55 protein-coding genes (1 of these 55 running past the window's edge) are annotated in these 57671 nt (G+C 66.1%); 13 read left to right on the forward strand and 42 right to left on the reverse strand.

The features are described 5' to 3' along the window. Positions 1 to 151: 151 nt before the first annotated feature. From cobA to A5766_RS03360, 4 genes are all read right to left on the reverse strand, one after another. A complete protein-coding gene (cobA, locus tag A5766_RS03345; protein WP_231894534.1) occupies positions 152 to 1507 on the reverse strand; it encodes a uroporphyrinogen-III C-methyltransferase in 1356 nt (451 codons plus the stop codon). A 100-nt stretch (positions 1508 to 1607) separates the two neighbouring features. Further along, positions 1608 to 2942 carry a TerD family protein gene (locus A5766_RS03350; RefSeq protein WP_005204895.1) on the reverse strand — a complete coding sequence of 445 codons (1335 nt, stop codon included), beginning with the start codon at positions 2940 to 2942 and terminating at the stop codon, positions 1608 to 1610. 111 nt (positions 2943 to 3053) lie between these two features. Then, entirely contained in the window at positions 3054 to 3395 is a 342-nt protein-coding gene (locus A5766_RS03355; protein ID WP_005204898.1) for a hypothetical protein, read from the reverse strand. Further along, on the reverse strand, positions 3392 to 4390 hold the full coding sequence (locus A5766_RS03360; RefSeq protein ID WP_064864085.1) for an acyl-ACP desaturase: 999 nt from the start codon (positions 4388 to 4390) through the stop codon (positions 3392 to 3394). Before A5766_RS03360 ends, A5766_RS03355 begins: the two co-directional genes overlap by 4 nt. Positions 4391 to 4582: 192 nt before the next feature. Between A5766_RS03360 and A5766_RS03365 the strand changes: the two genes are divergently transcribed. Beyond that, the gene (locus tag A5766_RS03365; RefSeq protein WP_005204902.1) at positions 4583 to 5299 is read left to right on the forward strand and encodes a response regulator; all 717 of its coding nucleotides are present in this window, start codon (positions 4583 to 4585) and stop codon (positions 5297 to 5299) included. 4 nt (positions 5300 to 5303) lie between these two features. On the opposite strand, the gene A5766_RS03370 is transcribed toward A5766_RS03365, so the two are convergent. From A5766_RS03370 to mqo, 6 genes are read right to left on the reverse strand one after another with little or no spacing between them, the layout of a single operon-like run. Then, entirely contained in the window at positions 5304 to 6971 is a 1668-nt protein-coding gene (locus tag A5766_RS03370; RefSeq protein ID WP_005204904.1) for a GAF domain-containing sensor histidine kinase, read from the reverse strand. Then, positions 6971 to 8383, reverse strand: coding sequence for a cobyrinate a,c-diamide synthase (locus tag A5766_RS03375; protein ID WP_005204906.1), 1413 nt, complete (start codon positions 8381 to 8383; stop codon positions 6971 to 6973). Before A5766_RS03375 ends, A5766_RS03370 begins: the two co-directional genes overlap by 1 nt. Before the next feature lie 19 nt (positions 8384 to 8402). Then, positions 8403 to 9020: a cob(I)yrinic acid a,c-diamide adenosyltransferase gene (cobO, locus tag A5766_RS03380; protein WP_005204908.1), complete on the reverse strand. Its 618-nt coding sequence runs from the start codon at positions 9018 to 9020 to the stop codon at positions 8403 to 8405. A 31-nt stretch (positions 9021 to 9051) separates the two neighbouring features. Next, entirely contained in the window at positions 9052 to 11079 is a 2028-nt protein-coding gene (locus A5766_RS03385; RefSeq protein WP_005204910.1) for a VWA domain-containing protein, read from the reverse strand. Continuing rightward, positions 11076 to 11549, reverse strand: coding sequence for a GNAT family N-acetyltransferase (locus A5766_RS03390; RefSeq protein WP_064866827.1), 474 nt, complete (start codon positions 11547 to 11549; stop codon positions 11076 to 11078). Before A5766_RS03390 ends, A5766_RS03385 begins: the two co-directional genes overlap by 4 nt. Before the next feature lie 40 nt (positions 11550 to 11589). Beyond that, positions 11590 to 13122, reverse strand: coding sequence for a malate dehydrogenase (quinone) (mqo, locus tag A5766_RS03395; RefSeq protein WP_039855196.1), 1533 nt, complete (start codon positions 13120 to 13122; stop codon positions 11590 to 11592). A 176-nt stretch (positions 13123 to 13298) separates the two neighbouring features. On the opposite strand from mqo, the gene A5766_RS03400 reads away from it, so the two are divergent. Both A5766_RS03400 and A5766_RS03405 read left to right on the forward strand, forming a co-directional pair. Continuing rightward, the gene (locus A5766_RS03400; protein ID WP_373278534.1) at positions 13299 to 14378 is read left to right on the forward strand and encodes an alpha/beta hydrolase; all 1080 of its coding nucleotides are present in this window, start codon (positions 13299 to 13301) and stop codon (positions 14376 to 14378) included. Further along, the gene (locus tag A5766_RS03405) at positions 14375 to 15790 is read left to right on the forward strand and encodes a mycothione reductase (protein WP_064903441.1); all 1416 of its coding nucleotides are present in this window, start codon (positions 14375 to 14377) and stop codon (positions 15788 to 15790) included. The genes A5766_RS03400 and A5766_RS03405 overlap by 4 nt, the downstream gene beginning before the upstream one ends. Before the next feature lie 75 nt (positions 15791 to 15865). On the opposite strand, the gene A5766_RS03410 is transcribed toward A5766_RS03405, so the two are convergent. From A5766_RS03410 to A5766_RS03420, 3 genes are all read right to left on the reverse strand, one after another. Then, positions 15866 to 16702 carry an alpha/beta fold hydrolase gene (locus A5766_RS03410; RefSeq protein WP_005204920.1) on the reverse strand — a complete coding sequence of 279 codons (837 nt, stop codon included), beginning with the start codon at positions 16700 to 16702 and terminating at the stop codon, positions 15866 to 15868. Between the two features lie 96 nt (positions 16703 to 16798). Continuing rightward, entirely contained in the window at positions 16799 to 18358 is a 1560-nt protein-coding gene (locus A5766_RS03415) for a cobyric acid synthase (RefSeq protein WP_064866831.1), read from the reverse strand. A 9-nt stretch (positions 18359 to 18367) separates the two neighbouring features. Further along, complete coding sequence (locus tag A5766_RS03420; protein WP_049697106.1) at positions 18368 to 18763, reverse strand: winged helix-turn-helix transcriptional regulator; 396 nt, start codon at positions 18761 to 18763, stop codon at positions 18368 to 18370. A gap of 143 nt (positions 18764 to 18906) precedes the next feature. Here A5766_RS03420 and A5766_RS03425 point away from each other — a divergent pair, with 143 nt between their 5' ends. Beyond that, positions 18907 to 19626: an SDR family oxidoreductase gene (locus tag A5766_RS03425; RefSeq protein WP_064903444.1), complete on the forward strand. Its 720-nt coding sequence runs from the start codon at positions 18907 to 18909 to the stop codon at positions 19624 to 19626. Between the two features lie 28 nt (positions 19627 to 19654). On the opposite strand, the gene A5766_RS03430 is transcribed toward A5766_RS03425, so the two are convergent. From A5766_RS03430 to A5766_RS03450, 4 genes are read right to left on the reverse strand one after another with little or no spacing between them, the layout of a single operon-like run. Continuing rightward, positions 19655 to 20668 carry a hypothetical protein gene (locus A5766_RS03430; RefSeq protein WP_082965434.1) on the reverse strand — a complete coding sequence of 338 codons (1014 nt, stop codon included), beginning with the start codon at positions 20666 to 20668 and terminating at the stop codon, positions 19655 to 19657. A 52-nt stretch (positions 20669 to 20720) separates the two neighbouring features. Then, on the reverse strand, positions 20721 to 21584 hold the full coding sequence (gene map, locus A5766_RS03440) for a type I methionyl aminopeptidase (protein ID WP_039855175.1): 864 nt from the start codon (positions 21582 to 21584) through the stop codon (positions 20721 to 20723). Then, positions 21581 to 22171, reverse strand: a complete 591-nt coding sequence (locus A5766_RS03445; protein WP_005204928.1) for a zeta toxin family protein — start codon at positions 22169 to 22171, stop codon at positions 21581 to 21583. Before A5766_RS03445 ends, map begins: the two co-directional genes overlap by 4 nt. Continuing rightward, positions 22168 to 22545: a TA system antitoxin ParD family protein gene (locus tag A5766_RS03450; RefSeq protein WP_005204930.1), complete on the reverse strand. Its 378-nt coding sequence runs from the start codon at positions 22543 to 22545 to the stop codon at positions 22168 to 22170. The genes A5766_RS03445 and A5766_RS03450 overlap by 4 nt, the downstream gene beginning before the upstream one ends. Before the next feature lie 210 nt (positions 22546 to 22755). Here A5766_RS03450 and A5766_RS03455 point away from each other — a divergent pair, with 210 nt between their 5' ends. From A5766_RS03455 to A5766_RS03465, 3 genes are read left to right on the forward strand one after another with little or no spacing between them, the layout of a single operon-like run. After that, complete coding sequence (locus A5766_RS03455; protein WP_005204931.1) at positions 22756 to 23769, forward strand: heme/hemin ABC transporter substrate-binding protein; 1014 nt, start codon at positions 22756 to 22758, stop codon at positions 23767 to 23769. Continuing rightward, the gene (locus A5766_RS03460; protein ID WP_005204933.1) at positions 23766 to 24845 is read left to right on the forward strand and encodes a FecCD family ABC transporter permease; all 1080 of its coding nucleotides are present in this window, start codon (positions 23766 to 23768) and stop codon (positions 24843 to 24845) included. Before A5766_RS03455 ends, A5766_RS03460 begins: the two co-directional genes overlap by 4 nt. Further along, positions 24842 to 25633 carry a heme ABC transporter ATP-binding protein gene (locus A5766_RS03465; RefSeq protein WP_005204935.1) on the forward strand — a complete coding sequence of 264 codons (792 nt, stop codon included), beginning with the start codon at positions 24842 to 24844 and terminating at the stop codon, positions 25631 to 25633. The genes A5766_RS03460 and A5766_RS03465 overlap by 4 nt, the downstream gene beginning before the upstream one ends. A 133-nt stretch (positions 25634 to 25766) precedes the next feature. Here A5766_RS03465 and A5766_RS03470 read toward each other — a convergent pair whose 3' ends face one another. The 6 genes from A5766_RS03470 to puuE form a co-directional block, all read right to left on the reverse strand. Next, a complete protein-coding gene (locus A5766_RS03470; protein WP_039855176.1) occupies positions 25767 to 27602 on the reverse strand; it encodes a penicillin-binding transpeptidase domain-containing protein in 1836 nt (611 codons plus the stop codon). 49 nt (positions 27603 to 27651) lie between these two features. Then, complete coding sequence (locus A5766_RS03475) at positions 27652 to 28488, reverse strand: GNAT family N-acetyltransferase (RefSeq protein WP_005204938.1); 837 nt, start codon at positions 28486 to 28488, stop codon at positions 27652 to 27654. Positions 28489 to 28570: 82 nt separating this feature from the next. Beyond that, the gene (ispG, locus tag A5766_RS03480) at positions 28571 to 29755 is read right to left on the reverse strand and encodes a flavodoxin-dependent (E)-4-hydroxy-3-methylbut-2-enyl-diphosphate synthase (protein WP_064864870.1); all 1185 of its coding nucleotides are present in this window, start codon (positions 29753 to 29755) and stop codon (positions 28571 to 28573) included. Positions 29756 to 29846: 91 nt separating this feature from the next. Beyond that, positions 29847 to 31073 carry a M50 family metallopeptidase gene (locus A5766_RS03485; protein ID WP_005204941.1) on the reverse strand — a complete coding sequence of 409 codons (1227 nt, stop codon included), beginning with the start codon at positions 31071 to 31073 and terminating at the stop codon, positions 29847 to 29849. A 55-nt stretch (positions 31074 to 31128) separates the two neighbouring features. Next, a complete protein-coding gene (gene dxr, locus A5766_RS03490) occupies positions 31129 to 32292 on the reverse strand; it encodes a 1-deoxy-D-xylulose-5-phosphate reductoisomerase (protein ID WP_064864866.1) in 1164 nt (387 codons plus the stop codon). 26 nt (positions 32293 to 32318) lie between these two features. Then, positions 32319 to 33284 carry an allantoinase PuuE gene (puuE, locus tag A5766_RS03495; protein WP_064864921.1) on the reverse strand — a complete coding sequence of 322 codons (966 nt, stop codon included), beginning with the start codon at positions 33282 to 33284 and terminating at the stop codon, positions 32319 to 32321. 142 nt (positions 33285 to 33426) lie between these two features. Here puuE and A5766_RS03500 point away from each other — a divergent pair, with 142 nt between their 5' ends. Continuing rightward, complete coding sequence (locus A5766_RS03500) at positions 33427 to 33699, forward strand: DUF2631 domain-containing protein (protein WP_005204949.1); 273 nt, start codon at positions 33427 to 33429, stop codon at positions 33697 to 33699. A gap of 4 nt (positions 33700 to 33703) precedes the next feature. Here the strand turns inward: A5766_RS03500 and rlmN are convergent, their stop codons facing one another. Further along, positions 33704 to 34816 carry a 23S rRNA (adenine(2503)-C(2))-methyltransferase RlmN gene (gene rlmN / locus A5766_RS03505; protein ID WP_064864917.1) on the reverse strand — a complete coding sequence of 371 codons (1113 nt, stop codon included), beginning with the start codon at positions 34814 to 34816 and terminating at the stop codon, positions 33704 to 33706. A gap of 30 nt (positions 34817 to 34846) precedes the next feature. Here rlmN and A5766_RS03510 point away from each other — a divergent pair, with 30 nt between their 5' ends. Further along, entirely contained in the window at positions 34847 to 35248 is a 402-nt protein-coding gene (locus A5766_RS03510) for a LapA family protein (RefSeq protein ID WP_064864861.1), read from the forward strand. A gap of 3 nt (positions 35249 to 35251) precedes the next feature. Here A5766_RS03510 and A5766_RS03515 read toward each other — a convergent pair whose 3' ends face one another. The 4 genes from A5766_RS03515 to A5766_RS03530 form a co-directional block, all read right to left on the reverse strand. Beyond that, a complete protein-coding gene (locus A5766_RS03515) occupies positions 35252 to 36112 on the reverse strand; it encodes a short-chain dehydrogenase/reductase (RefSeq protein ID WP_064864858.1) in 861 nt (286 codons plus the stop codon). Further along, positions 36109 to 37599 carry a flavin-containing monooxygenase gene (locus A5766_RS03520; protein ID WP_064864855.1) on the reverse strand — a complete coding sequence of 497 codons (1491 nt, stop codon included), beginning with the start codon at positions 37597 to 37599 and terminating at the stop codon, positions 36109 to 36111. The genes A5766_RS03515 and A5766_RS03520 overlap by 4 nt, the downstream gene beginning before the upstream one ends. Positions 37600 to 37717: 118 nt before the next feature. Beyond that, a complete protein-coding gene (locus tag A5766_RS03525) occupies positions 37718 to 38809 on the reverse strand; it encodes a PDR/VanB family oxidoreductase (protein WP_064903452.1) in 1092 nt (363 codons plus the stop codon). Further along, complete coding sequence (locus A5766_RS03530; protein ID WP_064862232.1) at positions 38806 to 39732, reverse strand: metal-dependent hydrolase; 927 nt, start codon at positions 39730 to 39732, stop codon at positions 38806 to 38808. The genes A5766_RS03525 and A5766_RS03530 overlap by 4 nt, the downstream gene beginning before the upstream one ends. A 124-nt stretch (positions 39733 to 39856) precedes the next feature. On the opposite strand from A5766_RS03530, the gene A5766_RS03535 reads away from it, so the two are divergent. Further along, entirely contained in the window at positions 39857 to 40459 is a 603-nt protein-coding gene (locus A5766_RS03535; protein WP_064862231.1) for a helix-turn-helix domain-containing protein, read from the forward strand. A gap of 43 nt (positions 40460 to 40502) precedes the next feature. Here the strand turns inward: A5766_RS03535 and A5766_RS03540 are convergent, their stop codons facing one another. From A5766_RS03540 to A5766_RS03560, 5 genes are all read right to left on the reverse strand, one after another. After that, entirely contained in the window at positions 40503 to 41405 is a 903-nt protein-coding gene (locus A5766_RS03540) for a phosphatidate cytidylyltransferase (protein ID WP_064864913.1), read from the reverse strand. 20 nt (positions 41406 to 41425) lie between these two features. Then, a complete protein-coding gene (gene frr, locus A5766_RS03545; RefSeq protein WP_005204967.1) occupies positions 41426 to 41983 on the reverse strand; it encodes a ribosome recycling factor in 558 nt (185 codons plus the stop codon). 78 nt (positions 41984 to 42061) lie between these two features. Beyond that, entirely contained in the window at positions 42062 to 42802 is a 741-nt protein-coding gene (gene pyrH / locus A5766_RS03550) for a UMP kinase (RefSeq protein ID WP_064903486.1), read from the reverse strand. A gap of 160 nt (positions 42803 to 42962) precedes the next feature. Next, positions 42963 to 43910 carry a glucosyl-3-phosphoglycerate synthase gene (locus A5766_RS03555; RefSeq protein ID WP_064903487.1) on the reverse strand — a complete coding sequence of 316 codons (948 nt, stop codon included), beginning with the start codon at positions 43908 to 43910 and terminating at the stop codon, positions 42963 to 42965. A 50-nt stretch (positions 43911 to 43960) separates the two neighbouring features. After that, positions 43961 to 45019, reverse strand: coding sequence for an alpha/beta hydrolase (locus A5766_RS03560; protein ID WP_231894535.1), 1059 nt, complete (start codon positions 45017 to 45019; stop codon positions 43961 to 43963). Between the two features lie 473 nt (positions 45020 to 45492). On the opposite strand from A5766_RS03560, the gene A5766_RS03565 reads away from it, so the two are divergent. Further along, positions 45493 to 46914, forward strand: coding sequence for a condensation domain-containing protein (locus tag A5766_RS03565; RefSeq protein WP_005204971.1), 1422 nt, complete (start codon positions 45493 to 45495; stop codon positions 46912 to 46914). Positions 46915 to 46928: 14 nt separating this feature from the next. Continuing rightward, positions 46929 to 48635 (forward strand): DHA2 family efflux MFS transporter permease subunit, encoded by a 1707-nt coding sequence (locus A5766_RS03570; protein WP_005204973.1) that lies wholly within the window; start codon positions 46929 to 46931, stop codon positions 48633 to 48635. Positions 48636 to 48771: 136 nt separating this feature from the next. Here A5766_RS03570 and tsf read toward each other — a convergent pair whose 3' ends face one another. Together tsf and rpsB are read right to left on the reverse strand one after the other, a co-directional pair. Continuing rightward, a complete protein-coding gene (gene tsf, locus A5766_RS03575; RefSeq protein ID WP_005204975.1) occupies positions 48772 to 49596 on the reverse strand; it encodes a translation elongation factor Ts in 825 nt (274 codons plus the stop codon). Positions 49597 to 49694: 98 nt separating this feature from the next. Then, the gene (rpsB, locus tag A5766_RS03580) at positions 49695 to 50531 is read right to left on the reverse strand and encodes a 30S ribosomal protein S2 (RefSeq protein WP_005204976.1); all 837 of its coding nucleotides are present in this window, start codon (positions 50529 to 50531) and stop codon (positions 49695 to 49697) included. A 304-nt stretch (positions 50532 to 50835) separates the two neighbouring features. Between rpsB and A5766_RS03585 the strand changes: the two genes are divergently transcribed. Then, positions 50836 to 51432, forward strand: a complete 597-nt coding sequence (locus A5766_RS03585; protein WP_005204979.1) for a M23 family metallopeptidase — start codon at positions 50836 to 50838, stop codon at positions 51430 to 51432. Between the two features lie 30 nt (positions 51433 to 51462). Here A5766_RS03585 and A5766_RS03590 read toward each other — a convergent pair whose 3' ends face one another. From A5766_RS03590 to A5766_RS03620, 7 genes are all read right to left on the reverse strand, one after another. Continuing rightward, positions 51463 to 52410: a tyrosine recombinase XerC gene (locus A5766_RS03590; protein ID WP_005204982.1), complete on the reverse strand. Its 948-nt coding sequence runs from the start codon at positions 52408 to 52410 to the stop codon at positions 51463 to 51465. A gap of 183 nt (positions 52411 to 52593) precedes the next feature. Continuing rightward, the gene (locus A5766_RS03595) at positions 52594 to 53457 is read right to left on the reverse strand and encodes a siderophore-interacting protein (RefSeq protein ID WP_064903454.1); all 864 of its coding nucleotides are present in this window, start codon (positions 53455 to 53457) and stop codon (positions 52594 to 52596) included. 47 nt (positions 53458 to 53504) lie between these two features. Next, complete coding sequence (gene dprA, locus A5766_RS03600) at positions 53505 to 54653, reverse strand: DNA-processing protein DprA (protein ID WP_005204986.1); 1149 nt, start codon at positions 54651 to 54653, stop codon at positions 53505 to 53507. Beyond that, a complete protein-coding gene (locus A5766_RS03605) occupies positions 54650 to 56161 on the reverse strand; it encodes a YifB family Mg chelatase-like AAA ATPase (RefSeq protein WP_064903456.1) in 1512 nt (503 codons plus the stop codon). Before A5766_RS03605 ends, dprA begins: the two co-directional genes overlap by 4 nt. A gap of 9 nt (positions 56162 to 56170) precedes the next feature. Beyond that, positions 56171 to 56584, reverse strand: coding sequence for a YraN family protein (locus A5766_RS03610; RefSeq protein ID WP_005204989.1), 414 nt, complete (start codon positions 56582 to 56584; stop codon positions 56171 to 56173). A 101-nt stretch (positions 56585 to 56685) separates the two neighbouring features. Beyond that, positions 56686 to 56997 carry a DUF2469 domain-containing protein gene (locus tag A5766_RS03615; protein ID WP_005176689.1) on the reverse strand — a complete coding sequence of 104 codons (312 nt, stop codon included), beginning with the start codon at positions 56995 to 56997 and terminating at the stop codon, positions 56686 to 56688. Next, positions 56994 to 57671: the 3' portion of a ribonuclease HII gene (locus tag A5766_RS03620; RefSeq protein WP_064903489.1), read on the reverse strand. The gene runs 24 nt beyond the window's last position; 678 of the gene's 702 nt are visible here — the last part of the coding sequence; its start codon lies off the right edge, out of view; it ends in the stop codon at positions 56994 to 56996. Before A5766_RS03620 ends, A5766_RS03615 begins: the two co-directional genes overlap by 4 nt.

Here is a 57671-nt window from a genome sequence, read left to right on the forward strand (position 1 = left end):
ATCGACTGACCACGCCTCAACACCCGCATCACACACCCCAATCACTCAGAGTGTTGCCACGTTCCCTTGAACCCGCCACGGGATGCTGCGCCCACTCGACGGGATGCGACGCCCACTCGACTGGATGCGGCGCCCTCTCGACGCCTGCCGCCTATCGAGCTCCGTCCCCCGCTGATCGAGCCTCGCCTCCGGCCGCTGATCGAGCTCCGTCGAGATCACCGAACGCCGCAACGGCATCCGCATCGTCGAATCCCGCGACGTCGCCGATCACGACGATCGCGGGGGGCTTGAGCCCTTCGCGCGAGGCGGTCTCGCCTGCATGGGAGAGGTCGGTGCGGATGAGGCGTTGGGTCGGCAGTGATCCGTTCTCGATCATCGCGACGGGGGTGTCGCCGGGCTTGCCGCCTGCCAGGAGCGCGTCGGCGAAGACGTCGACTCGTTCGACAGCCATCATCAGCACCAGCGTTCCGCGTAGCTGTGCGAGCACCGACCAGTCGATCAGCGAATCGGGATGCCCGGGCCGGACGTGCCCAGAGGCGATCACCACCTCGTGGGTCACACCTCGATGGGTCACGGGGATGCCTGCGGAACTCGGCACGGAGATCGGGCTGGTGATGCCGGGGACCACGGTCACCGGCACGCCCGCGGCCACGCACGCCTGCAACTCTTCGAAGCCGCGACCGTAGACATACGGGTCGCCGCCCTTGAATCGCACGACGAACTTGCCCTCTTTCGCCTTCGAGGTGAGGACGTCGTTGATGGCCTCCTGCTTCATCGCCCGCCCGTAGGGCACCTTCGCGGCGTCGATGATCTCCACTTGCGGACCGAGCGAGGCCAAGAGCTCCGGCGGCGCCAACCGATCCGCGACGACGACGTCGGCAGCCATCAGCAGTTTGAGTCCGCGCACGGTGATCAGGTCGGGGTCGCCAGGGCCACCACCGACGAGCGCGACGCCCGGCGGGTGCGGTTGCTCGTCGACGTCGAGTGAGCCGTCGGCCAGTGCCCGCGAGATCGCGGCGCGCAACGCCGCCGACAGCCGGTGATCGCCACCGGCCAGTACCCCGAACTGCACGTCGCGGTGGCGACCGGAGGCCGGGGTGACAGCACTTCCCCACCGCGCTTCGTCGGCCCGCACACAGAACGTGTGCCGACGCTCCGCCTCCGCGACCACGGCTGCATTCACGTCGGGATCGTCGGTACACGCCATCGCGTACCAGGCTCCGTCGAGATCGCCGTCGACGTAAGCACGTTTGTGCACGACGACCCCGGGAAACGACTCGACGGCGGGCGTCGGGTCAAGCGCCACAACCTCGACCTGTGCGCCGGCGGCCACCAGATTCGGGAGTCGACGCTGCGCAACCGACCCACCGCCGACGACAACCACCTTGCGGCCGTGCAGATCGAGCCCGGCGAGATAGTGGACGTTGTCGCCACCGTTGTCTCTATCGTTGACGCCACTGTCTTTATCGTTGACGCCACCATGGCCTGCGGACGCATCGACTGACATGGATGCCGATCCTACCGATGCGTTGACCGCTTGGCCGGTCAGGTGGACTCGGCTCTGCCGGTCAGGCGAATCCCGGCTCTGCCGGTCAGGTGAATACCGTCTACTTCTGACAGAGTCCGCTGTACAGGGTCAGACCCTGCCCGTGGTTTTTGGCTTTGCTCCGGCCGACGGGTCCGCCCGATGGCTCTTGCACCCACGCACCGGTGCTGCTGAGTCCGGGCATGGCTTCGCTCTTGTGTGCGCTGTAACGGGTTTCGCCGTCGACGGTGAGAACTCCGTCGAGCACGTCGATATGGGCAACGGTGGCCCAGTAGGAATCGGCACTGTTGCCGACGTAGACAAGGATTTCGTCGGCGTCGGGTCCGGGCAGACCGTCGTGACCGGCACGCCCGTACCGGATCGCGACGCGGGGCCTGCCGAACTCGTCGATGGCACCGGTTCCGTTGTCGACGCTCTGATAGACGTTGACCAGCAAATCGCCATTCTCCGTCGGGCGCACCCGAACCTGTTCGGTGGCAGGCTTGTTGCCTGCCCCGGGACCGAGGCTGTCGCCGAGGTGATGCATGAACGGCCACACGCCGAGGTCGCCCTGGTGTCCGGCTTCGCCACTGATGACGACGAACTCGTTGGTCTCCTCATTGCGACAGAAGAAGTAGACGTCCAGATCGCCTGTGCCGTAACGCTTCACATGTCCCTTGCGGTCATATGTCGCGCCGCGGCCATCCCATTCGAGACCCACGGTCAGCACCCAGTTCGGATCGCCCTTGCTCTTACGCAGGTCGATGCGCGCGGTCTTGTCCGCGCTGTCCTTGGTCAGCGACACCGACACTTTCGTCATGTTGATGGCCGGCGCGGCGGGCGGCTGCGGAGTGGGCGCGGGTGCGGACGGGGCATTCGCAGCGGCTGGGACGCTCGGTGCTGTTGTGGGACTCGCCGTGCCTCCGACGGGCTCATCGACGGAGATCCCGAACTCGGTGGCCAGTGCGGCCAGCCCGCGGTCGTAACCTTGGCCGATGGCGTCGAGTTTCCAGTCCGTCCCACGGCGGTAGAAGGCCGCGATCTGCACCACGGTCTCGCTGGTGAGCGCACCGGGCATGAAGGAGAGGTCTTGCGACGCCGATGTCACCGCCGCGCTGAACTGGCCGCTCTGGCCGAACGTTGTGCCCTGGGCTTCGGTGCTGCCCACGATGACGATGCGGTCGACGTCAGCCGCCACGGCACCGAGGTCGACGTCGATCTCATCGTCGGACACCAGACGCACGCCCGGAGCCTGCGGATTGTTGAAGAAGACGAAATCGTCATCAGTACGGACCCGGCCGTTGGCGCCCAGCAGCACCGCCGATACGTCGATCGTCGGCCCGCTGCTGCGGATGCGGATCCGATAGGTGCGATCTGCCAGCGCTGTCTTGGACCCTTTGATCAGTGGGGAGCTCACACCAGCGACCGTACTGCCCGCCGGACGAGCGCTCGGAGGGGGATGGCGCCGCTCTTCGTGATCGCCACGCCCTGATCGTCGGATCTGCTCACAGTGCAGAACCCGCCGACCTTACAAAGGCAGCTCACCGACGCGCCGGACGTAGGACCACACGTCCGCGGCGGGCACCCCGAGTCGGTGTGCCGCGGACTGCAGCAACGCACCGAGGAGGATCGACGAACAGTACTCCCCTGCAGCGGAATCCGTTGCGTGGGTGCGGATCTCATTCCAACGGGTCGGGTTGTGCAACGTGGCGGCCTCGGCCATCATGATCGCTTCGTCGAAGCCCTCGGGGACGTCGCGCTGCTCCGGAGTCTCACGCTCGCACGCGCCGCAACATCCGTCGCAGTCCCGTGCCCCGGCATCGTCCGCAGGCGAGATCGCCAGTGCCAGCCTGTTGTCGATCACGGTCACGCCCCTGCCCTCGCCTTCTTGGCCTCGCGCTCGAGTGCGCGTTCGCGGGCGCGCTCGAACTTCTCGACCTTGACGTTCATCTCTTCGAGATAGTCGGCCAGCTTCTCCCGGTACATCTCACCCAGCGGGCCGAAGTCGTCGCGCTCGAAGATCCGCCACTTGCGCAGCACCGGCATGACGACTTCCGAAAGGTGTTGCGGCAGATCGTAGATGCCACCCTTGGCGATCAACACCGCATTGCGTCGGAAGTTGGGCATCGTCGCGCCGGGCATCTGGAAATTCGACACGATGCTGTAGATCGCGCACATCGCCTGATCCGGAACCAGGTCGAGGGCGCCGGCAACGACGTTGCGGTAGAAGAGCATGTGCAGGTTTTCGTCGGCGGCCACCCGCTGCAGCATGCGGTCGGCGATGGGGTCGCCGCATGCCTTGCCCGTGTTGCGGTGGCTCACGCGCGTCGCGAGTTCCTGGAAGCTGACGTAGCTCACCGCGAACAGCATGTCGAAGCTGTGGTCACGCTGACCGTCGTCCTCGGGAAGCGGATTGAATCCCGATGTCATGTGCGCCATGCGGGTCTCTTCGAGTTCCACCGGGTCGACGCCGCGGGTCACGACGAGGTAGTCGCGCATCACCGTCGAGTGGCGCATCTCCTCGGCGGTCCAGCGCCCCACCCAGAAACCCCAGGCGTCGTCCAGGGAGAAGTTCTCCGCGATCACCCGGTGATACGACGGCAGGTTGTCCTCGGTCAGCAGATTGGTGATCATCGCAGCCTTCGCGACATCGGAGAGCTGCGACTGCTCCGGATCCCAGTCGACGCCGCCGAGAGCAGCGAAGTTGCGCCCCTCGTCCCAGGGCACGTAGTCGTGTGGATGCCAGTCCTTGGTCATCTTCATGTGCCGCTCGACCTCGGTCTCGCACACGGGAAGCAACTCCCGCAGCAGATCCGATCCGGTCATTCCGGTGTCGCTGGTTGCTGGCCCGATGAGGCTCGTCACTGTCTCTCCTCGTCTCGTCGTCGACGCCGCGCGTGGCGGTGCGTCGTCGGATTGCGCTCGGCCCGACCACCGACCTCCCCCGACAGATACCCACTCTCGCGTGTGACGCAGGGGGCGTGAGTGAGACCAAAGTCCCGAGTGGATGGGGACCGACGTCGCGTGCTCGAGTGCGACCTGCGGTAATTTCGGTGCATGCATTCCGAAGGTCAGCCGGCTCCCGCAGCGTCAGATCCCACGGCATCGGTTCCTCCCTCGCCGGACGCGTCGAGCGTTCGCGTCTTTCTCGTCGACGACCACGAGTTGGTGCGTCGAGGTCTGCGTGACCTGCTCAGCACCGCCGACGACATCGAGGTGGTCGGCGAGGCCGCATCGGTCGGCGAGGGTCGCGTCGGCATTCTCGCCGCCAAACCCGATGTCGCGGTCCTCGACGTCCGGCTCCCCGACGGCAACGGCGTCGAATTGTGCCGCGATGTGCGTGCCGCCGAACCCGAGATCCGCTGCCTCATGCTCACCAGTTACGCCGACGACGACGCACTGCTCGCCGCGGTCCTCGCGGGTGCATCCGGCTTCGTGCTCAAGCAGATCCTCGGCCATAACCTGATCGCGGCGGTGCGCACCGTCGGACGGGGCGGCTCCCTGCTCGACGACCGTTCGACCGCAGCACTGCTCGCCAAGCTGCGCGACGGGAAGAACAAGCCGTCCGACCCTCTCGCAGAACTCACCCATCAGGAGCGCGAGGTGTTCAACCTCATCGGCGACGGGCTGACGAACCGTCAGATCGCGCAGCGAATGTTCTTGGCGGAGAAGACGATCAAGAACTACGTCTCACGTATCCTCGCCAAGCTCGACATGCAACGACGCACCCAGGTCGCGGTGATGGCGACCAAGATCCGCGACGGCAAGGCCTGAGCCACTAGGCGAGCGGCACCGACCAGGTCAGCGTCGTCCCCGACGAACGGCCCGGTGCCACACGAGGATTGGTGACGACGGTGAAGGTTCCGTCGCATTCCTCTGCGCGGCGCGTGAGGTTCTCCAGGCCCCGATAGGTGACGTCGGTACCGATGCCCACCCCGTCGTCGGTGATCTCCACCGACAGCACGTCGTCGGCACTCACCGACACCGAGATGTGCTCGGCGTGTGCGTGGCGCAGCGCATTCGACAGTCCCTCGCGCAGCACGGCATCGATGTGTGGCCCCAGCGTGTCGGGGACAACCGTGTCGACGGGGCCGTCGAATTGCACGCTCGGCGCGATCGGCGCGTGGACCGAGAGTTCGGACACGATGTCGAGGACACGACGCCGCAACGTCGCGGTGTCGTGGTGTCCGGAGACGGTCTGCAGGTCGAAGATCGAGGTGCGGATCTGCGCGATTGTGCGGTCGAGGTCGGTCATCACCTGTTCGAGCCGCTCGGCACGCGCGGCGTCGTCGAATCGTCCCACCGAACCGGTGCCACCTGCCGCGAGCATGGTCTGTATCGACATACCGATCGCGAACAGTCGCTGGATGACGTGGTCATGCAGGTCGCGGGCGATTCTGTGGCGGTCGGAGAGCACCTCGAGGTCGCGCGCGACCTGCTGTTGCTCCGCGTACACCATCGCCAACGACGCTACTTCGGAGACTCCGGCGAGACCCGACGCCTCCTCGGGCTCCCACACCGGCTCGTCGGCATGCGTGATCACGATCCATCCGAACGCCCCCGAGGCGCGCGCCAGCGGCTGCACCGTCGCCCAGCGGGCGCCGCGTCGGCCGAGAGCGGGCGAGAGATCGGCTATCGGCACGATCGACATCCCCGTCCCCGCCGGCGCCGAGAAGTCCGCGGGATCGATCTTGAGCGGGCCGCCGGTGTGACCGCTGAGCACGATGTCGTCGCCGCTGTCGGTCTCGTCGCTCAGGATGAGGACGTCCGTGGCACCGACCAGGTCCGCCACATCTGTACACATCCGAGACAGCGTGTCCTCCAACGCAATTCCCGAGAGCGGCTCGGAGCCACGACGCACCAGCACCTGCATCCACCGCTGCCTCGTGCGTGAGCTCTCGAACAACTGCGCATTGTCCACGGCGATTCCGGCGGCTACCGCGAGCACCGCGATCAGCGCCTCGTCGAGCGCCGAGAACTCGTCGGCGCCACGCTTCTCGGTCAGGTAGATGCGGCCGAAGTTGGAGCCGCGGATGATGATCGGAGCACCGAGGAACGTCGTCATCGGCGGATGGTTCGGCGGAAAGCCCACCGACGCAGGGTGTTTCGCCAGATCCGGGATGCGCAGGATGTTGGGGTCGTTGATCAGGACCCCGAGCACGCCCTTGCCGACCGGCAGCGACCCCATCACCGACCGCTCTTCCGGAGTGATCCCCGTGTACACGAACTCCGACAACCCTCCGTCGGGACCGCGCACACCCAACGCGCCGTAGCGAGCGTCGACGACTCCGACGGCGACCTCGACGATCCGCTGGAGGGCTTCGTCGAGATCAAGTCCTTGCCCGACAACGAGCACGGCCTCGAGCAGATCACGCAGGATCGCCGGATCGTTGACGCCGTGTTCGCGCAGGATCTCGAGCACCTGCGCAACCTTGCTCCCCGCCATCACATCTCCTTCGACTCGCAGGCGTGCACAAACCGCGCGATGGACGCCGGCACCGCCGCCGGGTGGACGTGCAGATACGACGCGTGGACATTCGACGTCGCCACGCCGTGCACACCCGGCGCGCCGTGATGGTCACGCCACGCCCACGCAGGCGAACCCGCGTCGAGTTCGACGACGCTGCGGTGGAATTCGTGACCGGTGACCCGTTCACCCGCCCGGTAGAGCGCCGAATCCGACACCGCCACGGCGTCGCGATATCCGAGGGTGAGCGAGGGGCCGAATCGGCCGACCGCATCGATGACGCCGGTCATCGGATACCCGTCGAGTTCCCGCGTGAGGTACAGCAGACCCGCGCACTCACCGTGAATGGGTCCGCCTGCGCGGTTCAGCGCCGCGATGTCTTCTCGCAGTTCATGATTGGCCGCCAGTTTGTCTGCGTGTTCCTCGGGGAATCCACCTCCGACGACGAGTCCTGCTGTGCGCTCGGGCAATCGGTCGATGAGCGGATCGAACTCGACGACCTCGGCGCCTGCCGCGCGTAACAGCTCCGCGTGCTCGGCGTACCCGAAGGTGAACGCGGCACCCGCAGCGATCGCGACGACGGGATTGCCAGAGTGGTGACCTGCGCATTGCGCGCCCCCTCCCGCGTCTGCGATGGCGTCGACCGCCGACCACGGCTCCGACAGCGTGGCGCCTCCCGATTCCGCGAGCGCGACGATCGCCTCGAGATCCAGTGCTGCGCCGACCATCTCCGACATCGCGTCGACAGCTTCGACGGCCTCGACCGACCTCTCCGCGGCGGGGATCAGCCCCAGGTGGCGAGAGGGCACCTGAAGGCGCGAGTCCCGACGCAAGACCCCGAGGACGGGCATCCCGACTCGCGCACACGCCTGTCGCAGCACCGCCTCGTGTCGCGGGGAGCCCACCCGGTTGAGCACGACACCTGCGATCCGCACCGACGGCTCGTAGCCGACGAAGCCGTGGAGCAGTGCGGCTAGCGACTGACTGTGACCCGCGGCGTCTACGACGAGAACGACCGGTGCGTTCAGCAGTGTGGCGACATGCGCGGTCGAACCCATACCGATCGGGTCCATCTCGGCGGCATCGTCGGCGGTGATCCTGCCGTCGAAGAGTCCCATGACTCCCTCGATGACCGCGATGTCGGCGTCGGCAACTCCGGCCGCGAACAGGGGCCCGATCAGGTCGGCTCCGACCAGGTTGGGATCGAGGTTGCGACCGACACGTCCCGCGGCGACCGCGTGATAGCCGGGATCGATGTAGTCGGGGCCGACCTTGAACGGCGCGACGCGACGCCCCGCCCTGCGTAGCGCGCCGATCAACCCGGTACTCACGGTGGTCTTACCGCTACCCGACGATGGCGCGGCCACGACCACTGCGGGGATCGACGTCATGTCGCCCTCGCCACGCGGCTCACCACTCGATTCCCTTCTGGCCCTTGCGTCCAGCATCCATCGGGTGTGCGACCTTGCGCATCTCGGTCACCAGGTCGGCGGCGTCGACCAGCGCGGCGGGAGCACGACGTCCGGTGATCACCACGTGTTGGCGACCGGGTCGGTCGACGAGTGTGCGTACGACCTCGTCGGTGTCGATCCATCCCCAGTCGAGGGGGTAGGTGAACTCGTCGAGCACGTAGAAATCGTGCTGCTCCTCGGCGAGACGACGGGCGATCTCGTCCCAACCGGACCGTGCAGCCGCGGCGTGGTCGTCGGCGACGTCGGCATTGGCGCGCAGCCACGACCAGCCCTGCCCCATCTTGTGCCATTCGACGGGCCCGCCGATGCCCTGTTCGTTGTGGATCTCGCCGAGCGCGGCCATCGCCGACTCTTCTCCCACACGCCATTTGGCGCTCTTGACGAACTGAAAGACCGCCACCCGCAGGCCGGCGTTCCATGCGCGCATGGCCATCCCGAACGCCGCCGTCGACTTTCCTTTGCCGTCACCGGTGTGCACGGCGAGTACCGGCTGTTGTCGACGCTGCCGCGTGGTCAACCCATCGTCGGGGACCGTCTGCGGAACACCCTGGGGCACAGTAACTCTCCTACTCTCGCGCGGATTCGGATCAGGCGGCCGACGCGCGCGACGGGCGCCGGTCGGTCACGGGAACCGACAACGCCGCCACCGACAGGTCGTCCATCCGCATCATCTGCGCTCCGAGGCGCACGGCAAGATCCGCGGCGAGTCCGAGCCGGACCACGCCCTGCTCACAATCGACGACGACACTGTCGATACCGTCGCGCCGAATTCGCTGCGCCGCAACGGATGCGCGCCCCGCAGCGTCGGGTCCCGCGGTGGCCCTGCCGTCGGTCAGCACCACGAGCAGCGGTCGACGTCGGGGCTCGGCACGGCGGGCACGCTCGATGACACGCTGTGCCTCGATCAGCCCTTCCGCCAACGGGGTTCGGCCACCGGTTCTGATGTCGGCGAGCCGTCGCACAGCGATATCGACGGATTTCGTCGGCGGCACGGCAAGTTCTGCACGCGATCCGCGCGCCACGATCACCGCGACCCGATCGCGCCGGGTGTACGAATCGCGCAGCAGGTCAACGCATAGGCGGCTCACGGCGGCCAGTCGCCTGCGTGCCGTCATCGACCCGCTCAGGTCGACGACGAACACCACCAGATTGCCCTCCTGCCCGATGCGTTGTGCCCCACGAAGATCGACCGGTGCGACCGATAACCTCTCGGGCATCGTCGATACCTCGGAGGTGGCCACCGAGCGACCTGCGGCGCGCAGCACTGTCCCGAAGAGATGAATGGGCCCACCGTGCGCGAAGTCGGTGTCGGACACGGTGTGTCCACGACGACTCCGTGCGCGTGAGCGCTTACCCGGATCGCCATCGCCGACGCCGTCGGCCCGCAGGCGACGCATGCGCACACCGGAGCTCGACGCCGCGGTGCCGAACATCTGGCCGCGCGGCGGCTGCTGCGACTGCCCGGACACTTCCTGCTCGACCGGCTCGTCACTGGAATCCTGTTGTGGGCCAGCGGGATCTGAGTCAGCGGGGGACCCGTCGAACTCCTCGCGCCGCTCGGGCGCGGGAGCACCGTCGGGCCCATCCGGGTCGGGCTCCGGCTCGTCCGGTGGACCCGCGGCGTCGTCGCCTGCCGACAGCGCGTCGTCGAGTTGCTGCTCGGACATGCCCGACTCGTCGAAGGGATCTCGTCGACGACGATGCGGCAGAGCGAGTTCGACGCCGACGCGCACATCCTCCTCGGTCACCGACGTGGCCCCGCGCAGTGCCGCGTGTGCGGCCGCGGTGCGCGCGACGACGATGTCGCCGCGTAGGCCGTCGACGTCGAGGTGTGCGCAGATGCCTGCGATGCGTCGTAGTTCTCGTTCGCTGATCTCGACGCTCCCCACGGACCCGCGCGCGGCGGCGATCCGGTCGGAGAGTACCCGCTCGTCGTCGGCGTACCGTTCGACGAAGCGATCGGGGTCGGCGTCGAAGTCCATCCGGCGTCGAACGACCTCGACACGCTCGTCGACCTCACGCGCCGCGGTGACGTCGACGGCCAGCCCGAATCGGTCGAGCAGTTGCGGACGCAGTTCTCCCTCTTCGGGATTCATCGTTCCGACGAGTACGAAGTCGGCCGCCTGGGTATGTGAGACGCCGTCGCGTTCGATGGTCACCCGTCCGCTGGCCGCGGCGTCGAGCAGCACGTCGACGAGGTGGTCGGCCAGAAGGTTGACCTCGTCGATGTAGAGCACTCCCCCGTCGGCACGGGCAAGCAGGCCAGGCGTGAACACGGCCTCGCCGTCGCGCAGTACGGCCGTCAGATCCAACGAGCCGACGACGCGATCCTCGGTGGCACCGATGGGGAGTTCGACGACCCTGCCCGCCGACGACGCGCTGACACCCTCGTGTGCCGAGCCCTCATGTGCGATCAGTGGTCCGAGTCCGCGCACGATGGTCGATTTCGCTGTCCCCTTCTCGCCGCGGATCAGCACACCACCGATACCCGGCGACACCGCACACAGGATCAACGCCAACTTCAGCCGCTCCTGCCCGACGACCGCGCTGAACGGATACCGGGCGGGTATGGCGGCGGTGCTCGCCGGAGCGGCGACAGCGTGCCTGCCGCTCATGAGCGCACGTTTCTGGCATGCCGGATCATCGAGACGTGCGGGATGCCGTCCTCCAGGTACTCCTCGCTGTCGACGACGAAACCGAACTTCGCGTACATGTCGATGAGATAGCTCTGCGCCTCGATACGGCACGGATGCTCACCGACCTCGGCGAGCGCTGTCTCGATGAGACGCGCGGTCATGCCCTCGCCTCTGCGAGAACGGTCGGTGCACACGCGCCCGATCCGATACAGCTCGCCGTCACCGGGCGCCCCGGAATCCTCCAGGAGCCGCAACGTCGCGACCACACGCCCCTCGTCGTCGGACACCCAGAGCTGGCGGGTGGCGGGTTCGAGATCCCGACCGTCGAGCTCCGGGTACGGACAGGACTGCTCGACGACGAAGACGTCGACGCGCAATCGCAGGATGTTGTACAGCGTCTCGACGTCGAGGTCGGCCGTGTAACTGCGATGAAGCTGCCCAGAGGTCATGGTGTCGTGACTATCACACCGACAGCACGCACGTCACAACTCAGCCTGCCGGCGCGGGCTCGACGTCGGCGTCGGCCGGAGCATCGACGGTATTGCGACGCAGTTCGAGACTGTTGCTGGTCCAATCCCAGACCTGGTGGAACAGGTCGGCGTTGTCGGAGAGCTTCTTGCCGAACGACGGGATCATCTCGGTGAGCTTCGGCGTCCAGCGCTCGAAGTCGGCCGGGAAGCACTGCTCGAGCACCGAGAGCATCGCCGGAACCGCCGTCGACGCACCGGGCGACGCGCCGAGCAAACCAGCGAGCGTGCCGTCTCCGGCAGCGACGACTGCCGTGCCGAACTCGAGCTTTCCGCCGACACCATCTTTGTTCTTACGGATAACCTGCACGCGCTGACCTGCGGTGATCAGCTCCCAGTCGTCGCCGATGGCGCGGGGCACGAACTCCCGCAGGGTGTCGACGCGGTCGGCGGAGCTCGCGGCGAGCTCGCCGATGAGGTACTTGAGCAGACCGAATTCCTGCGGTGCGATCGAGAGCATCGGCAGCACGTTGCCGGGCTTGACGGTGCTCAGCAGGTCCGTCATCTTGCCGCTCTTGAGGAACTTCGGCGACCATCCGGCGTACGGCCCGAACAGCAGACCCTGGCGATGGTTGATGACACGGGTGTCGAGGTGCGGCACCGACATCGGCGGCGCGCCGACGGCAGCCTGGCCGTACACCTTGGCGTGGTGCTCTTCGATGAGCTCGGGATTGTTGCAGCGGAAGAACTCGCCCGAGACCGGGAAGCCGCCGAAGCCCTTGGCTTCCTTGATGCCGGACTTCTGGAGCAGGTGCAGCGCACCGCCGCCCGCGCCGACGAACACGAACTTGGCGTGCACGGTCCACTTCTCGCCGGTACGGACGTTGCGTACCTTGACGATCCAGCTTCCGTCGGACTGCTTGCTCAGGTTGGTCACGGAGTGACCGAAGTAGATGTCGCCACCCTTGCCCACAAAGTTGAGGAGCTTCTGGGTGAGCGAACCGAAGTCGACGTCGGTGCCCTCGGTGAACCAGTTCAACGCGACCGGATCGGAGAAGTCACGACCCTGCGACATCAGTGGGAGTCGCGCGCTGAACTCGCCCGGATCGGTGATGTACTCCATGCCCTCGAAGAGAACCTCCTTCGAGAGCGCGTCGTAGCGCTTGCGGAGGTAGTCGACGCCCGCGTCGCCGTGAGTGAAGCTCACGTGCGGAATCGGATTGATGAACTCCGAAGGGCGGGAGATGATGTCGTTGTCGACCGCGTAGGCCCAGAACTGTCGAGAGACCTGGAACTGCTCGTTGATGGCGATCGCCTTGGTGATGTCGACGCCACCGTCTGCGGTCTTCGGGGTGTAGTTGAGCTCGCACAACGCCGAGTGGCCGGTGCCCGCGTTGTTCCACGGGTCACTGCTCTCTCCGGCCGCGGCATCGAGCCGTTCGAAGAGGCTGATCGTCCAGTCAGGCTGCACCTGCCGCAGCAGCGCACCGAGGGTGGCACTCATGATGCCGGCGCCCACGAGCGCAACGTCCGTCTTGATCACCGATTCAGACAACTCGGACCCCACTTCAGACTCCACTCGACAACACTGTCTTGTGTTGCGGAGGACGAATCCTCGTCCACGTCGACCATTGTTCCCCATGAGTGTGTGTGCGCCCGAATCGCCTCCGCCAAGTGTGGGCCGGATGACACTTGCGTGCGCGCGTCGCACGCGCCTTTACAGTGGAAATCGTGACTGTGTCCCCAGAGTCGGCCGCTCGGCAGTCGACCTCCTCGGTGCAAGACGGTTCCGCTGACCGCGATTCCGGTTGGCAACCCGACGGTTTCCTCGACCACTACGAGGTGCGGACGTTTGACCTCGGTCCCGACCCGGACGGCGAGGGTTCCATCACCGCGACCCTGGTTCGCAAGCCGACCGCCCCGGCGGCCGCAACCAAGGGCGCCGTCCTCTACGTCCACGGATTCACCGACTACTTCTTTCACGAGCCCCTCGCCGATCACTTCCACGACCGCGGGTACGCGTTCTACGCGCTGGATCTACGCAAATGTGGACGGTCCCTGCTCGACGGGCAGACTCCGCATTTCGTCCGCGACCTCGCGGCCTACGACCTCGAGCTCGGACTCGCACTCGACGCCATCGCCGACGACTTCACCCCTGACACGCCGGTCCTGGTCGCCGCGCACTCGACAGGCGGGTTGATCACCCCGCTGTGGCTCGATCGGCTCCGCGCCACATCGCCCGAGCGCCACGCACGCGTGTCCGGGCAGCTGCTCAACAGTCCGTGGCTCGACCTGCAGGGCAAGCCCGTGCTGCGCACCTACCCGGTGACAATGCTCATCAAAACCCTTGCAGCCGTGCGGCCGTTCGAGACACTCACCCGCGAACTCTCGGCGGCGTACGGAGAGAGCCTGCATGTCGACTCCCACGGAGAGTGGGCATACGACCTCACGAAGAAGCCACTCGGCGGCTTCCCTGTCACGTTCGGATTCCTCAACGCGGTCCGCTCGGGTCAACGCCACCTTCATCACGGCATCGACGTCGGAGTGCCGACGCTCGTATTGCGCTCGGACGCAACGAAGTTCGCCAAGAAGTATTCACCCGCCGTCGATGCGGCCGACGTCGTTCTCGACGTCACGCAGATCGCGCAGTGGAGCGGCAGCCTCGGCGGTCACGTCACGATCGCCCCCATCGCCGGTGCACGCCACGACGTGTTTCTGTCCGTCGAGTCGGCGCGCACACAGGCCTACACCGAGGTCGATCGGTGGCTCGACACCATCGTCGACCCCTCTCCCGCGAGGAGCGCATCGTGACCGCATCACACGACACCCGATCAGCCACGCAGACAGTCGATCTCGCCATCATCGGGAGCGGAAGCGGTAACTCGATTCCCGACGACCGCTTCGCCGAGAAGCAGATTGCCATCTTCGAGGAGGGCATCTACGGCGGCACCTGCCTCAATGTCGGGTGCATCCCGACGAAGATGTTCGTCTACCCCGCAGAGATCGCCGACATCGCCTCCGACGGTGACCGTTTCGGCGTTCATTCCCGGGTCGAGGGCGTCGACTGGCCGGCGATTCGCGACAGGGTGTTCGGGCGGATCGATCCCATCTCGACCGGCGGGCTGCAGTACCGCGAACTCGAATGCGACAACATCACCGTGTACGACTCGCACGTCGAATTCGACGGCCGCGACGACGACGGGCTGTACCGACTCGTGACCGCCGACGCGTTGGTACTCGCCCGCGAGGTGGTGATCGCGGCGGGTTCACGTCCGGTGATACCGGCGGGCATCACCGAGTCGGGCGTCACCTACCACACGAACAACGACGTGATGCGACTCCCCGACCTTCCGCGACGCATGATCATCCTCGGAAGTGGTTACATCGCAGCCGAATTCGCGCACGTCTTCGGCTCGCTCGGCACACAGGTCACGATCCTGGCGCGCGGTCCGAGGCTGCTCCGCAAACTCGACGCCGAGCTGTCGACACGGTTCACCGACATCGCGAGCGCCAAGTGGGACGTTCGGCTCGAGCGCGACCTGGTCTCGGCCGAGAATCTTGCAGACGGCGGGGTCCGACTCACCCTCGGCGACGACGAGATCGTCGAAGCCGACGTCCTTCTCGTGGCGACCGGGCGAGTATCCAACGGAGACCGACTCGGCATCGAGACGATCGGCCTCGACCTGACCGACGACGGTCGGGTCGACGTGGATTCGCACGGTCGTACCGGTGCGCGTGGGGTGTGGGCACTCGGCGACGTGAGTTCGCCGTTCCAGCTCAAGCATGTGGCCAATCACGAGGAACGCGTGGTGGCCACCAATCTGCTCAAGGGTTGGGACGCACCAGATCTCGACACCTTCCAGCACGACGTGGTGCCCGCGGCTGTGTTCACCCACCCGCAGGTTGCGGCGGTGGGCATGACCGAGTTCGAAGCACGCGACGGCGGCCACAACATCGCGGTCAAGGTGCAGGAGTTCGGCGACGTCGCATACGGCTGGGCGATGGAGGACACGACCAGCGCATGCAAGGTCATCGCCGACCGCGCGACCCACCGCTTGCTCGGAGTCCACATCATCGGCCCACAGGCGCCGACGCTCATCCAGCCTGTGATCCAGGCGATGAGCTTCGGCCTCGGCGTCGAAGAGATGGCGCGCGGTCAGTACTGGATTCACCCGGCCATGCCGGAGGTTCTGGAGAACGCGCTGCTCGGCTTGGAGTTCTGAGGCGAGAAAATCTCGTCAGAACACCACCGAGCGCAGCGAGGTTTGTCAGAACACCACCGAGCGCAGCGAGGTTTGTCAGAACACCGCCGAGCGCAGCGCGATCTCGCTGGCCAACTCCTTCGCGGCCTTCTGCGGAATCCAGTGGTCGATGCCGGGCAGTTCACAGAACCGGTAGTCGCCGTAGACGTAGCGGCCACTCCCCTGCGCCTGCGCCCGGCCGAGGGCGGTGTCGCCGTCGCTCCACACCAAGGTGGTGGGGATCTCGATCGGCGGGCACGAGAGCGTCGCGGCGACGTCGCCGGTGAAATTGGCGCGATACCAGTTGAGTCCCGCCGTGAGCGCCCCCGGTTCGAGCAGCGGTGCCAGTTCTTCGGCCGTCACACCTGCGCGACGCAGCAGCACCCCGTCACGCGCCAGGAGCATCTCCTCGGCACCCTCGGCGATGAAATCCTTGATGTACGCCGACTTCTCGCGCTGATCGTCGACGGCGTCCGGGTCTTTGATCGCATCACGCATCGCCGACGGATGGCCCGTGCTCGCCACGACCAGGCCGGTGAACCGGTCGGGGTGCTTACCTGCGAGGTGCCAGGCGACGATTCCACCCCAGTCGTGACCGACGAGAATCGCGTACGGCACGTCGAGCGCATCGAGTACGCCGAGTGCGTCGTCGACGAGTGCCTCGAGCCGGTAGGCCTCGACCCCCTCGGGACGCGCCCCCGGGCTGTAGCCGCGCTGGTCGACCTGGATGGTGCGCAGACCGGACTCGTGCAGGCGGTCGGCGACGTCGTCGTAGCAGGAGCTGTTCACCGGGAACCCGTGCAACAGCAGCACCCAGGGGCCGCGGTCAGGACCGCCGACGCGAACGTCGAAGGTCAGGTCGCCGACTGTGATCTCGCGCCGCTCAGTTTCCACTCCACCAACCCTAGCGGCGGGATCGCCGCTGAATCAGCGGGTTGAGCCGGGTCACAGGTTGCAAATCTCACTACTCACCGATGCGTCGGCAACCACTCACCGGTTCTCGCCCAGGTAGTGGGCTATCGTCGGCGCCCGTCGCGGTGCGCCGCTGCCGATGATGTCGCAGATCGCGGCCATGTCGAGGTGTGCTGTCACCAGGTCTGCCATCAGATCGAGTTGCCTGCCCCGGATCGCGGCGATGTCGGTGTCACCTGCCGGTTCAAAGTGTTTACCCGCGACGGCAGCGACCTCACGCAGGTAGTGGCGCCTGAACTCGTTCGACGCCAGCAGTCCGTGCCAGTGCGTGCCCCTTATCGCGTCCCGGCGGGCACCCTCCGGACCCTGCTCGTCGTCGTCTATCCACGACGCTTCCGACGAGTCGACGACCCTACCGTGGTGGATCTCGTACCCGGTGACCTCGACGCCGTCGACGACGCCGGTCGTCGTGCGCAGCACCTTCTCCGGCTCGAATCGCACGTCGACGTCGAGCAGACCGAGACCGTCGACAACGGCCCCACCAGAGGATTCGACCGAGTCGACGATCCGTCTGCCCAACATCTGGAAGCCACCGCAGATACCGAGGATCGCGCCGTGCCGCGCCGCGCGTTCAGTCAACGCGACGTCGAGGCCGCGTTCACGAAGCCACGCGAGATCGGCCACGGTTGCACGGGTTCCCGGCACGACGACCAGGTCTGCGGCGCGTACCGACGCCGGGTCGGCGACCCAGGTGACATCGACACCCGGCTCGCAGGCGAGTGCCTCGACGTCGGTGGAGTTCGAGATACGTGGCAACCGGATGGCTGCCACCGACAGCCGCTCGGACGCGCCCTTGCCTGTTCTGAACGCACCGGCAGCTTCTGGCGGGCCGACACGGCGCCCCACCGGCGCGGCCAGCGAGTCCTCCGCGTCGATCCACAGGTCGTCGACATACGGGAGCACGCCGAGGGTCGGGCGACCGGTCAGCGCGCCGAGGGTGTGCAGGCCGGGGTCGAGGATCGTCTGGTCGCCGCGGAACTTGTTGATGACGTACCCGGCGACCAACGCCTGGTCGTCGGGATCAAGGATCGCGGTGGTGCCGAACAGGTGCGCGAGCGATCCACCGCGGTCGATATCGGAGACGAGGATCACCGGAAGGTCTGCCGATCGCGCCAAACCCATGTTGGCGATGTCGGAGGCGCGGAGGTTGATCTCGGCGACCGATCCTGCGCCTTCGCAGATGACGACGTCGAATTCTGCACGCAGAGAGGCGAGTTCGTCGGCGACCACCTCGCGCAGCTCCGCCCGTCTCGTGAGGTAGTCCCGTGCACCCACATCGCCCGCGGGCCTGCCGCGGACCACGACGTGCGAACGTCGGTCGCTGCCGGGCTTCAGCAGCACCGGGTTGAATCGTGTCGACGGTGCGAGTCCGCACGCTGTGGCCTGTAACGCCTGCGCACGACCGATCTCACCGCCATCGAGCGTGACGACCGAATTGTTGGACATGTTCTGCGCCTTGAACGGCGCGACCCGCACACCCTCGCGCACGAGCGCCCGACACAATCCGGCGACGACGAGGCTCTTACCCGCGTCAGAACTCGTACCCCCGACGAGAAGCGCTCCGCGTAACTCCGTCACCGGCTCACCCTATCGGGGTGCTCCATCGGCACGCGTCGGAGCGAGATCGCCGTCGTCGAAGCGTCGATGCGCGTCCTCGACGTCGGGCACGTGATCCTCCGCCCACGCCCGCACCGCGGCCAGCGGCACCAACAATGACCGTCCGAGATCGGTGAGTTGGTACTCCACGTGCGGCGGCTGGCCACCGAGGTCGAGGCGGTCGACGAGTCCGTCGTAGTGCAGGGCCCGCAGCGTCTCCGTCAGCACCTTCGGGGTGATGCCCTCGATATGCGCCTTGAGCGCACTGAAGCGCATCGGGCCGTCGGAGAGCGCGGTGATGACGAACACCGTCCACCGCGCCCCGATCCGGTGCAGCACAACCCGACTCGGACACGTCGCCGCCATCACGTCGTACGCCTTGGCCATCTCTTTCCTCTCACCGCAGTTCGCGCTCCCGGCACCGCTAGACGCCTCGATCTGCGCTGGTCGTCGACGATTTCGTTGAAGATACCGGTATCAAATCCATACCGTTGTCGGTGTTCAGCTTACCGATCTGAAGGGACCACGCCATGAGCGCACACCTGTCCGGCACCACCGTCCTCGTCGTCGGAGGTGCCAAGAATCTCGGTCTGGCGATCGCACGCCGAGCCGACGCCGCCGGAGCGTCGGTGATCATCGGCGCGCGTGACATCGATTCCGCGGAGAAGTCGGCTGCAGAGCTTCGCGACGCACGCGGGATCGCGTTGGACGTCACCGACGAGCAGTCGATCGCCTCGGCCGCCGCCGAACTCGGGGCCGTCGACCACATCGTGAGTACCGCCGCGGCACATCACAATGTGCCCGTCGCCGAACTCGATCACGATGCGACGGCCAGGGCGTTCGACGCCAAAGTGATCGGACCGATGTTGCTGGCCAAGCATTTTGCGCCGCTGATGCCGCCGAGCGGATCGATCACCCTGTTCTCCGGTGTTGCCGCGTGGAAGCCCGCGCCGGGCTACTCGGTCATGGGCATCACGAACGGAGCGGTTTCGTTCGCGGTCAGCCATCTGGCCAACGAACTGAAACCCATTCGCGTGAACGCGATCTCGCCCGGAATCATCGACTCCGGAACCTGGGATGCGATGCCCGACGCCGACCGAAGCGCGTTCTTCGACGGTGTCGCGGGAGGCAATCTCGCCGGACGCGTCGGCACCGTCGACGACATCGTCGACGCCGCCGAATGGCTGCTCACCGCCGGATTTGTGTCCGGGGAGACCATCCACGTCGAAGGCGGGGCGCGCAGCGCCTGATCGGCCGACACCAACGTCCAGGACGCAGTCAGTGGGCTTCGGCGATGATCGAGCGCTGCTTGTTGAACATCGTCGCGAGGTTTCCGGTGGTTTCCGAACTCGTTGTCGACGCGGTGGAGGTGCCGAACACGTCGTACTGCTCGATGAACACCACACCGCGCTCGACGCCGATCACCATCGCCGAAGCAAACTTGAGTGTGGACTGAACATCGTCGGCCGAGCTTGTGATGGTCATCGCATGGTAGGAACCGTTGATGCCGGAGATCGTCAGTGGTGTGACGTTGATGTGGACTTCCGTGCTGGTACCGAAGCCCGTCACCGTCGCCGTGAAGGTCTCGCAGGTGCTCATGAGTTGCTCGAGGTCGGACGTCAACTGGGGATCCGCAGACTTCTCGACTGATGCCGAGTAGCTGGCCAACGACCCTGACGCGAGATCGCCGAGTGTCTGCATCCGCGCGGCACCGTCGCCACTGGCGGAACTACCGTAGGCCAATCGTTTGCATTCCGGCTTGTCCACGGTGAGCGAGTAGTCGGTTTTGTCCTTCTCGCCTGACTCGCCATTCGAATCGGCGAAAGTGCCTCCCGCAGCGGGGAAATCGGACTGAGGTAGGAGCAACGCGGCGGCTGTGGCCGTCGGCATCGGCTTCCCGCGCTCGCCGCCGAGTGTGAATACCAAAACCACAGCAACGATCATCACCACGACGATCACCGCAACCGCGCCGGCCGCGATCCACCATCCCTTCCCCGTCCGACGCTGCGGCCCGGGCGGAGTGCCGCCCTGCTGCGGGGCGTACGGATTGCCGGGCTGGCCGGGGTACCCGGGATAGCCCGCAACGGTCGCGCCGAAGGGGGTTTGAGCGTTCTGGGGATGACCGAACTGGGGTTGGCTGTGTTGCGGCTGGCCGTACGGGGTTTGACCGAACTGGGGATGGCCGTATTGCGGCTGGCCGTATGGGGTTTGGCCGTATTGCGGTTGACCGTATTGCGGTTGACCATCCTGCGGTGGACCGTATTGCGGTTGACCGCATGGGGGCTGGCCCACGTCTCGACTCCTCACACCATCACAAGCGCCATCGCCTGATCCGGGCGAAACACTACGCGTCGGGAATCGTCAGAACCTCGGCGCCGTCGTCGGTGACGACGAGCGTGTGCTCGAACTGTGCGGTCCACTTCTTGTCTGCGGTGACGACGGTCCAGCCGTCGTCCCACATCTCCCACGGCAGGCCGCCGAGGTTGATCATCGGTTCGATCGTGAACACCATGCCGGGTTCGATCACGGTGTCGACGTTGGGCTGGTCGTAGTGCAGCACGACGAGCCCGTTGTGGAACGTCTCGCCGATCCCGTGTCCGGTGAAATCACGAACGACGGTGTAGCCGAACCTGTTGGCGTAGGCCTCGATCACCCGTCCGATGACGTTGAGCTCGCGACCGGGCTTGACCGCCTTGATCGCTCGCTCGGTGGCGATTCTGGTGCGCTCCACCAGATCCCGCACCTCCTGCGAGACATCGCCCGCCAGGAACGTCGCATTGGTGTCGCCGTGCGCGCCGTCGATGTACGCGGTCACGTCGATGTTCACGATGTCGCCGTCTTCGATGACCGTCGAATCGGGGATGCCGTGACAGATGACCTCGTTGAGAGATGTGCAGCACGACTTGGGAAAGTCTTTGTAGCCCAACGTCGATGGGTATGCACCGTGGTCGATCATGTACTCGTGTGCAATTCGGTCGAGTTCGTCGGTCGTGACACCGGGGGCCACAGCCTTGCCCGCCTCGGCGAGCGCGTTGGCGGCGATCTTCGACGCCACACGAACCTTCTCGATGACCTCGGGGCTCTGCACCCACGGCTCGTGGCCCTCGTTGACGGTCGGCTTCCACACATATTCGGGACGCTCGATGGAGTCGGGCACCTGACGGAGGGGTGTCGGCTTTCCTGGTCGAAGAGCAGTGCGCACGGTCATACCTCCAGACTAGGCTCCGTGATCTCGACCAGTTCGTGGGGCGCCCACGACGGCCACTGCGCGGTGCCCGCGTGGTCGCCGTCGACGAAGCGCGCGACGATCCGCGTGATGTCGGGAGCCGAGTTGTCGTACACGGTCGCGTGATCGACCATGCCGATCGCGGCAGACACCAGAGCCCACAGCCGCGTATACCTGCCGCGGATCTTGTCCTCCGGCACGAAATGCCCGCCTTCGACGACCCGTTCGGCGACACGTGCCACCGACAGATCGACGGGAACGAGTACGACGTGGAGGACCACGACGTAGCCCGATCGTCGCGCACGGGTGATCAGGTGCAGCTTCGACGGATGAGAGAAGACGGTCTCGGCGACGAACGACTCGCCCTGCTCGATCAGCGTCTCGCGGATCGTCGAGGCGATCCGGGCTGCCTCATAGGAGTGCGCCTCGGGGGCGTCGGGCCAGCGCTCGCGGGCGATCACGTCGGCATTGACGAACACGCTGCCCGGTAGGAGCGGCGCGAGGCGCTGCTCGACGAACGTCGTCTTACCAGCACCGTTCGGCCCGACGACGAGGTCGAGCCGCTTCACAGAACGATCTGCGTACCGTCAGGCAGATGCTTCACGACGCGGCCCTGGTCGTCGAGTGCGACCGTCGCGAGACCGCGAGCCGCACGATCGGCGACGTGATTGCCGGTGGCGAGCGACTCCTCGAGCGATGCGGCGATCTCCGCGTTGAACACCGCCCCCTCCTCGATCGACAGATCGCCGAGCGGGAGCCGTCCGGCGAGTGCGGCCTCGACTCGACGGCGGGCGACCTGCCGCTGGTCGGACACCTCACGACCGACCCGCACCCAGTGCTCGAGTTGCTGTCGCGCAGAGCGCTGTTCGCGTCGACCCTCCGACGCCGCGGCGTCGACGAGCTCCGATGAGAAACGAGTTACCTTGTCGGCGACGTTCGCCATGTCTCCTCCTGACCTCGAAGTCTCGTCCTGACCACAAACCTCTACCCAGTGTAGCAATCTGCTACGCCGAGAGCTGGTCGAGAGCCAGATCCCTCGGACGTCACGGTCGATGCGACGACTAAGGTGAGACTAAGCCGACGCATTGCCCCAGGTGGCACAGATGGCATGTCGGGGAAAGTGGGAGGTCGCGGGCGATTGAGGTCTTCACGGGTGCTCGCGGTGTTGCTGGGAGCGCTGGTCGCGCTTATTGCGGGATGTAGCACCGTACCCATCCAGCAGTCGACGAGCAGTTCGGTTGCCGCGACCGCACATCTACGCAACGGTCCATCGACGGCGACGCTCCCCGACCCCGACGTCGTGCCGGTCACCACGACCCCGAGCGCCACACTGCCCACGACTGTCGACTCCGTCGGACACGGCAGGGTGACGGTTGCCGACACCAGCCGCATCATCGCGATCGATCGCAACGGAACGCTTGCCAACACCGTGTTCTCGCTTGGTCTCGGATCGCGGGTGGTCGGCCGCGACACGTCGACGACGTTTCCGTCGGCGTCGATACTCCCCCTCGTCACGACCAACGGGCACACGCTCAGCGCCGAGGCGGTTCTCGCGCTGAACCCCACCGTGGTGCTCGTCGACGAGGACACGACACCGCCCGGCGCCGTCGACCAGATCCGCAACTCCGGCATCCCGGTTGTCGCGTTCACCTCCACTCGAACGATTGCCACCACCCCCGCCCTCATCCGCGACGTCGCCGCCGCCCTCGGTGTCCGGCAGGCCGGTGAGCAACTCGTGACGCGGACCGAGAAGGAGATCGCCGACGCCCGAGCAGCGGTGCCCAATCCGTCGGGCAATCCGCGCATGGCGTTTCTCTACATCCGCGGCCCACGACTGGTGCTCATGTCCGGACCGCAATCGGGGGCCGATGATCTGATCGCAGCGCTCGGCGGCACCGACGCCGGGACCGCATCGGGGCTCAAGCCCGGGTTCACCCAGGTCACCACGGAAGCACTGCTCACCGCGAACCCCGATGTGATCCTCGTGATGACCCAGGGGGCCGACTCGGTCGGCGGACTCGACGGCGTCCTCGCGCTCCCCGGTGTCTCGCAGACCAGTGCGGGCAAAGCGCATCGTGTCGTCCAGATGGACGAGACCGAGATGCTCTCGTTCGGACCCGACACCGGGAAGGTGCTCGGCGCGCTCGCCCGGGCCATCTACGTATGACCCTGCAGCGCTCACCGTCGCGATCGCGACATCTCACCACCCACGGCGGCCGCGCATCGGGTGTCGTCGTGATCGTGGCGCTCCTGGTGTTGACCGTCCTGGTGGTGATCACGTCGGCGGCCGTCGGGCAGGTCAGCGTGTCACCCGTCGAAGTCCTCGGCAGCCTCGCACACCACCTTCACGTGTCGATCGGACCGCTTCCGGCCGACATCGGTGAGTACACGCTCTGGAACGTCCGCTTCCCCCGAATTGTCATGGGCCTCATCGTCGGTGCCGCGCTCGGTGCGGGCGGGTGTCTCATGCAGGGCGTCCTGGCAAACCCCCTCGCCGAGCCCGGCGTCGTCGGAGTGTCGTCGGGAGCCGCCGTCGGCGCGGCACTGATGATCGTCGTCGGAGGCGTCGGCGTGAACGGGTGGGCACTCGCCGCTGTCGCTTTCGTCTTCGCGCTCGCCACCTCCGCAGCGGTGTACGTACTCTCGCTGCGCGACGGCTCGTCGTCGCCGATCATGTTGGTACTCACCGGGATCGCCGTCAACGCTTTCGCACTCGGCGTCATCGCCTACCTCACATTCATCGCGTCGACGACGGCCCGCGAGCAGATCGTGTTCTGGCAACTCGGCTCACTCGAGGGCATCGGCTGGGGGCCGGTGTGGGTGGCGCTGCCGCTCGTCGTCGCGGCCGTCGCGGCGTCGTTTCTGTTGGTGCACAAGCTCGATCTGCTCGCGCTCGGCGAGGTGCAGGCCGCGTCGCTCGGCGTGAACGTCGAAGTGGTGCGTCGGCAGGTCATCGTCTTGGTGGCCATCCTGACCGCGGCCGCCGTCGCGTTCACCGGCATCGTGATGTTCGTCGGACTGATCGTGCCGCACCTCATGCGGCTGATCGTCGGACCAAGACATTCGATCTTGTTGCCCACCAGCGTCATCGGCGGCGCACTGGTCCTCGCTGCCGCCGATCTCGCGGCCCGGACCGTGATGCCTCCCGCGAGCCTGCCGCTCGGCCTGTTCACCTCGATCGTCGGCGGGCCGGTCTTCTTCCTGCTCCTACGCCGGAGTCGGAATGCGGGAGCCGGCTGGTGAGCGCTGACACCCCGACACCGGCCGGGCTGCTCGGCGAGCACATCGACGTCGAGCTCGGCGGGCGAACCGTGGTCCGCGACGTCACCCTGGAGGTCGCGCCTGGCGAACTCGTCGTGCTGGTCGGCCCCAACGGATGCGGTAAGTCGACGCTGCTGTCGGTGATGGCGGGTCTGCGAACTCCGCAGGCGGGCCGTGTGACGGTCGGCGGCGTCGACATCGGCGGAATGCACGCACGGGATCTGGCGCGGGCACGCTCGCTGGTGACCCAGCAGAATCGTCCGGATACGCCGTTCACGGTCGCGGAGGTCGTCGAAATGGGTCGGTATCCGTGGCTGCGTACTCCGCAGGCCGCCGACTCACCGCGGATCATCGCCGAGTCGATGCGCCTGTGCCATCTCGACGACATCGCCGAGCGCTCATTCGGACAGCTCTCCGGAGGCCAGCAGGCGCGCGTCTCGCTGGGTCGTGCGCTCGCACAATCGACCCCGATCATGCTTCTCGACGAACCGACCGCGGCCCTCGACATCCACCATCAAGAGGGCGTCCTCGACATCTTGCGCAGCCACCGCGACAACGGCGCCGCCATTTTGCTTGTGGTCCACGACCTTTCACTCGCCGCCGCCTACGCCGACCGCGTGGCCCTGATGAAGGAGGGCCATCTGCTGGCGGTCGGCTCGGTGCGCGACGTGATGACCGCGGACCGACTGTCGGAGACCTACGACCACCCCGTCGAGATCTGGGACCACCCCGAGACCGGCCAACCGGTGATCATCCCGCGGCGCCGCTGAGCGCGGGTACCCACTGGGCGCTCAGAAGCGCACAGTCGGCATTCAGAAGCGCCCACTCGCCATGCCGCGCAGCGTCGACTGGGCGCTCGAGCACGCCGACTGGGCGCTCGAGCCTGCCGACTGGGTAGCGCGTCTAGGGGCGGGTGGCCGTCGCGTAGCCCGGCGGCAGGAAGTTGAAGAAGTCGCGCGTCACCGCGACTGCGTTGTTCGAGTCGGCGCCGCGGACGACGAGTGTCGCGAAGGCGAGGTCGCCGCGGTAGCCCGCGAACCAGGCGTGCGATCCACCGTCGAATTCGGCTTCACCGGTCTTGCCGTAGATCTCGCCCTGTTCGGCGATCGTCGTGCCCGTTCCCTCGGTGACCACCGCACGCATCATGGGGCGGAGCTTGTCCACGACGCCGGGTTCGAGGGCGGGCGTCGGTCCGGTCACCGTGGTGGGCTTGCCGAGGATGAGTTGCGGGACAGGACGTTTGCCGTCGTTGGCGACGGTCGCCGCCACCAGGCTCAGGCCCAGCGGGCTGACCAAGACCTTGCCCTGACCGAAGCCGTCCTCGCTACGGGCCACGAGCTCGTTGGCGATCGGGACAGACCCCGACACGGCGTCGAGGCCTGCAATCTTGTACTGCTCCCCCACGCCCATCGCCGCTGCCGTGTTGGCGAGGTCCGACGGCCCCATCATGCTGGCCAGATGGGCGAACGTCGTATTACACGACGCCGCAAACGCTTTCAGCATCGTCACGGTGCCGAGCGAGAATCTGTCGTAGTTCGGAATGGTTCGCGGGCCGATCTCGATCTCACCCGGGCACGGAACGAGCGAATCCGGTTGTGCCAGATTGCGTCTGATCGCCGTGGTCGCGGTGACCATCTTGAACGTCGAACCGGGCGGGTAGAGCCCGGTGGTGGCGATGGGTCCGCTCGTATCGGCGGCTTGGTTCTGCGCCACTCCGAGAATGCGTCCGGTCGACGGCTGAATCACGACCATCGCGATCTGAAAACGGTTGGTGGCGTTGACTGCCCGCTGTGCGGCGTCTTGGACGGCGCGCGACAGACTCAACGAGATCGACGGCGCCGGTGTGGCCGCGTGGTCGGTCAGGACGTCCGCGTCGAGTCCGTTGGGGTTGACCGTGACGACCCGCCAGCCGACGTTGCCGTCGACCTCGCTGTCGACGACCTTCTTGACCTGAGACAGCAGTGCGGGCGCGAAACCCGGGTCCTTGGAGACGAGCTCGGCCTGCTCATTGGTGACGACTCCGGGAATCGCCAATTGGTCACGGAGACGGTCGAACTGGGCTTGGTCGAGGCGCGTGATCGGGTACTCGCCGTCTGTGGCCGTCGAATCCTCGGCGATCTTCTGTGCATTGAGCGACATGCCCGTCGCGTTGAGCGCAGCGGTCAGCCGGGTCACCGAATCGGCGACGGACCCCTGCTCCGCAGCCTTCTTCGCGTCGAAGTTGACGCCGACGACCGTTCCGTTGACCATCACCTGCGAGCCATCGGCCTCGTTGACCGTCGCTCGCGGCGCCTCGACGATCCGCATCGACAAGCGTTGATTCGCACCGAGATCCGGGTGTACGTCGGTCGACGTCCAGCGGACCGACCAGCCGGAATCGCTCCGCCCCATCTTGACCGTGGCCGGATAGGTCCATTCGCGACCGCGCGGCAACTTCCAGCGATAGGTGACGTCGATGTCGGCGGTGTCGCCGTTGATGTCGGCACGACCGGCCTCCGCGGTCATCGAGGTGGCACCCAATCCCGACCATGCGCCCCCGAGTCCCTGCGCAGCCTGACCGGGATTGTCGGTCAGCGCCGCGGCGGCGTCGACATCTCGCTTGCCGAACTCCTCGAGAAAGTGCTGTGCCGCCTGACGCGGACCGTCGTCCGCCGAGGTACAGGCGGTGGCCCCGACGATGAGCGCAGCACTGATCGCCACGGGAATCAGGGAAGCGACGCGACGTCTCAAAAGCACCATCGGTAGCTGATGATAGGGCCGCGAGGACCACCCGCCGGGGAGGCTCGCCCTAGTCGACGAGGACGGTGGCGAACGTGCCGACCTCGGTGAATCCGATCCGCTGATAGACCGACCGTGCGGGAAGGTTGAAGCTGTTCACATACAGACTCGGGATCCGGCCCTGTGCCTGCACCGCCGCGGCGACCGCGGCAGTGCCACCCGCACCGAATCCCTGTCCGCGCCGCGTCGGATCGACCCAGACTCCCTGGATCTGGCCGACTCGGCGTGAGAGAGAACCGATCTCGGCTTTGAACACCACCGCGGAGCCGTCGAAACGTGCGAACACCCGCTGCGCCGAGATCAACGCGGCCAGACGTCGACGATACGACCGGCCACCATCCCCCGCGCAGGGGTCGACCCCGACCTCCCCGATAAACATTTCCACGGCAGCGGGAAGGTAGACGTCGAGATCGTCGAGGGTGACCAGGCGCACGCCCGGATCGGGTGCAACCAGCGGCGGACCCGACAGCGCGAGCAGCGGCTGCGCCGGTCGGACCTCGCGAGCGGGACCCCACGCAGAGCACAGCCGATCCCACATGGCGAGCACGTGTTCGGAGTCGCCGACGATCGACGAACAGACCCGCGAACTCGACAGGGCGCGCTCGGCAAAGTAGGTCATGTCGGCGCTCGTACCGAGCAGCGGGATGAGGTTGGCGCCCGAAAAGCACAGCGACGTGGCGGGATCGTCGGCGGTCCACAGTTCGCCGCCGAGGAGCCTCGGGTCGATACCGTGCGTCTCGAAGCGGGCAGCAACCATGCAACTGGCGACCGGATCGGCATTGAGGACGCGCGCCACCACGGGGGCGTCGCGTGCGCCGAGCGGTTTGTCGCCCAACAGCCTCAGCACGTCATTCCTCCATCGACCCGGGGGTTACGTTCCGACGACGTGCCGACCCGGTCGCCAATAGAGCAGGGCCAGCCGACTGTCGTCAGGAAACGGTCACGGTAGGTGATCCCACCGCACCCTCACCAGTTTCTCCCGATTCCTCTGCAATCCGCAGCGCTTCTTCGATCAGCGTCTCCACGATTTCGGCTTCGGGAACCGTTTTGATGACCTCGCCCTTGACGAAGATCTGGCCCTTGCCGTTGCCTGAGGCGACGCCGAGATCGGCTTCGCGGGCCTCGCCCGGACCGTTGACGACGCAGCCCATCACGGCCACGCGCAGCGGAACCTCCATACCCTCGAGCCCGGCGGTCACAGCGTCGGCCAACTTGTAGACGTCGACCTGCGCGCGGCCGCACGAGGGGCACGACACGATTTCGAGCTTGCGTGGGCGCAAATTGAGCGACTGCAGGATCGCGTCGCCCACCTTGATCTCCTCGGCGGGCGGTGCCGACAGCGATACCCGGATGGTGTCGCCGATGCCCTGGCTGAGCAGCGATCCGAACGCCACCGCCGACTTAATCGTCCCCTGGAATGCCGGACCCGCCTCGGTCACCCCGAGGTGCAGCGGATAGTCGCACTGCGCCGCGAGCTGCCGGTACGCCTCGACCATGATGACCGGGTCATTGTGCTTGACCGAGATCTTGATGTCGCCGAACCCGTGTTCCTCGAACAGTCCCGCCTCCCACAGCGCAGACTCGACCAACGCCTCGGGTGTCGCCTTGCCGTACTTCTGCATGATGCGCTTGTCCAGCGATCCCGCGTTCACACCGATCCGGATCGGGATACCCGCGTCGCCGGCCGCCTTCGCGACCTCTTTGACACGACCGTCGAACTCCTTGATGTTGCCGGGGTTCACACGGACCGCCGCGCACCCGGCGTCGATCGCAGCGAAGATGTACTTCGGCTGGAAGTGGATGTCGGCGATCACCGGGATCTTCGACTTCTTCGCGATGATCGGCAGCGCCTCGGCGTCCTCCTGCCGCGGACACGCCACACGGACGATGTCGCATCCCGACGCCGTCAGTTCGGCGATCTGCTGCAACGTCGCGTTGATGTCGTGCGTCTTGGTGGTGGTCATCGACTGCACCGACACCGGATAGTCGCTGCCGACGCCCACCGACCCGACGTGGATCTGACGGGTCTTGCGACGCGGCGCCAGTACCGGGGGCGGTCCCGCGGGCATACCGAGACCGATGGCGGTGGCCCCACCCGTGGCAGGTGCGTTCATCTCGTACTCCTCGAAGCGGATTCGGTTGTCTGCGCGGCCGTCGAATCGGGGCCGCTCGCGGCCGTCGCATCTGGGCTGACGGGGCCGCGCATCAGAAGATCTTGATCGGGTTGACGATGTCGGCGGTCAAGGTCAGGACCATGAACCCGGCCATCACGATGACCACCGCGTAAGTGATCGGCATCAGTTTGTAGTAGTCGACGACGCCCCCAGGCGCCCTGCCGAACCACCGGCGCACGGTATCGCGGCCCTTTTCGTAGCCGACGATCGCCATGTGCCCACCATCCAAGGGTAGTAGCGGGACCAAATTGAACAGCCCGAGGAACAGATTGACGCTGATCAGCAGTAGCAGGAAGACGCTCCACTGCCCGTGTTCGACGGTCTGCCCGCCCATCACCGATGCCCCGTAGACACTCACCGGGGAATCGGTTGCACGTTCACCGCCGGTCACCGCGGCCCACAGCCCGCTGACCTTCGACGGCAGCGAGACCAACGCCTTGAACGTCTCGACGAGCAGCTGGCCGGTGAACGAGAACGTCCCCGGTACCGCTGTCGCGACGTTGTAGTGGTTGACCGGCTCCGGAGGCGTATTGAGCTGCACACCGATGGCGCCGACGGTGATCGGCTCCAGCGACCCGTCGTCGGCCTTCTTCATCCGCTGCACCTGGGTGACGGGCACGTCGACCGTCACGGTCTGGCCATCACGTAGGACCTCGAGCTGTGCGGTGCCGGAGGTCTTCCACGTGGTCGTGATCAGGTCGGCGTTGTTGTCGACTCGATGCCCGTTGATCGCGACGACCTGATCGCCCGACCGGAGCCCTGCCTGCGCGGCGGGGCTGGGTCCCGAACAGGCCACCGGCTCGCCCTTGGCGTCGGTGCTCGGTGCCACGCACGTCGCTTTGTCGACGTAGACGGGTGCGTTGTTGGCGTCGGGACCGATCTTGGGCAGGCCGAACGCGACCGCCACGATGAACACGAGGACCAGGCCGAGGATGATGTTCTGCGCCGGACCCGCGAGCAACACCACGAACCGCTTCCACGGCTTCTGGCGGTACATGGCACGGTCGCGCTCGTCGTCGTCGAGCTTGTCGTAGGGAGTCATGCCCGCGATGTCGCAGAAACCGCCCGCGGGAATCAACTTGATGCCGTATTCGGTTTCGCCACGCTTGGTCGACCACAGCGTCGGGCCGAATCCGACGAAGTAGCGTCGGACCTTCATGCCCGTGGCCTGCGCGGCCCACATGTGACCGCATTCGTGCCAGGCGACCGACAACACCAGCGCAACCGCAAACAGCACGACGCCGATCGCGAAACTCACGTACTCAACTCCAATTCGACGTCCCCGCAGCAGGATCTACGGGCTGGTCTCCTTCTCACGCGGAAGCGTGTGCGACGAACTGCGCAGCGCGCTCTCGTGCCCATGCGTCGGCGGCAAGGATCTCCTCCACAGTACCTGGCTGTGCACGCCATTCATCTGCGACGGCGAGCACATCGGCGATGATCTCGACGATGCGCGGAAAGCTGATGCGTCCCGCGAAGAATCCGGCGGCGGCCGCTTCATTGGCGGCGTTGTACACCGCGGTGAGGCTTCCGCCCGCGCGCCCGGCCTCCCTGGCGAGCTCGATCGCGGGGAACACGGCGTTGTCGACCGGTTCGAACGTCCACGATGACGCCGTCGAGAAGTCACAGGGACTCGACGAACCGGGAACACGGTCGGGCCAACCGAGTGCCAGCGCGATCGGCAACTTCATCGACGGCGGAGACGCCTTGGCGATGGTCGCGCCGTCGACGAAGGTCACCATCGAGTGCACGATCGACTGCGGGTGGACCGTGACGTCGATCCGGTCGTAGTCGACGTCGAACAACAGGTGTGCCTCGATCACCTCGAGCGCCTTGTTGACCAGCGTCGCGGAGTTCAACGTGATCAGCGGACCCATGGACCAGGTCGGATGCTTACCGGCCTGCTCAGGCGTGACGTCGACGAGTTGCTCGCGAGTCCACCCACGGAAGGGCCCACCGGATGCGGTCAGTACCAGCCGCGACACCTCGTCGGATGTGCCCGCTCGCAGACACTGCGCGATCGCCGAATGCTCGGAGTCGACGGGGACGATTTGCCCCGGCGACGCGGCGCCGAGAACCAGTGACCCGCCCGCGACGAGCGACTCCTTGTTCGCGAGCGCCAGCCGAGCGCCGGATTCCAGCGTGGCGAGACTCGGCCGCAGCCCGATCGATCCGACGATCGCGTTGAGCACGACGTCGGCGTCGACGCTCTCGACGAGCCTGCACATCGCCTCCGCCCCGCCGAAGACGCCGTCGCCGAGTTCAGCTGCGAGCTTCTCCGCGGCGACCGGGTCGGCGACGGCGATCCGATCCGCTGTCAGGCCGGTCGAGCGCGCCTGCTCGGCCAGAAGGTCGAGGTTGCCGCCGCCTGCACCGAGACCGACCACCTCGAATCGGTCGGGATGCTCGGCGATCACCTCGAGGGCCTGAACCCCTATCGAGCCGGTCGAGCCAAGAATCAGTACGCGTGTGCTCACCCGACCATTGTCGCTCACCGGGCAACTCAGGCAGGCGGGTGTACCTTTCGCCAGTGTTCGGCGATCTCGATTCGTCGCGGTATCCAGACCCCGTCATGGGACTGAACGTGGTCGAGGAAACGCTCGAGCGCGGCCAACCGTGCCGGACGTCCGACGACCCGACAGTGCAGGCCGACCGACAACATCTTCGGTGATCCGTCGAGTCCCTCGCGATAGAGCACGTCGAAGGCGTCACGCAGCTGTGCGTAGAACTGCTCGCCGGAGGGAAAACCGCCGGGCGACGCGAACCGCATGTCGTTGGTGTCCATCGTGTAGGGCACGACAAGGTGGTCGACGTCCTCGATAATCCCGTCGGTGCGCTTCGGCACCTTCACCCAGTACGGCAGGTCGTCGGCGTAGCTGTCGGAGTCGTAGGCGAATCCCCCGTACTCGACGACCAGGTCGCGCGTCTTCGGTGAGTCTCTGCCGGTGTACCAACCGAGCGGTCGCGATCCGGTGATCTCGGTCAGCAGCTCGATCGCCGCACGCATGTGCTCGCGCTCGACGTGCTCGTCGACCATCTGGTAGTTCAGCCAGCGATAGCCGTGACACGCGATCTCGTCGCCGCGCTCGACGAAAGCCGCCGCGACCTCGGGATTGCGCGCCATAGCCTGCGCTACGGCGAAGATCGTCAACGGCAATCCGCGTCGAGAGAACGTGCGCAGGATGCGCCACACCCCCGCGCGCGAGCCGTACTCGTAGAGCGACTCCATGCTCATGTGCCGATTGGGAAACGACTGCGCACCGACCATCTCGGAGAGAAAGGTCTCGCTGCCGCGGTCGTTCTCGAGGACGTTGTTCTCGCTGCCCTCCTCGTAGTTGAGGACGAACTGCACCGCGATCTTCGCGTCGCCCGGCCACTGCGGATCGGGGGTGGTACGTCCGTACCCGATCATGTCGCGGGGGTAATCCTCGGTGCGGTAGTCGGTCAGCGAGCGTGTCGTCGGGAGCATGGCGGCATTCTCTCCCAGATCGCGCGTGGCCGTGCGACGGGGCAACGACGCGGCCGCTATGCTCATCGTGAACTACTACTGATCGTCGTCGGACATCTGTAGTTGGGCAGAAGTGTCAGTTGTTTCGCAGTGAGGAGCCACCGTGGCAAGCACCGAGGTCGAGCACGAGCAGCACAAGCAGATCGACACCGGCTGGAAGCACGAGCCCGAGGACGCACCCTCGGCGCGGTTCGGCTGGCACGGCACCGCGACGAAGTCGATGTACGCCGCAGGCTGGTTCTGCGTCGCAGCGCTGCTGTTCATGCTGATCGGCAACCAGGTCGGCCACGTCGAGGACATCTACCTGATCGTCATCGCGGTCGCGCTCGCGTGCATCCTGCTCTACAAGATGTTCAAGAAGAAGAAGTGGAGCTGAGCGGCTAACCGCTCGTCTCCTCGGCAGCGAGTTGGCCGCACGCCGCGGCGATCTCCTGCCCACGTGTGTCGCGCACGGTGCACGAGACCCCCTGCGCGCGCACGCGTCGAACGAACTCCCGCTCGACGTCCTTCGGGCTCGCATCCCACTGCGAGCCGGGCGTCGGGTTGAGCGGGATCAGGTTCACGTGCACCAATGACCCGAGTGCCTTGTGTAGCTTGCTGCCCAACATGTCGGCTCGCCACGGCTGATCGTTGACGTCGCGGATCAAGGCGTACTCGATCGAGACCCGACGGCCGGTGGTGTCGGCGTAATACCTGGCGGCGTCGAGAACTTCCTGCACCGACCAGCGGTTGTTGACCGGCACCAAGGTGTCGCGCAGTTCGTCGTCCGGGGTGTGCAGCGACACCGCAAGCGTCACCGACAATCCCTCGTCGGCGAGGCGTCGGATCGCAGGCGCCAGGCCGACGGTTGACACGGTCACCGAGCGCGCGGAGATTCCGAGTCCCTCCGGACTCGGCGCGGTGATCTGCCGGACAGCGGAGACGACGCGCTTGTAGTTGGCCAGGGGCTCACCCATACCCATGAAGACCACGTTCGAGAGCCTGCCTGCATCGCCGAACTCGCCGTCGCGCAACGCGCGCGCAGCCACACGCACCTGATCGACGATCTCACCGGTCGACAGGTTACGGTCGAGTCCACCCTGCCCGGTCGCGCAGAACGGGCAGGCCATCCCACATCCAGCCTGGCTCGAGATGCACAGCGTGTTGCGATCGCTGTAGCGCATCAGGACGCTCTCGAGCAGGGTGCCGTCGTGCAGGCGCCACAGGGTTTTACGTGTGCTGCCGTCGTCGCAGGCGATATGACGAACAGGCGTCAGCAGCTGCGGAAACAGCGCCTCCGCGACCGCGGGACGCGCAGAAGCAGGAAGGTCGGTCATCTCCTCGACGTCGCCGTTGAGCCGCGAGTAGTACTGCCGCGCCAACTGGTCTGCACGGAATTTCGGCAGGCCGAGATCGGTGATGACCGCGCGCCGACCGTCGACATCGAGATCAGCGAAGTGCGTCGGCGGAAGTCCCTTCTTGGGCGCGGTGAACACGAGCGGCAATGACGTCATGAATCCATTGTCGCATGTCATCATGGGTGTATGAACCACGGCGACAAGCGCAGGGCCAACCACGACGTGACCGAACCCGACGTGACGCCCACCGTCGACCCGACCGAGCATCAGGCTCTCTTGGCCGAACGGCAGGAGTTGCGGACCAAAATCGAGAAGGTCGAGCACACGCGTGCGCGCGCTGCCTTCACAGGCCTGGTCGTCGGAGCGATCATCACGATCCTGCTGCTGGTCTTCATCCTGCAGAACCTGGAATCGCAACGCATCGACATCCTGTTCTGGGAGGTCAACCTGCCGGTCGGCGTCAGCCTGCTGATCGCGGCGATCGCAGGCGCGTTGATCGTCGCGATGGCGGGAGGCGCGCGGATGTACCAGCTCAACCGGACGCTGAAGAAGGCCAAGGTCGCGACGGATCCGCCACCGGCGGCGTGAACCTCACGCACCCGCCGATCTCGGCGCGACGCCGTCGTCGAGGTGCCTGACGATCCGATGAATCGACGCGTCGCGTGTGAGCTTCTCGTCGAGCAGCGGATTGATGAGTCCTCGAAGTGCCGAGTACACCGACCACTGCCGGGGCGCGACGACCTGCCCCCTCCGTGAACGGATTGCGTCGACCAGGACTCCGGCGGCGTCGTCCGCGGTGATCCGACGATTCAGCGGCCACGGCAGTTGACCGCCGATCTCCTTTCCGATCGGGTCGTCGTCGAGCGTCGCCCGCGTCATATCGGTCTCGACGATGCCGAAGTACGCGATGCCCGCGGAGGCGCCGTACGCCGACAGTTCGATCCGCAACGCCCGCCCGAGTTGTTCCACCCCCGATTTGGTGATCATGTATGCCGAACCCCCCATCCCGGGAGCGAACGCCGCGCACGAGGCAACCAATTGCATGTGCCCTTGTGCGGCGATCACCGGCTCCATGCACGCGCGCACGGTGTTGAACACCCCGCGGAGGTTGACGTCGACGACGCGGTCGAAGGCTGCCGGGTCGACCCCGCGTAGCGTCGCCGTCGGTGGCGTGATTCCTGCGTTGGCGACAACGTGGTCGAGACGGCCGAACCTGCCCAGTGCCTTGTCGACGGCTCTGGCCATCGAATCCAGTTCGCGCACATCAGCTTCCACCGCCAGGGCGGCGTCCCCGGCGAAATCAGCACTCGCTGACTCCAGTGCCGTGGCGTCGACGTCGGTCAGCACCACGTGTGCTCCCGAGTCGACGAGGCGGTGCGCGGTGCGCAGGCCGATGCCCTGTGCCGCACCGGTGACGAGCACCACCGCGCCCCGAATGTCCGTGCTACTCATCCGAATACCGCCTCACGCGTCGTCGACACCCCGTGTCGATGTGGTATGCCCGTTCGGACGTCGAAGTCATCCCAGTTCACGTGTTTCATCGCCCGCCTGAAGGTGAAGACGTAGCCCGGCCAGAACGTGAAGTTGCGCCCCGACGGACTGAGGTAGTAGCTCGAGCAGCCACCGGTGTTCCACACGGAGTCCTCGAGGCCTTTATCGACCTCGTTCACAAACCGGGCCTGCGCCGACTGCGTGACATCAAAACTGCGGATTCCCCTCCGGCGCATGGTCTTCAGCGCGTCGATCAGATAGTCGACCTGCGCTTCGATGGTGACCACCTGTGAGGTGTAGACGACCGAGTTGGGTCCGAGGATCATGAAGAAATTCGGGAACCCCGCGACGCTCGTGCCCCGGTACGCCTTCATCTCGCCGTTGCCCCACACCTGCGACAGGCTGCGGCCGTCGGCACCGTGGATGCGCGAGAAGCCCTCCCCCGCCGCGAGCTTGAACCCGGTACCGAGGAGGATGGTGTCGACCTCGTGGACGCGACCGTCGGCCGTCTCGATGCCCTCGGCCCGCACCCCGACTATCGCATCGGAGACCACCGAAGCGTTCGGTGCGGCCAACGCCGGGTAATACCTATTGGAGAATGTCGGCCGCTTGCACCCGAAGGAGTATGTCGGCGTCAACTCCACCCGCAGCCTCTCGTCGGCCACCTGCCGACGCAGATGCCACCGGCCCAGCGCTGCAGCAGGTTTCAGTAGCGCGGGATGGCTCACCAAGCCAGGAACCATCATCTCCTGCACGAGCGAACAGGCTCCGCGCAGTCCACGTTGGGTGGCCGGCACCCGCGCGAACATTGCCCTGACGCGCTGCGGAATCGGCCGATCCGGATGCGGAAGTATCCAGGTGGGCGTGCGCTGGAACAGGGTCAGGTGCGCTACCTGTGGCTGCATCTGGGGCACGAATTGCACCGCGGATGCGCCGGTTCCGATGACGGCCACCCGCTTGCCGGTCGGCGACCAGTCGTGATCCCACTGCGCGGAGTGGAAGACGTCGCCGTCGAAGTCGTCGAGTCCGGGAATGTCGGGTCGGGACGGCTCGCTGAACGGACCCGTCGCGCCGACGAGGACATCAGCGGTGAACGACGAGCCGTTGACCGTCAGGCGCCAGACCTGCGCGAGGTCGTCCCACGACGCATCGGTGACGTCGTGACCGCACCGGATGTGGGGTGTGACGCCGAAATCCGCAGCGCACCGGGCGATGTACGCCTGGATCTCACGCTGCAACGGATACAGGCGCGTCCAGTCCGGGTTGGGTGCGAACGAAAACGAGTACAGAGCCGACGGGATGTCGCACTGCGCACCGGGATACGTGTTGACCTCCCACGTTCCGCCAACAGCTGCGGCGCGCTCGAACACCACGAGGTCGTCGAATCCGTTCTGCAAGCATCGAATCGCGGCGCCGATGCCGCCGAATCCCGCGCCGATGATCGCCACGTGAAAGTGCCGCCTGGCCGGGTCGTGTCGGGTTGGGGCTTGCTGGACTGAATCGTGCTGGACTGAATCGTGTTTGGCAGGGTGTTGTTGGGCTGAATCGTGCACTGTGTGGTTCCTCCTAGAGGTCGACGACAGCGTGGTCGTCTGCTGCGCGCGAGACGCAGATCATCATCGAATCGTCGCGTTCGTCACCGATCAGTACGCGGTCGTGGTGCTCGACGGCGCCGGCGAGCACCCGCACGCGACACGCCCCGCAGAAGCCCTGCTGGCACGAGTAGCGCACGTCGGGTCGCACGCGGCGGATCGCCGCGAGGGCGCTCTCGTCTGCGGCCACATCGACCGAGCCGCCCGAGGCGAAGTCGATCCGGAACGGCCCGCCGTCGACAACCGGTGGCGGACTGAACCTTTCGCTGTGTAGTTCGCGCCCGGGATCGTGCTGCACCACGAGGCGTCGCGTCGCGGCGAGCATGCTCGACGGTCCGCACAGGTAGATCGGCGCGGTGTCGCTGGCACTGCCACTCCCGATGCCCACGCCGAGGAGGTCGGCCATGTCGGGCGGGCCGTCGACGTCGTCGGCGTGAATACGCACCCGGTCGCGATCGAGCGCGAGCAGTTCGTCGAGGAAGGGCATCGTCGCCCGCGACCTGCCGGTGTAGACGAGCTGCCAGTCGAGACCGCGCGCGTGTGCTTCGCGGACCATCGGGAGGATCGGGGTGATGCCGATCCCGCCCGCAACGAAGAGACATCGTGCGGTGGCGGCGAAGTTGAATGCGTTGCGCGGTCCCCGGATCCGCAACTGATCGTCAGCTCGCAGCACATGCATCTCCGCCGAACCGAGCCCGTCGGGTATGCGCCGCACCGCGATTCGATAGGTGGTGGTGTCGGCGGGATCGCCGGTGAGCGAGTAGTGGCGCTGCCGGTCGGACGGGGTGAACACGTCGATGTGTGCGCCGGGACTCCACACGGGCAGGGCTGATCGGTCAGGTCGGGCGAGGGTGACCAGGCGCACCCCGTCGACCGCCTCGACACTCTCGACCACGTCGAGTCGCATGTCGAATCCGACCCGCCGCACCGGATTCGGCCGCGAGAGTCGGTCGGCGAGACGCGCCTGCGCGAACACGCGAGAATAGCCCCGCGCCAACCGGTGGATCTCACGCAGGACCGGCGTCGGATTGTCGACGTCTGTGGTGGGTGGTGGAAGATAGTTCACTGCTCCGCCGCCCGCGCCGCCGGTGAGATCGCCAGGTAGCGAACGGCTTTGTCGATATCGCCCATGCTCGACGGATGGAACCCCGGGCGGAGGTACAGGTAGATCTGCTCGAACAGGAACGAGATTCCGGGAATCATGTGCCGACGTGCCGCAAGCGCGAACGCCACCGGCCACGGGCGGCGTCGAGCGATGGTCGCGTCGTTGCGATAGAGGTACGCCGCAGTCGAAAACCACAGTGCGGCAAGCCCTGTCGAGGCGATCAGTGCGGTGCGCGCACGACGAAAGTAGCCGCCGTCGACGTACTGGAATGCATCGAACGCGACGTTTCGATGCTCGAGTTCTTCCGCACCGTGCCACCGGAGCAAATCGAGCATGGTGGGATCGACGCCGACGTCGTCGAAGGCCGTGTTGTCGAGCAGCCACTCACCCACCACCGCGGTGAAATGCTCTGCTGCCGCGTAGATTCCGAGGCGCTCCGACAGCCACGCCCTGCTCGCGCGGCCGTCGGTGATGCCGTGATCGCCGAAGATCTTCTCGACCGCGAATTCGATGCGTGCCATGACGGGCCCGATCTCGACCCCGTTGGCGATCAGGTACTTTCGGAACCCCTCATGCGACGACGCGTGCGTGGCCTCCTGACCGACGAATCCGACGACCTCCTCCCGTAGTCGAGGGTCGTCGATCAGCACAAGCGCCTGCGCGAACACGTCGGCCATGGCTCGCTCCCCCTCGGGCAGGACGAGGTGCATGACGTTCCAGAAGTGCGTCGCGTACGGCTCGCCGGGGATGTACTCCAGCGGCACTCCGCTCCAGTCGAATCGAACGGGACGAGCGTTGATCGCCAACGCCTCCTCGTCGTACTCGCGTGTGCGCGCCCGGTATGCCTGCTCGTGCGCCTGCTCCTGTGGCTGTGCGTGCGTCACGGACCCTCCTCCTCGTGCCAACTCGGGGCGACGACTACGTGAGTCACGTCACCTCCCTGACGCGAACAGTGAAACACATCTTGCTTCAGTGTTTCAATAGCCGGACGTCGTTTACGCTGACACCATGTCCGTACCCGGTCTGTTCACCGCAGGGGCGGGCGTCGACGCCGCATCCGACCCGATTCTCGACGCCGCGCTCGACGTCTTCGCCGATATCGGGATCCGTCGTGCCACGGTCGACGACATCGCCAAGCGAGCGGGCGTCGGACGTGTCACCGTCTACCGCCGGATCGGCGGGCGCAACGAGGTGCTGACCGCGGTCCTGATCCGCGAGGCAACGCGCCTGTTCGCCGACGTACGCGCCGCAGCCGACGCCGCGGATACCTACGCCGACAGAGTGGTCACCGCATTCGCGACCACGGTGACGACCGTACGAGGCAACCCGGTGTGGAATCGGCTCCTCGAGCTCGAGCCCGCGTCGGTGCTCGAACAGTTGACGCTCAACGGATCGTTCATCCTCGCCGCCGCCGTGGAGGCAACCGCCGACATCCTGCGCACCCCTGACGTCGCGCTCGACGACGACGAGTTGGCGTCACGCGCGGAGATTCTGGTGCGCATCACACATTCCATCCTGCTGACACCCGAGGTGCGCGTGCCGCTGGCGAACTACGACGACGTCGAGAAATTCGCGCGCGACCACCTACTCGCGATCGCCGGCCCGGGCTGAAAGGCCCCCGTGGACCACTGACACGACGTTGCGGCGGAGGCGGTCAGAGCAGTGCGGTGAGCACGCACCACACGATGAATGCCGAGGGAAGCAGCGAGTCGAGGCGATCCATGATCCCGCCGTGTCCCGGCAACAGCGTGCCCATGTCCTTGATGCCGAGGTCGCGTTTGATCTGGGACTCGACCAGATCGCCGAGCGTCGCGCAGACCACGAGAACAGGCCCGAGGATCAGTCCGATCCACCACTGGCTGTCGAGCAGCCCCACCACACAGCCGATCGCACCCGCGGTGCCGACAACCAGCGAACCCCCGAGGCCCTCCCACGACTTCTTCGGACTGATTGCCGGTGCCATCGGATGCTTGCCGAAGAGCACCCCGGCCGCGTAACCGCCGACATCGGAGCAGACCACGACAACCATCAGGGTGGCGACGCGAGCGGCGCCGTGGTCCTGGACGACCATCATCGCGCCGAACGACGCCAGCAGAGGCAGCCAGGCGAGCACCAGCACGCTCACCGAGAGGTTCTTCAGATAGTTCACCGGCGCGTGGTTGATGCCCTGCGCCAACAACATCCACACCATCAGCACCAGGAGCGTGCCCACGAACGCCACCAGGACGCCGGTCGTCCCCCACGGCCAGCTCGACCAGATGATCGCCTGCCCGCCGACGAGCAGCGGCGGCAACGCAACGTCGTAACCGCCGTCACGCAGGCGTTTGGCCACCTCCCACGTCGCGATCGCGAAGGCCACCGCGACGACGACATACCAGAGTTTCGGTGCGAACAGCAGGATCAGAATGATCCCGATGCCCAGGGAGAACCCGACCCCGAGGGCTGCCGGGAGATCACGCCCCGCGCGCGACTTCTTCGGCTCCGCCTCGGTGGTCGTCTTATCCGCCTCGGCTGTACTGCCGTCGTCGTCGTGATTCGTCGCTGAATCGTCGGACATGGGATGTGTCGGCTCCTCGGTCACACCTCGAGCAATTCGGATTCCTTGTGCTTGACCAGCTCGTCAACCTGGTGCACATAGCCTGCGGTCGTCTTGTCGAGCTCCTTCTCGGCGCGCGACACCTCGTCCTCGCCCGCCTCGCCGTCCTTCTGGATGCGCTTGAGCTCGTCGACGGTTTTGCGGCGGATGTTGCGGATCGCGACCTTGGCGTCCTCGCCCTTGCCCTTCGCCTGCTTCACGAGCTCCTTGCGGCGATCCTCGGTCAGCTGCGGAATGGCGACGCGGATCAGGTTTCCGTCGTTGGTCGGGTTCACGCCGAGGTCGGAATTGCGGATCGCGGTCTCGATGTCACGCAGACTCGACGGCTCGTACGGCTTGATGACGACCAGTCGGGCTTCCGGAGTCGTGATCGACGCGACCTGGGTGACGGGGGTCAGAGCGCCGTAGTACTCGATGTGGATCTTGTTGAACATCGAGGGATTCGCGCGACCGGTCCGGATGGACCCCATGTCCTCGCGCGCCACGCCGACAGCCTTCTCCATCTTCTCCTCGGCGTCGAACAATGCGTCGTCAATCATGTCGGTTCCTGGTCCTCGTCGTTGTTGCCGGTTCTCGTCCGTACCGCGCTCGCCGCGTCGGGGGTTGGCCCCGTCGGCCTATGTGCTGACCAGTGTGCCAATACGCTCGCCGGCCACCGCACGCGCGATGTTTCCCTTCTCCAAGAGATTGAACACGAGCATCGGCATCTTGTTGTCCATACAGAGACTGAACGCGGTCGCGTCGGCGACCTTGAGCTCCTTGTCGAGTACCTCGCGGTGGGTGACCTCGCGATACAGCGTCGCGTCGGGGTTGGTCCGCGGGTCGTCGCTGTACACACCGTCGACAGCCTTCGCCATGAGCACGACCTCTGCCTTGATCTCCAGCGCACGCTGAGCAGCGGTCGTGTCCGTCGAGAAGTACGGCATGCCCATGCCGGCACCGAAGATCACAACGCGACCCTTTTCGAGGTGGCGCTGGGCACGCAGCGGGAGGTAGGGCTCAGCGACCTGGCCCATCGTGATCGCCGTCTGCACGCGGGTGCTGATCCCGCGCTTCTCCAGGAAGTCCTGAAGGGCGAGGCAGTTCATCACCGTGCCCAACATGCCCATGTAGTCGGATCGGGCACGGTCGAGGCCGCGTTGCTGGAGTTCGGCACCTCGGAAGAAGTTGCCTCCACCGATGACGACCGCGACCTGGACGCCCGAATTGACCACCTCGGCGATCTGATCTGCGACGGTGCTCAGCACGTCGGGATCGAGACCGACCTGACCACCCCCGAACATCTCGCCGCCGAGCTTCAGCAGTACGCGGTGGTAGCCCGGTCGTGCGGATTCCTGGGACTCGGGGGTTTCGCTCATCAACATCCTCAACTCGTCGGTTCGCCTCGTCCATCTTATGGGGACGTCGCGGTCCTCGTGATCGCGGTCGCCGATCGACACTCCGGTAGGGCGCGACTCGGCCCCTGCCGACGCGGGCACGACAGGTCAACACAGAGTGACGTGGAGGCGAAGGAGCAGCTCAGCGGCGATGAGCGGCCGCGAACAGGCTCCGTAGCGCAGGCCTGTCGTCGAGGACCGGATACGACCGACGTGGACTGTGCACGCCGTCGCCCTCCATCACGAACGCGACGAGGGGGCTCCCGGAATCCGCGATACCCACTCGCGACAGGAATGCTGCGACGATCTGACGCGACATCGGCCCCAGTTCGTGAAGGGGACGATTGCGATGTATCCGCAGCCCGAGGTTGACCTGACCGATGGCATCGATGCCGTGGCGGGCAAGGGTGTCGAGCACGATTCCGATCTCGACGCCGTAGCCGGGGGCGAAAGGAATGGAGGTCAGCAGTTCCCGTGTCGCGGCGTACTCACCCGCGAGCGGCTGTATCAACCCGCACAGTTGCGGACACAATGCCGCGATCAGCGGCCGTACGGTGAGCTCGGTGACCCGTCCCCCGCCTGACGGATCGACCCCGTCGACGCCCATGAGAGGACGCCGGTAGTAGCCCTTCACCAGCTGCAGGTCGGGCGTGGTGAGTAGTGGTCCGACCAGCTTGGGCACATACGTCGGATCCGGGTCGACGAGGTCGCTGTCGACGAACGCGACGAGGTCGCCGGTCGTCGTCGCCAACGAACGCCACAGCACCTCACCCTTCCCGTCGGCAACCGGGATGCTCTCGAGTGCGGACTCCCGCGTCTCCACCCTTGCTCCGGCCGCACGCGCGACCTCGATCGTCGAATCGGTGGACCCGGAGTCGACCACGACGAGCTCATCGACCAGCGTGCCGACCAACGGCAGGATGGCTTCGACGACGCTGCCGACCGTCCGTTCTTCGTTGAGTGCGGGCAGGACGACGGAGATCGTCCGCCCGGCTTTCGCTTCGACGAGCTCCTCGACCGAGAAACCAGGACGTTCCCACGTGTTGGACTCCAGCCAGGTGGCCGACCCCTCCGACGTCGAAATCGTCATCGACGACGCAGCGTCGGCATCCGACGCCGCGTTGACCGCGTGATGCCCGCTCATCGCGTCAGCGCCGCCTTGAACTGCGGCCATGCCCGGTGCAGCTCGTCCTGCCAGTACGGCCAGGCGTGTGTACCGCCCTCATAGAAATGGAACGTCGCGGGCACGCCCAACTCGCGCATCCGCCGCTCCAGGTTCCGCGAACACTGGTCGGTTGCCGTCTCGATGACCGCACCGACAGCGACCTGCTCGGCGAGCTTCTGCCCGTTGCCGTCGATGCCGGGACCGTTGATCGTGTCGTAGCGACCGGGCACCCCCGAACCGTTGGAGACGTAGACAGACTTGCCCCGGAACTGCTCGACGTGCAGGTAGGGATCGTTGTCGCGCCACGCCGGAGCCGTCGGCGGACCCCACATATTCACCGTGTTGCCCCCACCGCGGCCTTCCACGACCAACCGAACCGCCGCCTGGCCTGCCGGATCGCTGGTCTGGGCACAACCGCTGAACGACCCGAGTGCGCGATACAGCGTCGGCGCGTGCAGCGACAGCTGGAACACCGATGTACCGGCCATGGATATCCCGGCGATGGCATTGCGGCCGTTGCCGTTGAACCGCTTGTCGACGACCGAGGGAAGCTCTTCGGTGAGGAAGGTGGCCCATTTCTGCACACCCAGCTTGGGATCGGTGCGCTGCCAATCGGTGAAGTAGCTCGCCGCACCGCCCATCGGCACGACCACGTTCACATCCTCGTGCGCAAAGAAAGTTCGGATATCGGTCTGGTCGAACCAGCTACTGCCACCGTCGCCGCCCGCGGCGCCGTTGAGTAGGTAGAGCGTGGGAGCTGCCGCGCCGCTACGTGCGGGAATGACTTTCACCGGAACCGAACGTCGCATCGCAGGCGAAGCCACCTCGACGTCGATCTCCGTCGGGGCAACGACGTTCTCCGACACGATGCGGGCTCCGCCCGGCTCGGCCGCCGCCTCCGGCCCCGCGACAACGGCGCCACTGAGCGCACACGCCGCGGACGCGATCGCGACGACACATGTGCGCAGGGCGCGTCTGCTGCGCGCCCTGCCACGACACGCCGCCACGTCGACGTTCAGCCTTGCTGACTTCACTCGAATCTCCCCACATTCACCATCTGACACGTACCGCGACCATCGCCGCCGGCCATGCACACGCTCGCGACTCGAATCGACACGACCCGACTTTCACCTCGCCCCGCGCGTGACACCCGCTTCGCAGTCGGAACATCTGTGATCACGAAATAAGCGGCGAAGGACCCCCGATGCGGCAGTGTGCCGTACGCGATAACTGGTTGTCCACCAATTGAAGAAAGACCGGAAAGTTGGTCTTTTGACCCAATACCCACGGTCGCGAAAATGTACGTGTTGGTCTTTTGACCCACTTCAGTTCACTTGACTGACAACGGTTTTCACTGCCCGCGCGAGGCCACCCCGCCAATTGCGGCAATTAGCCTGTTACGGTACCGTCGCTGCAATATTGCATGACGTGTCATTTTCCGTCGTGAGGTGAGGGGAAATCGGGGTCCACACTCATCCACCGCCAGAGTGAATTGAGGTATTACCTGATGGTCAAGTTCGGCCTGATCGATGAGTGGCAGCCCCGCGTAGGAACGGTGACGAGCTGGACACTCTCCCCCGAGGCAATCGCCGCAGGAGCACAGGCACCAGTTCATCCGGTACCCGCGTCACATCAGCAAGAGGAATACCTTAAAGCCGCACTGCGCAACGAGTCCGCCGGATTCCGTTTCTCGCGACTTTGTCTGGAAGCCTTCGACTTCCAGACGCCTCTTGATCGAGGCGCACTCGAGCGTGCGGTCACGACGTTCCTGCGCAGACACGACACCTACCTCTCCTGGTTCTCGGCGGAGAAGGACGGATCGATCGCCCGGCACGTCGTCGATCCCGAGATCGTCGAGCTGTCGGCGACCGACCACGGCACCGTCGGGACGGCAGAAGAGATCCGGGCTCTCATTTCGGACATCACACCGGGTCCATTTCACTGGAACTGTTTCACATTCGGAACAATCGAATGGGATGGCGGCTTTACCCTCTACGCAGCCGTCGACCATCTCAATACCGACGGTATTTCGCAGGCGCTGACATGCGTCGAACTGATCACCCTGTATTCCAATGAAGCATTCGGACTCAAGAACCCGGTTCCCGAGATAGGTAGCTATCTCCGTTACTGCGAGCATGAGCGCAGCGTCTCTCGCGACCTGACCGCGCAGTCACCCGAGGTGCGCCGGTGGATCGAATTGATCCGGAACAATGATGGCGAACTACCACACTTCCCACTGCCGCTGGGCACGGAATCCGAGGGCTATACACGCAGTGGGCATCTGACGGAGAGCGTCTTCGACGAGTCGGCCGCTCAACGATTCGAGAAGATCTGCAAGGAGAACGGCGCCAACATGACCGCGGGGCTCCTCGCGGTGGCCGCCATTGCGTACTGCGAGTTCACCGGTGCCGCAGAGTATCTCGCGATGACACCGAAGAGCACCCGTGCCGTCGGTCCCGAACTGAACTCCGTCGGATGGTTCACCAGCCTCATTCCCGTGCCGATCGCGGTCGCGCCCGGTGCCAACTTCACCGATGTCGCAGCCCTGGCAGGACAGAGCTACAAGGCTGGCAAGGATCTGACCGACGTGTCGCTGCACCGGGTCGCGCAGTTGGTCTCCGACGACGACGCCGTCGACATCCCCGTGGGGTGGACGGTGCCGATGTTCTCCTACATCGACGTCCGCAAGCTTCCCGGAGTCGACCTCTTCGATGCCATCAACGGCTGTCTCTACGGCAATCGCGGCAGTAGCGAAGAGGTCTTCATGTGGGTCAACAGGTTCAACGATCAGACGTCGATGACCTTCCTGTTCCCCGACACCGACGAGGGCCGCGACTCGCTCGCGCTCTACACCGAGAAGGTCAAGAAGATCATGCGAGCAGTGGCCGACCAGGGCGATTACCGGCCCGAACCAGCCGCCGCGAACTGATCGGTCGTAGCCGCGTGGCTGCCAACACCACCCCTGTGGTGTCGTCGAATGCGGCACCCGACACACCGACACGGGCCGCGTGGCTCGCGCTGGCAGGGTGCCTCCTCGGCGTGTTCATGCAGATGCTGGACACGACGATCGTCAACATCGCGCTCCCCGACCTCACCGTCGACCTCGGCGCGTCGACGTCGGAGCAGTTGTTCGTCCTGAGCGTGTACACGCTGGCCTTCGCATGCACGCTCCTGACTGCTGCGACGCTGGGTGGTCGCCTCGGTCGACGTCGCATGTTCATCTTCGCGATGGTCGCGTTCACGGTCACGTCCGTGCTGTGCGGCCTGGCCCGCAGCCCGCTCGAGCTGATCATCTGCCGCGGCGCCCAGGGCATGAGCGCAGCGCTGATGTCGGCACAGACGTTGGCGCTGATCGCTGCGTTGTTCCCCAAGTCGCGCCACGGCGCGGTCTTCGGCATCTACGGCGCGGTCGCGGGACTGGCCGCCATGTTGGGACCGGTCCTCGGCGGACTCCTGGTGACCGGGGATCTGTTCGGTTGGGGATGGCGCGCGATCTTCTTCGTCAATGTTCCGATCGGCATCGTGGCATGCGTGCTCGCGGGCCGTCGACTTCCGCAGATGCGCGACGCCGACCCGCCGCGGCTCGATCTGGTCGGTGTGGCGCTGTCGACCGCCGGCCTGTTCCTGCTGCTCTACCCGCTGGCGGTGGGCCGCGAGCAGAACTGGCCACCGCGTCTGTGGGCCATGATGGGTGCGGCAGTGGTCCTGTTGGGCCTGTTCGTCGTCGTCGAACGTCGTCTGCTCCGCAGCGGAGGCGCTCCCCTGCTCCGACTCGATCTCTTCGCGTCTCGACGATTCTCCGTGGGGCTGCTTCTCTCGCTGCTGTTCTTCAGCGTCTTCGCGGGGTTCTTTTTCACGGTGTCGGTCGCGACCCAGTTCGGCCTCGGCTATTCGGCGTTGCGCACCGGGCTGCTCGCACTTCCATTCGCGATCGGGGCGGCCGCGGGTTCCGTCGGTTCGCCGCTTGTGGTTCGTCGGCTCGGGCCGGCACGCACACTGTGCCTCGGTGTCCTGATCTTGTCGGCGGGACTCGCCTGGCTCGCAGCAGAATTGGAGCCACAGACCGCGTCCTTGTCGGTGGCGGCCGTCATCGCGCCGCTCGTCGTCGGCGGTATCGGCACGGGATTCTTCATCGCTCCACTGCAGACGGCGATCCTCTCCGACACGAACGACCAGAACATCGGCTCCGCGTCGGGCTGTGTACCGACGGTGCAGCAGATCGGCGCCTCGATCGGACTGGCTGTGGTCACGATCTTCTTCTTCGGTCAGGTCTCGGCCCAGTCGGTCGAGGCGGTTCCCGCCGCGCGCGCCGGATTGTCTGCAGCGCTCGAGAACACCGACGTCGACCCGATGTTCCGCGGTGCGGTGGCCGACCGTTTCGCCGACTGCGCGTCGGCTCAACTGAGCTCGGCGCATCCCGAAACTCCCGCACCGGGTTGCTCGACGTCGGGGTCTGCCCAGCAGGGCGTGGCCGCCACTGTCGCAAGGCAGGCGGCGCCGGAACTCAAGACAGCGGGCCGGCACGTCGCGGCACAGAGTTTCATGGGCGCATTCCGCGCGACCCTCTGGGTGCTCGCGATCCTCGGCTGTGTGATCGCTGTACTGTCGCTCGCGCTCGGGCGTCGCAGTGGCGACCAACAGCCGCAGTAGCGCCCAGCAGTCGGGTAGCAACCAAAAGACTGCCGCAACCAACAAGCAGGACGGCTCACGAAACCCGACGCCCGCATCCGATTTCGGATGCGGGCGGTGGTGGTCGTGCCTTACGCCTTCAGTTGGCGCCAGTGCTTTAGGACTGGCCGACCTCGAAGCGGGTGAACGCCTTGACGGTGGCGCCCGCCTCGTCGAGAACGTTCTTGACGGTCTTCTTGGAGTCCTTCACGAACGGCTGGTCGATGAGGACCGAATCCTTGAAGAATCCGGTCAGACGGCCTTCGACGATCTTCGGCAGAGCCTTCTCCGGCTTGCCTTCTGCCTTGGCGGTCTCCTCGGCGATACGACGCTCGTTCTCGACGACGTCAGCGGGGACCTCGTCGCGAGTGGCGTAACGCGCCTTGAGAGCGGCAACCTGCTGTGCGGCATTGCGCGCGGCCTCGGCAGCGGCATCGCCGTCGCCGTCGTAGGACACGAGAACGCCGACGGCGGGAGGCAGGTCGGATGCACGCTTGTGCAGGTACACGGCGACAGGTCCGTCGTAGTAGACGACACGACGCAGTTCGAGCTTCTCGCCGATCTTGGCCGAGAGCGCCTGCACGGCATCGGCGACGGTGCCGTCACCGAGCTTGGCTGCCTTGAGCTCCTCGATGTCGCTGGTCTTTGCGACCAGAGCGGAATCGAGAACCTGGTCGGCGAGCGCCTGGAACTCGGCGTTCTTCGCGACGAAGTCTGTCTCGGAGTTGAGCTCGATCATCGCGCCACCCTTGGCGGCGACGAGGCCTTCGGCGGTGGAGCGCTCTGCGCGCTTGCCCACGTCCTTGGCACCCTTGATACGGAGTTCCTCGACAGCCTTGTCGAAGTCGCCGTCGTTGTTCTCGAGGGCCTTCTTGCAGTCCAACATGCCTGAACCGGTGAGCTCACGGAGACGCTTCACATCGGCTGCGGTGTAGTTCGCCATCGTTGGCGAGCCTCCTTCAAGTGGGTTAAACGGTGCGGGTGCTCGCAGAATCCGGAGGGATCCTGCGAGCACCCGCCGGTGGCTATCGGCTACGCGCGTCAGGCGGTAGCGGGCGGCTCCGTTGCGGCGGGAGCCTCGGCAGCAACCTCTGCTGCCGGTGCGGCAGCCTGGGTCAGCAGTTCCTGCTCCCACTCGGCGAGCGGCTCGCCTGCGGCGGCGTCGGGCTTGGCGTCCGAGGATGCCTGGCCTGCGCGAGCCTGAACACCCTCGGCGACGGCCGAAGCCACGACGCGGGTGAGCAGTGCAGCACTGCGGATCGCGTCGTCGTTACCCGGGATCGGGTAGTCGACGAGGTCGGGATCGCAGTTGGTGTCGAGGATCGCGATGACCGGGATGTTGAGCTTGCGTGCCTCACCGACAGCAATGTGCTCCTTGTTGGTGTCCACCACCCAAATGGCAGAAGGCACCTTGGCCATATCCCGGATACCGCCGAGTGTCCGCTCGAGCTTGTTCTTCTCGCGGGTCAGCATCAGGATTTCTTTCTTGGTGCGACCCTCGAAACCGCCGGTCTGCTCCATGGTCTCGAGTTCCTTGAGACGCTGCAGACGCTTGTGGACGGTCTGGAAGTTGGTGAGCATGCCGCCGAGCCAGCGCTGGTTCACGTAGGGCATGCCGACGCGGGTGGCCTCAGCGGCGATCGACTCCTGAGCCTGCTTCTTGGTGCCGACGAACAGGATGGTGCCGCCGTGGGCGACGGTCTCCTTCACGAACTCGTAGGCCTTGTCGATGTAGGTCAGCGTCTGCTGCAGATCGATGATGTAGATGCCGTTGCGGTCGGTGAAGATGAATCGCTTCATCTTCGGGTTCCAACGGCGGGTCTGATGCCCGAAGTGTGCGCCGCTGTCGAGCAGCTGCTTCATGGTTACGACAGCCATGAGTCTTCTGTCCTTTGTGTGCAGTTGACATCGCCATCGGGTGATGACGATCCTGGCGCCTGCGTCGCGCGGACCCGGGTGTCCGGGACCGCCCGCGCGAGTTTGTCGGCTCTCACACGCGACCGTGGTCGCCGTGGTGCATTGCCTGATGCAGGCGCGCGAAGTCACCTCATCCGCGGATGAGATGCCCCATCAGCTTACGCCGCCGCAGTTCAGAACCCAAAACGCCTCCTGCACGGCCCACCTTTGAAGAATTCTTTCGCGGCAAGGGAGCTTTCCGCGTCGCGCGCGCGTCAGAGTCGGCATGGACACCCACAGAGTCGACACGACCACCGACGACGAGCCGACCAACTCACACTCCGACGACCTAACCGGGCGCCTCCCGATTGTTCGACGACTGCTCGTCGTCCTCACCGACATCGCCCTGACCAGCGCACTTCTGCTGGGCGTTCCATCGCTTGCCGCCGCCCGTCCGCCCACCTACACCGCGCCGCTCGCTCCCAAGCCGACGGTGGTCACCGGATTCGACGAGCCGGATCAGCGGTGGCACGCGGGCCACCGTGGCGTCGACCTCGCCGTCGTCGAGGGCACGCCGGTTCTCGCGGCAGGCGACGGGGTGGTCCGGTTCGCGGGCGAGGTCGGCGGCAAGTCGACGGTGTCGATCCAGCATGCCGACGGCCTGATCACCACCTACGAGCCGGTCCGCCCCACGGTTCGGCGCGGAGATCGTGTGAGTCGCGGGGCATCCATTGGGACAGCGCTTGGCGGACACCCCGGATGTCCGACGACCGCCTGCGTGCATTGGGGCGCACGACGCGGCGCGGGGCGCAGCGCCGACTACGTCGACCCGCTCGGACTACTCGGCGCGGTACGGGTGCGCCTCAAACCGCTCGACGGCTGACGCGCCAAGGCTTTTCGGGATTCTCCCGGATCACGCCCGCGGATGCGCCTGACGGTGGGCCGCACGCAGACGTTCGACGCTGACGTGCGTGTAGAGCTGCGTCGTCGCCAACGACGCGTGGCCGAGGAGTTCCTGCACCACACGGAGATCGGCCCCGCCCTCGAGGAGGTGGGTCGCGGCGGAATGTCGGAGACCGTGGGGCCCCATCGACGGCCCGCCCGCGGCCTCGACGGCCCGGTGCACGACGCTGCGAGCCATGCGCTGATCGAGGCGTCCGCCGCGCGCACCGAGCAACAGTGCTTCTCCTGATCGTGGACCCACCAACGACGGTCGTCCGTCGCGGAGCCAGCGGGCCACGGCTTTCGCCGCGGGCGCCCCGTAGGGCACCGTGCGCTCTTTGTTGCCCTTCCCGATCACGCGCACCACCCGGCGGTGGCCATCGATGTCCGCGATGTTCAGCCCGCACAACTCGCCAACGCGAATCCCCGTGGCGTACAACAACTCCAGAATCGCGATGTCTCGCAGCGCAAGGGGCTCGTCGCTCTCGCCAAGCGACACGGCTTCTTCGCCTCCGTCGGCATCGGTCTCCGATGCGGGGCTCTGCTTCCCCGCAGCGGCAATCGCGGCGGCCGCCTCGTCGGGCGCGAGGATCGGTGGCAGTGTGCGATGTGCTTTGGGTGCCTGCAGTCGGGTCGACGGATCGTCGCCGAGTATCTGTTCTCTGGAGGCCCAGGCGCAGAACGTCTTTGCCGACGACACCTGACGCGCGACGGTGGTTCGGGCCGCGCCGCGCCGAGTGTGTTCGGCCAGCCAGGACCTCAGTAGTGCCAGATCGATGTCGCCGACGGGAACTCCTCTGGCGCCCGCGAACGCGATCAGGCCTCGCACATCCGACAGGTACGCGCGGATGGTGTGCTCACTGCGGCCGCGCTCGTGTCGCAGATGGTCGGCGAAGTCGTCGAGCACGGACATGGTCATCGATCGATGACAACGAACGACGCGCGTATACGCAACCGCACACGCGCGTCGTTGTCAGATTGTCACGGGGTCAGATCGTCACGGGGTCAGATCGTCGCCTTGGCGTTCGGGGCTCTGACCCCTGCGTCAACGGCTGCCACGCAGGCGGGGCAGCCGTCCGGCCACCCGACCGGCCGTCGCTCTTCAACCGTTGACGCCCGCGCCCTCCTCCTCGGCACGCAGATCGGACTTCCACTGCCGGAAACCCTCTTCCGTACGGCCCCGTCGCCAGTAGCCGGAAATCGACGCCCTCGCTGCGCTCACGCCACGCTCCTTGCGCACATAGCCGCGCAGGTTGTGCATGACGGCCTGCGCCTCGCCGTGGATGAAGACGTGCGGTTCGCCGTCGAGCCAGTCGGTCTCGCGCACCGCCGCGACCAGCGGGGCGTTGTCACCCGCGCGGTCGTCGGACACCTCGCCCGCAGGACCGCCGCGATGGACCCAGGTGATCTGCACGCCGGACGGTACGTCGAGCGGAACCTCATCGTCGGGGCCTGCGACCTCGATGAACGCTTTCGCGATCGCACCCTCGGGCAACGACTCGACGGCCGCGGCCAGCGCGGGAAGGCCTGCTTCGTCCGCGGCCAGCAGGTGCCATGCGGCGTCGTTGTCGGGGCGGTAGCCACTACCCGGACCGAGGAAGTGCACGGTGGAACCGGGAGCAACCGTCGCGGCCCAGGGACCGGCGATGCCCTCGTCGCCGTGCACCACGAAGTCGATTGCGATCTCGCGCGCGTCCTCGTCGACAGTGCGAATGGTGTACGTGCGCAACACGGGCTGCTGTTCCGGCGGTAGCGACCGCGACGCCCTCGGGTCGAAGTCGTCCGGGAAGTCGACACCGTCGGGCATGAAGATCAACTTCACGTACATGTCGGTGTCGCGCTCGTCCCGTGGCGGTAGTGCCACGGCGAAATCGCCGAAGCCGTCACCACCCAGATAGAGCCTCACCATGTGGGGTGTGATCTGCTCTCGCCGGAGCACCGTCATCGAATTCACGCGCTTTGCCATGAAACCTCCTAATGCGTTCCAGCTTACGCCACTCGAATTAGGGTTACCTAAATCGCGAGTCTCCATCCCGCACCGTCGCCGGCGATCAGACCTGCAATCTCCAGTCCCGCGAGCGCAGCACGAACGATACCGACGTCGAGGCCCGCGGCGAACGAGATCTCGGTGATCGTTGCACTCCCCTGACCGGGAATCGCGTCGTGGACCCGCTTTTCGTCGTCGGTCAGCGTGTCGGTGGGCCTGTCGCGACCGCGTCCGGGGTCGCCGCCTCCGTCGGGTACCGCCAGTGTGATGACCGACGCCGCGTCGGTCACGAGCACGCCGAGCCCATCGGCGATCAGGCGATGGCAGCCCACCGACGTCGCCGATGTGACCGGCCCCGGAATCGCGCCGACCGGTCGGTCTATCGCGCGCGCCCACGCCGCCGTGTTCGCAGCGCCCGACCTCTTGCCCGCCTCGACGACAACCGTCGCCGACGACAGCGCCGCGACCAACCGATTTCTCGTGAGGAACCGGTGCCGTGCGGCCGTGGTGCCCGGCGCGTACTCGGACACCACGGCTCCGCTGCCCGCGATCTCGGCGAGCAGCCGGGCATGTCCCGCCGGATAGTCACGGTCGATCCCGCAGGCAAGGACCGCCACGGTGATGCCTGCCGATGCGAGCGCGGCACGATGCGCGGCGCCGTCGACGCCATAGGCACCACCCGAGACAACAGCCCACCCCTGCGCACACAGCTCGCTGGAGAGCTTCCCGGTGACGTGCTCGCCGTACGACGACGCCGCTCGCGACCCGACGAGCGCAATCGAAGCGGCCGCGACTTCGTCGAGGCGCGCTGGGCCGCGCACCCAGAGTGCGATGGGTTCGTCGCCGTGCACATTCGGCTCGAGTCGCGTCAACGGAAGCAACGACCAGGCGGGCCATTCGGAGTCGTCGGACGTGATCAAGCGAGCATCAACCGCGTGCGCGGTGTCGAGATCCTTGGCGGGAGTGCAACTCTCGGCTCGAGCGCTTGTCGGACCCAGAACCGCCTCGTGACCGCTCGGTACCCGTCGACGACGAATGGCGTCGGCCGCGGCCTCTGCTCCGATGTCGTCGACGAGATGTCGGATGGAAGAACACGGAGGTTCGGCCACAGCACTCAGATAGGCCCACGCACGCAGCAGCTCATCGTTGTGGTGGGTGTCGGCGTACACGGTCATCGAAATCCCCCTCGGTCTCGGTACAGAAGTGCTTGCGCCACATCGGTTTCGGTCGGTACGTCGCCACCGCGCAAGTCGGCCAAAGTCCACGCGACCCGCAAAGCCCGATCGACGCCCCGCGTTGTTACGCGCCCCTCCCGAACACAGACGTCGACGGGCCGAAGGGCCTTGGGTGACAGCCGAAACTGTTGTCGCAGTGCCGAACCGGGCACTTCGGAGTTGGTTCGCCAGCCGTGTTCACGCCAGCGTTCTATTGCCGCGGAACGAGCGGCGGTCACCCTTGCCCGGATGTCGGCGCTCGACTCCTCCGCTGCCATCATCAGCGCGGCGTTTCCCGGCGGCTCCATCTGCACCCGCAGATCGACACGGTCCATCAGCGGTCCGGACAGCTTGCCCAGATAGCGCCGCCGCACGACCGCGCTGCAGACACAGTCGACGTCGTGCACCGGGGCACAGGCACACGGATTCGCGGCGAGAAGCAGCTGGAAGCGCGCCGGATAGGTGGCAACCCCGTCGCGACGACTGATCCGCACCTCTCCCTCTTCGAGTGGTTGTCGCAGGGAGTCAAGCACTTTGGGCCCCATCTCGGCACACTCATCGAGGAAGAGAATTCCTCGATGTGCCAGCGATACCGCTCCGGGCCGCGCGATGCCGGTACCGCCACCGACCAGGGCTGTGGTCGAGATGCTGTGGTGTGGGGCCACAAACGGTGGCGACGTGATCAGCGGCTGGCCCGGACGCAACCGTCCCGCGATCGAGTGAAGTGCGGTGACCTCCAGTGATTCCTCCTCCTCGAGGGGCGGGAGAATGCCCGGAAGTCGGCGGGCCAGCATCGTCTTCCCGATACCCGGCGGGCCGGTCATCATGACGTGATGTGCACCGGCAGCGGCGATTTCGAGTACGTGGCGCGCCTCGCTCTGACCGATCACATCGGCCATGTCGGCGATCGGATCCGCGGGGAGCGCCTTGATCTCACACACCGTGTCCAGCACACACTCGCCGCGCAGCCACGAGGCCACCTCAGACAGCGAATGCGCGCCGCCGACCTCGATATCGCGCACGAGGGTCGCCTCACCAACCGACTCGATCGGCACGACTGCACGAGCGAAACCCGCGTTGCGCGCCTCGATCACCGCCGGAAGCACGCCGCGCACCGGACGGAGACGTCCGTCGAGCGCCAGCTCGCCCAGAAAGATCGTCCCGCCCAACCTCGACGTGGGAACAGCGTCCGTCGCGGCAAGTATCGAAACTGCAAGGGCCAGATCGTGTCCCGACCCGCTCTTGGGCATCTCCGCGGGCGCCAGGTTGACCGTCACCTTCTTCTCGGGGAACTTGACCCCCGAATTCGAGATGGCGGCCCGCACCCGGTCGCGCGCCTCTCGCAACGACGAATCGACGTTGCCCGACAACGAAAAGCCCGGCAACCCCTGACTCAGAGATGCCTGCACCTCGATCACGCCTGCCTCAAAAGCGTTCAGACCAACCGAATGACAACGCCCCAACGACATCGCACGTCCCTACTCGAATACGCCACTGTGGTGGCGCAACGCAGCGAACTCTGTGCGATCGGGATAGCGTGAATCGAGTTGTACCGAGATCACGTCGAATCGGATGGACGGCCAGTACATCTCCTGCTCGGTGAGCCAGATCCGTGTCAATCGGCGCAGGCGCGACAACTTGTCGGCGGTCACCGCCTGCGCGGGATCGCCGAACACCCGACTGGCCCTCGTCTTGACCTCGACGACGACCAGCGTCGGGTCAAAGTCATCGTTGTCGTTGGCGATCAGATCGATCTCGCCATACCGACAACGCCAATTCCGTTCCAGGACAGACCAACCCAGACCGATGACATATCTGGCTGCCAGATCTTCACCCAGCTGCCCGATGAAGGCCCGCCGATCCGGACGCCGCTCCGACGACTCGCTTCTCATGCCACAACAGTGGCCGACGACGACGACGAGACAGCGAGAGAACCGGGATCAGTGCCTAGGTTGTGGAGCGACCGCCACCTGTGGACAGACGGTCATGACCCTCACGGCTCGTCTGGCAGCCGCAGCTCGGGCTTCTCGAGCTCCTCGATGTTGACGTCCTTGAACGTGATCACCCGCACCTGCTTGACGAATCGAGCTGGTCGGTACATGTCCCAGACCCAGGCGTCGCTCATGCGGAGCTCGAAGTACACCTCGCCATCGGTATTGCGCGGGACCATCTCCACGGCATTGGCAAGGTAGAAGCGCCGCTCGGTCTCCACCACGTAGGTGAACTGGCCGACGATGTCCTTGTACTCCCGATACAGGGACAACTCCATCTCGGTTTCGTACTTCTCGAGATCCTCAGCGCTCATCGTGCAAGCCTATCGCGATGGGGTTCTGGCGGGAGGTCTGGTCGGGGTCGGCGACGTCGGGCCGCGACGTTGCGATACGACATCCGGTGCTGGTGGGAGGGGCCATGCGCGTCGAGGCATGCCATGTGATGCGCGGTGCTGTAGCCCTTGTGGATCGCGAAGTCGTAGCCGGGAACCTCGTCGTCCATCGCGACCATGATCCGGTCGCGTGTGACCTTCGCGAGGATGCTGGCGGCAGCGATGCATGCCGCCGCGCCGTCGCCGCCGATCACCGGGAGCGACGGCGCGGTCAGGCCCGGAACCGCGAATCCGTCGGAGAGGACGTATCCCGGTGTCACGTCGAGTTGTGCCACCGCTCGACGCATACCCTCGATATTGGCGACGTGGATACCGATCCGGTCGATCTCGTCGGCGTCGATGACGACAACCGACCAGCTCGCGGCATACCGCGTGACAGCACGATAGAGGGTTTCGCGCGTGGCCTCGGAGAGGCGTTTGGAATCGTCGAGATCAGCCAGCGACGTCAGCTGAGTCGGCTTGAGCACGCATGCGGCGACCACCAGTGGGCCTGCGCACGCACCCCGACCTGCTTCGTCGACGCCTGCGACCGGACCCAGACCACCGCGGTGCAGCGCGAACTCGAAAGTGCGCAGCCCCGCGGCCCGCCGAACAGG

It is taken from the genome of Gordonia sp. 852002-51296_SCH5728562-b (assembly GCF_001665475.1).
Classification (GTDB): domain Bacteria; phylum Actinomycetota; class Actinomycetes; order Mycobacteriales; family Mycobacteriaceae; genus Gordonia; species Gordonia sputi.

Excerpts from the sequence above, each read along its gene's own strand:
- cobA (WP_231894534.1), bottom strand. The coding sequence starts at position 1,507 with ATGTCAGTCGATGCGTCCGCAGGCCATGGTGGCGTCAACGATAAAGAC.
- A5766_RS03365 (WP_005204902.1), top strand. The coding sequence starts at position 4,583 with ATGCATTCCGAAGGTCAGCCGGCTCCCGCAGCGTCAGATCCCACGGCA.
- A5766_RS03370 (WP_005204904.1), bottom strand. The coding sequence starts at position 6,971 with ATGGCGGGGAGCAAGGTTGCGCAGGTGCTCGAGATCCTGCGCGAACAC.
- A5766_RS03375 (WP_005204906.1), bottom strand. The coding sequence starts at position 8,383 with ATGACGTCGATCCCCGCAGTGGTCGTGGCCGCGCCATCGTCGGGTAGC.
- A5766_RS03385 (WP_005204910.1), bottom strand. The coding sequence starts at position 11,079 with ATGAGCGGCAGGCACGCTGTCGCCGCTCCGGCGAGCACCGCCGCCATA.
- A5766_RS03390 (WP_064866827.1), bottom strand. The coding sequence starts at position 11,549 with ATGACCTCTGGGCAGCTTCATCGCAGTTACACGGCCGACCTCGACGTC.
- A5766_RS03420 (WP_049697106.1), bottom strand. The coding sequence starts at position 18,763 with ATGGCCAAGGCGTACGACGTGATGGCGGCGACGTGTCCGAGTCGGGTT.
- A5766_RS03425 (WP_064903444.1), top strand. The coding sequence starts at position 18,907 with ATGAGCGCACACCTGTCCGGCACCACCGTCCTCGTCGTCGGAGGTGCC.
- map (WP_039855175.1), bottom strand. The coding sequence starts at position 21,584 with ATGACCGTGCGCACTGCTCTTCGACCAGGAAAGCCGACACCCCTCCGT.
- A5766_RS03450 (WP_005204930.1), bottom strand. The coding sequence starts at position 22,545 with ATGGCGAACGTCGCCGACAAGGTAACTCGTTTCTCATCGGAGCTCGTC.
- A5766_RS03460 (WP_005204933.1), top strand. The coding sequence starts at position 23,766 with ATGACCCTGCAGCGCTCACCGTCGCGATCGCGACATCTCACCACCCAC.
- A5766_RS03470 (WP_039855176.1), bottom strand. The coding sequence starts at position 27,602 with ATGGTGCTTTTGAGACGTCGCGTCGCTTCCCTGATTCCCGTGGCGATC.
- ispG (WP_064864870.1), bottom strand. The coding sequence starts at position 29,755 with ATGAACGCACCTGCCACGGGTGGGGCCACCGCCATCGGTCTCGGTATG.
- puuE (WP_064864921.1), bottom strand. The coding sequence starts at position 33,284 with ATGCTCCCGACGACACGCTCGCTGACCGACTACCGCACCGAGGATTAC.
- rlmN (WP_064864917.1), bottom strand. The coding sequence starts at position 34,816 with ATGACGTCATTGCCGCTCGTGTTCACCGCGCCCAAGAAGGGACTTCCG.
- A5766_RS03510 (WP_064864861.1), top strand. The coding sequence starts at position 34,847 with ATGAACCACGGCGACAAGCGCAGGGCCAACCACGACGTGACCGAACCC.
- A5766_RS03515 (WP_064864858.1), bottom strand. The coding sequence starts at position 36,112 with ATGAGTAGCACGGACATTCGGGGCGCGGTGGTGCTCGTCACCGGTGCG.
- A5766_RS03535 (WP_064862231.1), top strand. The coding sequence starts at position 39,857 with ATGTCCGTACCCGGTCTGTTCACCGCAGGGGCGGGCGTCGACGCCGCA.
- A5766_RS03540 (WP_064864913.1), bottom strand. The coding sequence starts at position 41,405 with ATGTCCGACGATTCAGCGACGAATCACGACGACGACGGCAGTACAGCC.
- frr (WP_005204967.1), bottom strand. The coding sequence starts at position 41,983 with ATGATTGACGACGCATTGTTCGACGCCGAGGAGAAGATGGAGAAGGCT.
- pyrH (WP_064903486.1), bottom strand. The coding sequence starts at position 42,802 with ATGAGCGAAACCCCCGAGTCCCAGGAATCCGCACGACCGGGCTACCAC.
- A5766_RS03555 (WP_064903487.1), bottom strand. The coding sequence starts at position 43,910 with ATGACGATTTCGACGTCGGAGGGGTCGGCCACCTGGCTGGAGTCCAAC.
- A5766_RS03565 (WP_005204971.1), top strand. The coding sequence starts at position 45,493 with ATGGTCAAGTTCGGCCTGATCGATGAGTGGCAGCCCCGCGTAGGAACG.
- tsf (WP_005204975.1), bottom strand. The coding sequence starts at position 49,596 with ATGGCGAACTACACCGCAGCCGATGTGAAGCGTCTCCGTGAGCTCACC.
- rpsB (WP_005204976.1), bottom strand. The coding sequence starts at position 50,531 with ATGGCTGTCGTAACCATGAAGCAGCTGCTCGACAGCGGCGCACACTTC.
- A5766_RS03585 (WP_005204979.1), top strand. The coding sequence starts at position 50,836 with ATGGACACCCACAGAGTCGACACGACCACCGACGACGAGCCGACCAAC.
- A5766_RS03590 (WP_005204982.1), bottom strand. The coding sequence starts at position 52,410 with ATGACCATGTCCGTGCTCGACGACTTCGCCGACCATCTGCGACACGAG.
- A5766_RS03595 (WP_064903454.1), bottom strand. The coding sequence starts at position 53,457 with ATGGCAAAGCGCGTGAATTCGATGACGGTGCTCCGGCGAGAGCAGATC.
- dprA (WP_005204986.1), bottom strand. The coding sequence starts at position 54,653 with ATGACCGTGTACGCCGACACCCACCACAACGATGAGCTGCTGCGTGCG.
- A5766_RS03605 (WP_064903456.1), bottom strand. The coding sequence starts at position 56,161 with ATGTCGTTGGGGCGTTGTCATTCGGTTGGTCTGAACGCTTTTGAGGCA.
- A5766_RS03610 (WP_005204989.1), bottom strand. The coding sequence starts at position 56,584 with ATGAGAAGCGAGTCGTCGGAGCGGCGTCCGGATCGGCGGGCCTTCATC.
- A5766_RS03615 (WP_005176689.1), bottom strand. The coding sequence starts at position 56,997 with ATGAGCGCTGAGGATCTCGAGAAGTACGAAACCGAGATGGAGTTGTCC.